This is a genomic window from Paenibacillus sp. 05T425 (assembly GCF_056396205.1).
In genome coordinates, this window is record NZ_JBFTLA010000003.1 from 346030 (window position 1) to 403700 (window position 57671).

Sequence of the window (57671 nt, forward strand, 5' to 3'; positions counted from 1 at the left end):
TCGCGGCTCAAGCGATACGGTGCGCGATGTGCGCGGTTTTGCGGTGAAATTTTATACAGAGGAAGGCAATTACGATCTTGTCGGCAACAATATGCCGGTGTTCTTCATTCAGGACGCGGTAAAGTTCCCCGACTTTATCCATGCCGTTAAGCCGGAGCCCCCCAATGAGATTCCTCAAGCCTCATCGGCTCATGATACATTCTGGGATTTCGTAGGCACGAATACGGAGACCGCCCATATGATTATGTGGGTTATGTCAGGAAGGGCGCTGCCTCGCAGCTTCCGTATGATGGAAGGGTTCGGCGTGCATACGTTCCGATTCATTAATGAGCAAGGAAAGTCTCACTTCGTCAAGTTCCATTGGAAGCCAAAGCTTGGCGTTCATTCGCTAGTGTGGGATGAGACGCAGAAGATTGCCGGCAAGGATCCGGACTTCAACCGCCGCGACTTGTGGAACGCGATCGAGCAGGGCAACTATCCCGAATTCGAGCTTGGCGTTCAAATACTGAAGGAAGAGGATGAGTTCAGCTTCGACTTCGATATATTGGACGCGACGAAGCTATGGCCGGAGGAGATCGTCCCCGTACGAATCGTTGGCAAAATGACTCTGAATCGGAACACGGACAATTTTTTCGCGGAAACAGAGCAGGTTGCCTTCCATGTCGGACATCTCGTACCCGGCATTGACTTCACGAACGATCCCTTGCTGCAAGGTCGGCTATTCTCGTACACGGATACGCAGCTGCTTCGCCTAGGGGGACCGAACTTCGCGGAAATTCCGATCAATCGACCGATCGCGCCGGTACATAACAATCAACGGGACGGCATGCACCGGATGACGATTAATCCGGGACAGACGAGCTATCATAAGAACGGCCTAGCGAACAATGATCCGGCGCCAGTACCACCAAGCGAAGGCGGCTACCGTCATTATGAGGAGAAGGTAGACGGTCGGAAGATCAAGGCAAGAAGCAATAGCTTTGAGGATCACTACAGCCAGGCGTCGATGTTCTGGCATAGCATGTCGCCGGTCGAGCAAAACCAGATCGTAAACGCCTTCCGCTTCGAGCTCGGCAAAGTTATGTCCAAGCAGGTTCGGCAGCGAGTTGTGGATGTGTTCAGCCATGTGGCGGAGGAGCTAGCAGAGCGGATAGCCGAAGGCATTGGAGCGACTGCGACCAAGGGAATTGGGACAGAGCCAACAGTCATTTCTCCTGCCCTTAGCATGATGACAAAGGCGAAGTCAGCTGCTACGCGCAAGGTTGCGGTGATGCTCGGAACAGGTTACCACACGGCAGAGGTACAGGCGCTGTTGAAGGCGTTGACCGCGGTGAAAGTAACGGCGGACATTGTGAGTAAAACGCTCGCGCCCGTAAGCGGTAACGACGGCACGCTGATCGAGCCGCAGCAATCGCTGCTCACTGCGGCGTCGGTCCTGTACGACGCCGTCTATGTAGCTGGAGGAGCGCAGGGCGTTGACGAGCTGCTAAGCGATGTCGCATCGGCAGGTTTCGTCCGCGAAGCGTTCCAGCATTATAAGACGATTGCCGCCGTAGGAGAAGGTGTGCGACTGCTAATTGCCTCCGGTGCGGCACATGAGGCAGGAAGCAACGTGGCGAAGCCGGCAGGCGTGTTGCTCACCGGCGATGAGAGTGCCGATGCAGCGTTCTTCACATCGTTCATTGATGGGATAGCGCAGCATCGCCATTGGGATCGTGTATTGCAACCGCAACTGGTGAAGTAGATTAAGGCGGGAAGGACGACAGACAAAAGGGACATTCACAATAATGGCGTTTGTCCCTTTTGTCTGCTTCTTCAAGAAAATAAAAAAGCCCGCAATCGCTGCTAGAGCAATATTGCGAGCTTGTTGATTATAGAAGTTGGTGCGGTCGAGAGGACTCGAACCTCCACGGCTGTTACACCACTAGAACCTGAATCTAGCGCGTCTGCCAATTCCGCCACGACCGCATGCCTTAATTACGTTTCTTATGTTAGCATGGCGTGCAGTCATGAGTCAACTGTTTGGTTAAAGTTATAATATTCAGCATATTTTTCTTCCTTTACACAAACAATGAAATCAAAAAGCAGAATGGTGGAATGGTAATGTTGAAACAACGCAAGCACGGCATATGGATACGTGTACTTATTGTCACATTAGCTTTATGTTCATTAGCTTTCAGGCAATCACATGCGAGCGCACATCGAGTGGATTCCGAGACTTCAGATCCGCAAAAACGGTTGGTTGCTATCGTCATCGACGACTTCGGCAACGGGATGACAGGCACGGAGGAGATGATGAAGCTGCCGGTGAAGTTCACGACAGCCATCATGCCGTTCCTTCCTACGACGAAGCAGGATGCCGAGCAATCGCATAAGATGGGACATGATGTTATCGTCCATATGCCGATGGAGCCGAATAAAGGGCTTAAAAAATGGCTGGGTCCAGGCGCGCTCACGACTGATCTATCCGACGAAGAGGTTCGGAAGCGGGTGGAGGCGGCGATCGACGATGTACCGTATGCAGTCGGCATGAACAATCATATGGGCTCGAAGGTGACGGCAGACGAGCGCATGATGCGTATTGTCCTTAGCGTCTGCAAGGAGCGCGGCTTGTTTTTCCTAGACAGCCGCACCACTTACAAGACGGTTGTTCCCAAGATTGCAGGAGAGATTGGCGTGCCACTCGTATCCAATGACGTGTTTTTGGACGATGTGTATACGGAACAGCATATTTCAAAGCAAATATCGCTGCTACGCAAGCATATGGAATCACATGACATCGGCATTACGATTGGTCATGTTGGCCCTTCGGGATTGAAGACGGCATCCGTTCTCAAACATTCGATTCCACTCATGCAGTCCGACGTGAAGTTCGTGAAGTTGTCCGCACTTGTGAGCGGCTCAGCGGGCGATCCATTTATATTGCCGAATCCCTGAAGCGACTGCTTCGGCGATTTCTTGCTGCTTGACCGGGTCGGTTAACATAACGCGATCCCTTTCGGAGCTGATGAAGCCCATCTCTACGATAACAGACGGCTGCTGAACGCGGCGCAGCAAATAGAAGGGCTTACCCTCGCGCGGTAAAAACTGAGTGTTTTGCTGTCTATTAAGCGCATCCTGTATACAGAACGCAAGCAGTGCGCTCTCGCCGCTAGTCTGATGTAGCACAAGCGGACCGTACTTGGATTTGTTCTTAGTTGAGTTGACATGAAGGCTGACCAGCAGCTCGCTGTCGATCTCTTCGGTTAATTGCCTTCGCTGCGACAAGTCTTTGCGATGGCGGGATCGGCTAATATGCCAACGATTGTCTTCGCTAAGCGCATAATCGCTTGTACGGTTCATAACGGCAGCAATGCCTTGCGCCCGCAAGATCGCATACAGCTTATGGGCTACAGCGAGATTAATATCTTTTTCCAGCATATCGCCGTAAGAAGCGCCTCCGTCGACGCCTCCGTGACCAACGTCGATGATGACGACGGTGTTCGGAAGCGCCCAATCAAACCCCGACTCCGATATGACAGGCTGGAACGGCATCGCAGCCGCCGATTGCGAAGAACTGGATGCCAGCAGTAATAAGGCGATTAGGCACATAAGCAGGTAACGGTGCATAACGGGAATTCCTCCATCGCGTAAAGTGATACGCTTATCGTGGCTTATCGGAGGAAAACTCATGCAAGGAAAACTCATGCATGTTTATGTCGGGAGCAGGCGGGGAAAGCTTATATCATCAAGCGTAAACGGCAGTCGCCATTTTTTGGCGGCGCAAGCAAACGTTTCGCGGAGAAAAATAAGCACAGTATAAACAAAAATTTTATACTTTCTTATATTTGAACAAAATGGGCTGGAGGAGTGATCGCAATGGCTATCAAAGGCGGTAAAGAATTAGCAACATTCGTGACGGAGCAATTCGTAACCTATATGGAGACACCGAAGGAACAGCGGAAACAAACGAAATCGTCAGCCAAAGCATTGAGGGAGCCGTGGCTGACGCGTTGGTTCGGATGGGGGCCGGCGAGCTTGATGATTTGGTGGAAAATAAGGGCGGAGCGTCAGAGCGTCTCAACTATAAAAAGAGCCAAGCCCCAACAAGAGCTGTAGCGGAATGTAGCGGCGCAGTCCGCTGTCTTCGCCAGCTTCCAAAGCGATATAAGCATGCCCGCTTGTCCAGCTGTGATAGCCGACAACAGACCAGGCATATAACATTTGGCCATCGAACCGCTCGGCGATATACCGAAGCTGTTGTTGGCCATTTATTTTGACAAGCAAAGATGAGTATTTGATTGAATTTATGTTCAACGGCTTGTTCGTTATCCAAGACAGCTTGGCGTATGGATCGAACGAAGCGATCGAATGTGATTTTTGCAGCTTATGGTCGGTATGAGCTTGGAATAAAGCTGCTTGCGCTTGTTCGGTCTCAGCCGACGTTTCCCAACCTTCGGCGGTAACGGGCAATTGCTCGCCGGTAGCAGCATCGGTGTAATAGGAGGTGCTGTCGGACGTTATTTTCCAAGCGGCAAGCAGAGGGTGAATGTAAATACGTTCTGCACCAATCTTATCGGTGCCTGTAGACTTGCTAAGTCCTAGCTGGAGCATAGAATGCTCGAAAGATTGTCCGCCGAATAGAGGCTCGCTGCTTAAGCCGTACTCTCCTAATTGATAACCTCCCGCTTCCATAGCATTCAATACCATATAACCGACAATGGTCTGCTTATTATTCTTTACAAGCACAAGCCAGCTATGCGTACCCGGTCCAAGAGCGGTAATCGACAAGTCCGCGTGATTCCAGCTTGTGAACGGTGGCTCTGATGCGATTTGATTGGCAAAAATACGGGCTTGATCGCTAATTTCATCCGATATTACCGTTGCTTGAACAGCTGCCGCATTAGCACGAATATCATCTAACCCAACAATTGAATTTACATTCGTGAAACTGCCTAAGGAATAGAGCGGCAATCCGATCAAAGCAACTGATGCTAAAATTTTCCGCCATTTCAAAAGTGGCAAGGAATGATCCCCCTTCCGCATTGTCTCGATTAGGGACAAGCCTGTCCTATGTCTAGAATTGTACGCTGCATGCAGCAAAAAGACTGTTGCAACTTGTCAGGCAAAGGCGGTCTTCTGACCGCCTTTTTTTGACGTATCCATGCGAATGTGGTCACAATTCAGTCAATCGATGCCCTCAAGGTGGATGATGCCGCAGTTAATGGCGGATGCCGTCACGCGCGGTTCGAATTGCCAACGAATTTCGGCTTGCCGCTGAACGAATTGCTCCTCGATAGCAGCCTTCGTTTCTTCAAGGGCGTTCGAGATCAGCGGCTCATAGTAGCCTTTGATCCTTGCCAGCTCTTCCTCGAGCCTTGCGGACGCTTCACCAGCCCAGCCGTAATCGTAGCTCTTGAGCTTGCGTTCCAGCGCGGCTTCTACGATACTCATCGCTTTGTTGTACGATAGTCCGTTGCGTGTAATGTGGATGTTGGAAGGCAGACGCGGCGTAAGCTTCATAGTCACCAAACGATCATGGAATTGCTCCACGCATAAGCCAGTGGCTAGCGATACCCCAAAGCTGTGAATCTCCTCGCGCTTGCGATCGCAAGCGAATTCGACTCGCATATTGACGGCCAGCCAAGCCGTGTAAGGAGAAGAGCTGTATGGATGCGGACTTTTTTTGTCCATCTCCTGGAACAGATAGACGAAGCTGCCCTTGGACTTGGCCGCGTCGAACAGCTGCTCCAGCTTACGCGAGCCAAAATAAAGATCCTCGCGCGGCACGCGGACATTCGACGCCAAGCTGCCGTGAACGAACCCGAGGGAGCGGCTTAATGCCGCATTCGCCGCTTGATCCTCTTCCGTTTCTGCGGGGGGAGCGGCTGCTTTGTCGCTCTCCATCGCGTCATACTTCTGCTTATCGGTAACGAGCAGATAGGTCATCGTTTCCGGCTCCGTACCTAACCGATCTACGAAGCTCCAATAATAGGGGCGGTTCGTCAGTTCGCGGTCTGCAAAAGGGGACAGCTTGACGGTGAAATGAGACGGCGACTTTTCCAGTATCGAGCATTCCGTTGCTTCCAAATACCGGTTGACGAACTTATGGACTTGTTTCTCGTTCATGGACGCACCTCCACCGTTTGTCCGAGCTTGTCCGTGTGGATAATCAGCTCATGAGAATGCGAATGCGATTGCGTTCGTGAAGGAGTTAGAGGCTCGCCAGCCGTTGCCGTTGATTGCACCTCACCGCGAATTTGACTAAGCGAACTGCCCAGCTCGTTCATCTGGCGTTTTAAGTCCTGATCATTTCCCGCCTCGAGAAGCATACGGGCCAGCCGTTGCTCGATGGAGCCGTCGCCTTTCTCGAAACGCTCTAGAATATGATCCAGCTCGCCGATCACGAGCTCGAATAGATTGATCTTCTCATGGAGCAAGCCCACGATATGCTCTTCAATCGTTCCTTGGGTACACAGGTTATATATTTTCACATCCTCGGTCTGACCAAGACGGTGCACCCGTCCGATTCGCTGCTCGACGCGCATCGGATTCCAGGGCAGATCGAAGTTAATCATATGGTGGCAGAACTGCAGATTGATGCCTTCGCCGCCGGCCTCCGTTGCAATCAGCACCTGTGCGCGGCCGCGGAACAGATCCATCATCCAATCCTTCTTACCACGATTCATACCGCCTCGATACGGGACGGCAATCATATTATGCGCACGGAAGAACTGCAGCAAATACTCTTGCGTTGCCCGATACTCGGTGAAAATAATGACCTTCTCATCCATAGCCTTCACGAGCTCGAGCGTCTTCTCTGCTTTCGTATTCGCTTTGATGCTCTTGATCTTCTCGACGAGCTCCCAAATCTTCGGACGCATCGGCGAATCCTCGCTCGTCTTCTTGAACAAATTAACAAGCGTAAGGAAAACGGCGTCGCGGCTGCTGCATACTTCACGCTGCAAAGTTACGAGCGACAGCATGCTGGTCAGATCGCCTCCGCTTTCGTCGTAGCGCTCCTTAACGAAGCCGGTCACGGCATCGTACAGCGCTTTCTCGTCTTCGGACAAGTAGAGCGGGATGTTGCGGACGACCCGTTTCGTAAAATGAATGCCTCCGTCGCCGCGCCGATTGCGGATCATGACGCCGGACAACGCTTCTTGCAGTTGATCCTCGTTTTTCGGAAGACGTTTGTCGACAACAAAGTTGGCTGCGAAGTCGCTTTGGCCGCCTAGTTGGCCAGGCTTGAGCAGCGTGATGAGATTGAATAGCTCATCGAGATCATTTTGAATAGGCGTAGCGGTCAGCAGCAGACAATATTTTTTGCGAAGCAGATTCGCGAATTGGTAGTTGGTCGTCTTCTTGTTCTTGAGCTTGTGCGCCTCGTCGATAATGATGAGGTCATAATCGGTGTTCAATACGAGCTCGCGATGCGGGTCGCGCTTCGCGGTATCGATCGAGGCAACGACGACGTCATAACCCCAGGTATGCTCTCGTTTCTGGGCAACAGCAGAAATGCCGAATTTCTGATTCAACTCCCGTACCCACTGGAGCACGAGTGAAGCGGGAACGAGAATGAGCGCGCGCTTCACAAGCCCGCGAACCATATATTCTTTGAGCACGAGGCCAGCTTCGATCGTTTTGCCAAGGCCGACCTCGTCAGCGAGAATTGCTCTGCCTCCCATCTCGTGCAGCACTTTGCGCGCGGTACTGATCTGATGAGGCATCGGCTCGAACTCGGGTAGGCTGCGCAAACACTGCAGTTGTTCGAAGCTTTCAATCCGACGGGCTTGTTCGGCTTCCATCGCAAGCTGATAGAGTGTCCAGTCGTCCCATGGACCACCCTTGGCAATGCGGTTCTGAAGCTCGTCGAACCAGGAACGATCGTATTGGAGATCGACTAGCGGATGGAGCTTTTTCGTAACGTAAGAGATTCCCGTATCGGTTGAACTAATCTGTGGCTGGTTCGTAAATGACATGGAGATCAGCTCCCTTTCGCAATGGATTAGGCATAAGTTGTCATTAGTATGGCCCTTTCAACAAAGATTAATAAGATGGCTCATAAAAAAGAGTGCGGACAAGCTTGAGCGAGATAGATGTCATGTAAGCGGAGTTCGTGTAGGAAATTCGAGGAAAACAAGGCTGTAGATCAACATATAGTATAGTATAATAAGGTTATGGTACAATATATTGTGATTTAGGTGGATTCGAGCGTAGGGAAGACGAAGTAAATGGAGCTTGAGAGGAGACTGTGACGGAGATGAGTACAGAACAGGGAACGAGACTCGAGGGACTTAGCGAGAAAATATTTTTGGATCGTTACGCATGGAAACAAGCCGATTCCAGTCAAGTCAAGGTCGGCGATACGGTGCTCGTCTTGACGAAGGATGATACGAAGTTTCCAACCAAAGAGGTCGGAGAGGTTACGGAGTTGTCAAGCAGCGGAGGCAGCGTCAAGGTGCGGCTGCGGAGCGGCGATGTGGTCGATACGACAACCGAGAAGCTGTCGCTTACGATCGAGCGAACACCGGAGGAAATGTGGGAACGTCTAGCGAAAGCAATGGCTTCGGCGGAGCTGACAGAAGATAAACGCAAGGAGTGGCAGGAGCGATTTCGATATATTTTAGACGATTGGAAGCTTGTGCCTGGAGGTAGGATTGCGGCAGGGGCTGGTGCGAGCGAGGAGCTGACTTTATTCAATTGTTATGTCATCCCATCGCCGAGGGATAGCAGGGGCGGCATTATGAACTCGCTCACGGAAATGACGGAAATTATGGCCCGCGGCGGCGGTGTCGGCATGAATCTATCCTCGCTCCGTCCGCGCCGTTCGATCGTCGCAGGCGTTAATGGCTCATCCAGCGGGGCAGTCTCTTGGGGAGGTCTGTTCAGTTATACGACGGGGTTGATTGAGCAGGGCGGTTCAAGAAGAGGAGCCTTAATGCTAATGATCAACGACTGGCATCCTGATGTGATGGAGTTCATTACGGTCAAGCAGACAATGGGGCAGGTGACGAATGCCAATCTGTCCGTCTGCGTCAGTAATGCGTTCATGCATGCGATTAAGGAAGATCTCGATTGGGAGCTTGTTTTTCCAGATACGAAGGAAGAAGGCTACGACGAGCTATGGAATGGCAATCTTGAGGCGTGGCGCCGAATGGGCAAGAAGGTTATTCATTATAAAACAGTTCGCGCGCGCGTTATATGGCAGACAATCATCGAATCGGCTTGGAAGTCGGCAGAGCCCGGCATCGTCTTCATGGAGTATTACAACCAAATGTCGAACAGCTGGTATTTCAATCCGATTATTAGTACGAATCCTTGCGCGGAACAAGGGCTTCCTGCATGGGGAGTGTGTAACCTGTCGGCAATCAATTTGTCGAGATTTTATGATGAAGAGAAAGATGATGTTGCGTGGGATGAGTTGGCCAAGGTGACGCGATGGTCGGTTCGTTTTCTGGATAATGTGATCGATACGACTCCATATCATTTTGAGGAAAATGAAAAGAATCAGAAGCTGGAGCGTCGTATTGGGCTTGGGACAATGGGGCTTGCAGAATTGATGATTAAGCTGCGAATTCGCTATGGAAGTCCAGAATCGCTTCAATTTCTTGATAGGCTGTATGGTTTTATAGCGAGAGAGTCTTATTTGGCATCAGCAGAAATTGCGGGAGAAAAGGGATCGTTCCAGGCTTTCGAGACGGAGCCCTTCCTGCAAAGCGGATTTATGCGCAATATGACCGAACAGTTCCCTGAGGTTGGTCAAGCGATTAAGGATAACGGAATGAGAAATGTGACTGTTATTACGCAAGCGCCGACGGGAAGCACGGGAACGATGGTCGGCACTTCGACGGGAATTGAACCGTACTTTGCATTCGAATACTACCGGCAAAGCCGACTTGGTCATGACAAGCAATATGTGCCGATTGCCGCGCAGTGGAAAGAGGAGCATCCGGGTGAGGAGCTTCCCGATTATTTTGTAACGTCGATGAGCTTGTCGGCGGAGGATCATATTCGCGTACAAGCCGCGATACAGCGATGGGTGGACAGCTCAATCTCGAAGACGGCAAATTGTCCTGCCGACTTCACCGTGGAGGAAACCGCGCGGCTGTATGAGCTGGCGTTCGAGCTAGGGTGCAAAGGCGTAACGATCTACCGCGACGGCAGCCGCGATGTGCAGGTGCTGTCAACGAAGAAGGAGGATTCGACGATTACGGAAGCAGTTGTTGAGCCTCAGATCGTAGAACCGCAATCAATCAAACCGGAGCAAGTACTCGATAAAGAGTACAAACGCCGTCCTCAAATGTTGAAAGGTGCTACCTATAAGGTCAACACGCCTTTCGGTATGGCTTATATTACGATCAACGACTTGAACGGTTCGCCGGCTGAAATATTCTTAAATGTCGGCAAGGCAGGTTCGGACGTATTCGCAATGGCAGAAGCGTTAGGCCGCGTCTGCTCGCTGTTCTTGCGTTATGGCGATCATGGAAACAAATCGAGACTGCTCATTAAGCATTTGAAAGGGATCGGTGGATCGGGTGCAATCGGTTTCGGCGTGAATCGGGTGGAGTCGATTGCCGATGCGGTTGCGAAGGCGTTGGAGATTCATACGGAGGGCGCTGAGGAGTATGCGGCATCTGTAGAAATTCCGGTAGCTCCGGCTATCCAAGCTGCTCCATATGATGAGCGTGGAGCAAAGACATCCATTGATTTGTGTCCGTCTTGCGGGTCAGCAACGCTTATTAATATCGAGGGCTGCAAACAGTGTAGTACGTGTGGATACAGCAAGTGTAACTAGGTATATGACTGGAACGTAAATATACAAATGAATGATGAGAGTTGATAAAACAAAGAAATCCAACTGATGTTAATTTAACATTAGTTGGATTTCTTTGTTTTGAGATCTATTCCATACAAAACGAAAAGTTCAATGAATCATAACAGCTCCAAAGGCAAAAAGGCATAATCCCCGTGCTTAACAATGCTGCCTCTTTGAACAGAAATAGGCTGTTTAAAGAGCGGGCCGTCAATTACGGTCGTATGAAACTCTCCGCCTTCTCCACACGGGTCAATCCCTCGAGCTTGCAGTTCTTTTATGTATTCGTGAGTGAGCGTTTGCCCCAAATCTTCCTCCCGCATCCCTAACGATAAATTTACAGTGACTAGGATGGAAACGAATCCTAGATTTACAAACTCGGTGACAGCTTCATAATGGTCCATCTCCCATAGCGGCATTGCAAGCTTTAAACCGGCATTTCGAGTAACCTTGTCATGCCAACAGCCATCAACAGGCATATCCAAGTCCCCTGTTACTAACACTTCTGCGCCTTGATGCTTTGCTTGTTCCAATAGGCCTATAAACACGGATTCATAGTCATCCCAACTTGCAGCCGCCGTATATACGGGCAAGCCGATAGATTCAGCTTGGGCGCGGATAAGCTCGGGAGGCATGCCGTGGGATCTGGAGCGTTTTCCTTCTTCCTCCAGCATGACGATGAGTCCGAGCGGTTCTCCAACTTTCATAGATTTATACAGAGCCAGCATGCTATCCTTGCCACCGCTAAAAGAAGCTATAAATTTATGCCAATGCACGCCATTTTTCCAGTTAACCATGTTGTCCATTTTTATCGTACTCCTAATTTATATTCATAATTATTCGTAACCCTCGCCTAAACCGCTAAACCATCCCGACAAGGTAGCCGGTGCGTCCACATCGACCAAAAAAGCTACCAGTGTCGTATCGGTAGTCGATCGAAAAGTTGGCAGCGCTGCTTTCGAGTCGGAGATCGCGTCGCCCTTAAATAGTTCAGCTTCATCTACGGTCACGTTTCCGTCCATTACATACACCCAAGCCGTCATTCCTGGTACAGAAGGAATGTTGATTTCCCGGCCAGCCTTCGCATGTATGTCATAAACGGCCACTCGTTGTCGAATCGTTAGCGGCGCATTTAACTCCTGGGGTCCGGCTAATAGGTTCCATTCGCCATTAGCAAATGACTCGGGACGGTCATAGAATTGGATGCCCGGGGTTAAATCTTTTTTCTCGGGGCGGATGAAAATTTGAAGCATTTCTACCTGTCCGCTGGGCACCGATTCTTGATGAAAGAAACTGCTGCCTGCGTTCATCATCATGAGCTTCATAGGTGAGTTAGCTGTTTTGATATTCGATGAATCTTCATGAACCATTGTCCCATGCCACATGTAACTGAATATCTCATCATTGCGGTGCTCATGCATGCCAACGACCGTTCCTGTGTCAAGAAAAGCGTGATCGATACGGCCCAGAGGACCGAATGCCAGATCAACTCCCTTTTTCTGAAAGATTCGGCCGGGACGAATCATGCGCAGCTTGAAAGGATCTCTTCCCACTACCGGCGTCTCATTTGATCGAAGGACTCGCAGCATATTTTGGACTCCTTATACCAATAGTCTGTATTCGCAATCGTTCTTGCTTGTCGTTCTCTTTATTATGAACACAGAAGCAACTGTTGGGAAGTGCACATATCCGATCTGCCGCATGCGAGGTGAGCTGTCTATTTCCAATCCGAATGGTCTGCTCTTATTCAGAGCGGACGTGTCGTTGAAACCTGTTGCGTGCCGGCAGAAAGCAAATCAGCGACGTGATAAGGGCCGCTGCGACAAAGGCTGCCGATCCCGATATGGAGTGCGATACGGCGTGGGCGAATTGCAGCTTCGATGGCTGATCCGCATAGCCCGCTGCGTTAAATACGGTTATGAGCACAGCCAAACCAAACGAGGAACCGCTTTGATGCGCGACGTTGATCAAACCCGAAGCTGCACCGCTATCTTTAGGTTCGACATCCGAGAGGCCCATAAAGGTGAGCGGTTGGAATACCATGCCGGAGCCTATGCCCATTACGGCCAATAGAATGAACATCAGCGGAAAGAAATGAGCTTGCAACGAGACGATTTGGCTCGTCCATAGCGTGCCAATGATGACCAATAGCATGCCGGCCGTCAACACATTTCGATTCCCGAAACGTTGCACCAACCCAGGTATCAGGTACATCATCCCGAATTGGGCTCCCGTAAACGGCAGGAAAGCTAAGCCTGCTTCGAACGAGCTGAAGCCGAGGACGTTTTGCAAATATTGCGGGATAAAGAAAAAGAGCGAAAAATTGCCGCACACGACCAAGAACCTTCCAAGATAAGCACCGGACCGCTGACGGTTCGCGAACAACCTGAGCGGGACGATCGGCTCTGCTGCTTTGGCTTCGACTAGAACGAATGCAGTCAAAAAAACAATCCCTGCTGCAAGCCAAGTCCACGTTTCGAGCCCACTCCAGCCATGATCGGCAGCTTGAACTAAGCCGTAAACCAACGAAGTCATGCCGATTACGGACGTCAACGCTCCCCAAAGATCGAAACGACCGGCTCTCGAATCTGTTTTTTGAATAAACTTCTGTACCAGATACACCAATGCCAATCCAATGGGTACATTAATAAACATCCCTACGCGCCAAGAAATGAAATCGGTAAAAAATCCACCGAGGATGAGGCCGACACTGCCGCCGGCAGCCGATACCGCGCTGTACATCGCGATCGCTCTCGAACGTTCCTTCGCCTCTACGAAGCTGGCCGACAGCAAGGCAAGAGCGGCAGGCGTGGCCAACGCAGCCGCGAAACCTTGGCATGCACGGGAGATAAGCAAAAATTCGGCTGTCGGCGCCAAACCTGCCAGCAGCGAGGTAAGCGAAAACAAGCCAATGCCCGCGACAAGCATTCTTCTGCGCCCCAAAAGATCCCCAGCCCGGGCACCAAGCAGCAGGAAGCCGCCAAACGCCAAAATATAGCTATTCTGGACCCAAGTCAGGCTGGTCGTCGACATGCGGAGCGACCGGCCGATTTCCGGTATGGCCGTTACCATAATGGAAGCATCGAGTACGACGATAAGCTGACAGGTAATGATAATGGTTAAAATGATCCATTTGGATTGATTCATTAAGCAAGTTCCTTCCCTAAGTAAATTTTATCTTTCTAGGAAACAGTATAGGCGGGATCGCCGGGAGGAAGTAGACCGTTCCTGTCGTGAAATTGCCTAAAGCTGCATTCTTATAAAAACTTGTCGTCAAGCTTCACTTTACAATGCATGTCGTTGATCCTATAATTTCAGTGAAGGACGGGGGGATGGATCATATGCTGCATCACACAATGGAAGATCGTAATGAACGAGGGAAAACCGTTGAAATACAAGGAAATCAGTTGGAACGACTCATTGCTGCGGCGGATCGGATCGCGATCGCGGATGGCCGGACACCCACCGTCGTTTCCTTTCTTTCCATCGTCAAACATAGTCGTGAAACGGTTCGAAATCCGGGCATATTGACTCCTTCTTTTTGTCTGATCCTTCAAGGGCAGAAGAAGCTGTATCTTGGACAAGATATGTTTCGCTACTCGGCGGGAGATTATTTGGCATCGCTGATCGATATGCCGGCTTCCGCTCAAGTCATAGGCGCTACGAAGGATTCGCCCTACATGGGGCTGCGAATCGATTTTACGGCGCAAGAAATCGCATCCGTGGCGATGGAGGCGGAAATTGTCACGGAGTCGAAATGGAGTGGTCCCGGAGCCGGAGCTTTTATCGGCAAGTCGGATGCCGGGTTGCTGGACATCTTTTTACGGTTGCTGAATTTGATCGACAAGCCTAAAGACATTCGGTTTCTGTCCGAGTTGATCAAGAAAGAAATGATATACACCTTGCTGTCAGGCGATTTCGGGCATATGTTTTTCCAAAAGACGATCTTCGATCATAATGCGGATGGCGTCGGAAAGGCGATCCAATGGATCAGACAAAATGTAGAACGTCCATTTACCGTGGAAGAGCTCGCGTTAATGTGCAATATGAGCGTCTCCGGGTTGCATCATAAATTCAAAGCGATCACGACGATGGGGCCATTGCAGTACCAGAAGCAGCTGCGTCTGCAGGAAGCCAGACGCCTGATGCTAAGTGGATCCGTCGGAGCGACAATGGCCGGATCCGCAGTAGGCTATGAAAGTCCGTCCCAATTCAATCGGGAGTACCGGAGGCTGTTTGGCCTGCCTCCCTTGCAGGATATCAAAGCGTTGAGGGAATCTTCTTGGACTGGGGGATTCGAGGATGGTTAACAATAGCAACAAAAATGCTTGATCTTGAAAGCGCGACAACGCGTTTTGGGGCAGTCTCCCGGTTTCTGCGGGATACTGCCCCCTTTTTTTGAAGCTTGTCTAATTACAATGGAACGATCGTACGGCTAAGCCAAGCTTCGAGCGTTGTTGTCGTCAAACGCGCGTTGCCGCTAGGAACGAGCGAGCAGTCGTTCAGCTTTGTGCCGAAGTAAAGCGCGTTATCGTCGGCCACAACTTGGCGCTCGTCTTTCTCTGCCCGCAAGTAACGTCCGACCAGCTCGTCGATACGCATGCGTTCCGGACCGGCGAGCTCAACCATGCCTATGACCGGCGTTTCGAGCGCAAAGTCGACCAATGCCGCGGCGACGTCGTCGGATACGATTGGCTGTACGAAGGCATTAGGCAAAGTGACCGTATTTCCTTCGGTAGCCACGTAAGCAATGCTGTTGATAAACTCGAAAAACTGCGTTGCTCTGACGATCGTATAAGGAATCGAAGAAGCCTTGATTAAATTTTCCTGAGCCATCTTCGCACGGAAATAACCGCTATCGAGTAGCTTTTCCGTACCGACCACGGACAAAGCCACATGATGACTTACTCCCGCTTCCGCTTCGGCCGCCAACAGGTTTTGGGTCGACTTTTCGAAAAATGCCAAAACCGCATCGTCCTCGAACGACGGGGAGTTCGCGACGTCCACGACAACCTGGGCGCCGCTAAGCGCTTCGGCAAGTCCTTCGCCGGTAACCGCATTAATGCCTTTCGAAGGCGATGCCGCGACCACCTCGTGGCCGATCTCTGTAAGCTGGCTTACAAGTTTAGATCCGATAAGGCCAGTGCCTCCTATAACTACGATTTTCATACAAATCCTCCTCATTTTTAACCGCTGCATAAATAAGACGACGCTCTATTCCGTACCGTGACAATATTCGACCCGGCTTTACGAAAAAATGCAGAATCGTTAAATGTCACAAAACGGGTCCTCGTTTTGTCTAAGGCTTGAAAGAATGGATGATACGGAGGCGGAAGAATGGAGCAGTGGTACGGAAAATATAAAGGACTTTTGTTTAAGCTTGCTTATCAGCTAACGGGATCAGCGTCTGACGCGGAGGATGTGCTGCAGGACGTTTTTCTGAAAATATACGATGTGCCGCCGGAACAGGTGGAGTACCCTAAAGCCTATTTGTGCAAGATGGTCACGAATCGTTGCAAGGATTTGCAAAAATCAGCAATGAAAAAGCGCGAGATCTATTATGGAGAATGGCTGCCGGAACCGTTCCTGAGTTCGGGGGACGAGCAATCCATCGAACAGGTTGTGAAAGACGATTTGTTGTCCTATGCGATGCTTGTGCTTCTCGAGCGGCTATCCCCGTCGGAACGGGCGGTCTTCGTCCTGCGCGAAGCACTCGGCTTCGAGTATCATGAAGTAGGCGAGCTAATCGATAAAAGCGAACAGAATTGCCGCAAGCTGCTTAGCCGCGCGAGAACGAAAATGGGAATTGCGCCGGATGAACCGATCCATTCCGAAGAAACCAGTCATAAATGGGTCGCAAATTTCATGGGAGCGCTCAAAAAAGGCGATCTGAATCAGATCAAGTCAATGCTGGCTCAGGACGTCGTACTTGTCTCCGACGGAGGCGGCAAAGTAAGTGCCTCATATGTGCCGGTCGAAACACGCGAGCTGGTCGCGCAGCTTCTGCTAGGTCCGCTGCGTCATGCTTCGATGGTCAAGGGCATTGCAATAATCGAAATCGTTCAGGTCAACGGAGTGCCAGCTCTTATATTTGGTTCGGCAGAGGGGGTTCATACCGTTGCGATGATTCATGTCGAGGGGGGTAAGGCGCAAAAACTGCATGTAGTCCGTAACCCGGACAAGCTGCAGCGTTTTTGGGCATTTCCTGTCTTTGGCGTTTCTTGAATCAACTATCAAGCCATTAATCGGCTGATTCGGCGCAAGGGTCGATAGTACTGCAGTTATTCATATAGCGATCGCTTCTCCATGTTCGAATGGGAGGCGGTCGCTTTGTTTTTGCTTGCAATAATCAATGCCATGCATGATCCTCGTAAATAATGGAAAAAATATGCACGATCTTTGTACGGGTATAAAATCCATTGGATGCGAGCGGGAGGTGCGTCGGATGTCGGATCAAGGAATGAATAGGACGGAGGGAAGCGAGGACGACCGGCTAGGGACGGATATCAAGCAGCACGCCGAGCGGTTGTCCGGCATTTTCTCCGATACACCGGATCTAATTTTACGCCATTTTCGCATTAAACAGACGAACGAGAAGGCCATTCTCGTTTACTTCGAAGGGCTTACCGACAAAAACTCGATTAACCATGACGTGCTGCTCCCGCTGCAGTTGCATGAAGGGTGCGGCACGCCGGGAGGCGAGTTGATTACGACGGTGGGCTATATCGATCCGGTCGTTAGCTGGTCGGAGATTGAGAAGAAATTGCTGCAAGGCAGCAGTCTTTTGTTCGTTGAAGGAAGAACCGAAGCGTTTGCCATGGATACGAAAGGCTGGCCGCAACGGGCCATCGAAGATCCGCAGTTGGAATCGTCGCTGAAAGGCGCGCATCAAGGCTTCGTTGAAACTGGCGGTCAGAACATTGCCCTGCTGCGCCGCTACATCCCGAACCGCGAACTGAAAATTAAACGGCTGCTCGTAGGGAAGCGAGGTCAGACGCCTATATCGATCGTTTATTTGGAAGACGTGGTGAACGCCGATTTTCTGGCCGATCTTGAGAAACGAATCCAAGCCATTAAAACGGATGTGATCATCAATACGGGAGAATTGTCCGATTTTATCGAGGATAATCCGCGCTCGTTGTTCCCGCAATTCATCGCGACCGAACGTCCTGACGCGGCCGCATCGCAAATATTGCAAGGGAGATGCATCGTGATCGTCGACCGATCGCCAAGCGTGCTCGTCGCACCGGTCACGTTCATGTCTTTTTTTCAAAGCGTTGACGATTATAGCACAAGATGGCCGATCTCGACCTTCATTCGTTGGCTGCGTTTGTTTGCTTTCTTTGTTGCGGCGTTTCTGCCTGCCTTCTATATCGCGGTTATCTCCTACCATTTCGAGATTATTCCGCTGAAGCTGCTGCTAACTTTGGGACAATCGCGTGGACAGGTGCCGTTTACGCCGTTCATGGAAGCGGCCATTATGGAAATTACGCTGGAAATGCTGAGGGAGGCGGGCGTGCGCCTGCCTGCTCCCGTCGGACAAACGGTAGGCATCGTCGGGGGCATCGTCATCGGGCAAGCGGTCGTGCAGGCGGGCTTGATTAGCAATATCATGGTCATCGTCGTCGCTTTCACCGCCATTTCCTCGTTTATTTTGCCGAACTACGATATGGTAGCGGCCGTCCGTCTTATCCGCTTCATGATGATGATCCTCGCTTCCATGTTCGGATTCGTAGGGCTTATAGTCGGTCTGATGACGATGGTGGCGCACTTGATTTCGCTGCAATCGCTAGGCGTGCCTTACGGTCATCCGTTTGCTCCCGTCCGCTTCGCGGATTGGAAGGATACAGTCATTCGCGTACCGCTGTGGTTTATGGACAAACGGCCCAAAAGCACCTCCCCTAAGCAAGAGCGCAGACAAGCGGACAGCCGTATAAATAAAGGGGACAAGCCATGATTAAGACAACGGGCAACGAAATAACGACGATGCAGTTTATATGTCTTATCTCCGGCCTGCAAGTAAGCTTGCCCGTGCTTTCGATTCCGTCTAATTTATCCGATACGGCCGGAACGGACGGGTGGATATCCATCTTGATCGGATGGGCGATCAGCCTGATCGTCAGCTTGGCGATCGTCGGCATAATGAAAAAAAGGCCGCAAGACACTTTATTCGATCTCGCGGCCCATTATATGGGCAAGTGGGTCGGCAGAACGTTGGCGCTGCTTTTTATGCTTTATTTCCTAAGCTTAGCCGTTGACACATTGACAAGGTCGGTCCTCATTACAAAAATATGGCTGCTCGGCAACACGCCCATCTATTTGCTCATGGCTTTAATTCTTGTCCCAACCTATCTTGTTGCCTGCAACGGTCCGCGCATTGTCGGCAGATATTCCGAGCTCATGACGCTGATGTCCTTATGGATACCGTTCGTTTATTTGTTTACGCTCAAGGAAGCTAACGTACTGCACCTGTTTCCGATCTTGAAGCATGGAGTCGCACCGGTGCTTCAAGCGGTCAAGGATACAATATACCCGACGCTCGGCATAACGGCCGTTTTCGTCTTTTACCCGTATTTGAAGCATAAGGAGAAGGCGACCATGGGCATTTTGCTTGCCAATACGTTGACGACGGCCGCCTACATGTTCTTTACGTTGATTTGTTATCTTTACTTCAGTCCGGACGAAATCAATAAATACAACGAGCCGACGATTTCGATATTAAAATCGATCGAGTTCAAATTCATCGAGAGGATCGAGGTTCCGTTTATTTCCTATTATTTGCTTGTGTTCTCCTTATCCTGGATACCGTTTCTTTACTTGGCGACCTTTTGCTCAAGATGGCTTCTGAACAAGCCGGACAATCGCAGCCATTTGCGAATCGTATGCGCGGCTATCGTTGTCGGTATTTATTTTTTCCGTCCGACTTTCGGCTGGAGCAACAGCTTTGAGGCTTTGATCGGAAAGATCGGTTTTTGGCTGGAATACGCCTTTCCGGTATGCTTGTTCTTGGTTCTGGCGGTATATACGAAATGGAAAGGGAGACTTGTTCAATGAGCACGCTGTTTAGAAGGTTCGTCGGTACGTGCGTCGTCTGTCTTCTGCTCGCTGGCTGCTCCGATCAGCTAAGTCTCGAAAATGCGGCGACGCCACTCGCGCTAGGCATGGATTTGGATCGAAACGGTACTTTCAAGTTCTATTCCTCGTCGCCGGTGTTCAGTAAAAATATTAAGAAAAAAAGCGTTGAAACCGGCGGATCTGCCCTAACCTTGCGGGAATCCCGCGCCAAACAGGATGCCCAGCTGACCGGAGCCGCGCAAGGACGGAACTATCAAGTAATCATCGTGGGCAAACGAATGCTGCAGCATGACGACTGGTTCAAAATGATGGATGTGATTTACCGCGATGCCCGGAATACGGTTACCGATCGGATGGTCATGTATGACGGGGCCGTGTCCGAAATCATCGGGTTCAATCAAGTGGACCAGCCCCCGCTGCCGATCTTGCTGCGCGGCATGATAGACTCGAACAGCTCTCGTTCCGAGACCGTTCATACAACCGCGCAGGAGCTGCATCGACAAATGTACGAAAGGGGAATAACCCCTTCGATCAGCGAGGTAAGGCTGCAGAACAATAAGGTCATTCTTTTCGGAAGCGCCTTGTTAAACCATAGAGGCAAATATATGGAGTCTCTTGGCGCGCAAGAGTCGATCTTGCTGAATATTCTTAAAGGCGATGCCAAGGCGGGCATAAGCCTTTCTTATCCAATGCCGGATAAACCGATGACGGGACCGTTTCATACGAATATCGTCAGCTTCAGCGCGGGGAAAGTAAAGGTGAAAGTGAAATCAGGCTATAAGCAAGGGAAATTTCATTTCGATATTACGCTTGCTTCGCTTATTACGTTGTCGGAGGAAATGTTTGCGTACAATATCGGTCGCGACGATGACGAACTGGCCAGGAGAATCAACGAACAATGCAAAAAACAGCTCGAGAAGCTGATAGCGAAATTCCAATCCCACCGGATCGATCCGATCGGCCTTGGTCTCTATGCAAGAGCCCATCATTTCAGGCAGTACGAGAAGGTGCAGGAACACTGGGGGAACGCGCTTGCGGATGCAGAGATTGCCGTGCACGTCAAGTTTACGATTGGCGCAATGGGCCCCGTTCAAGGAGGAACGGAGTAAAACTTCGGACACCGAGTTTGCAATAGGAGAGCGTCAATTGGCTGGCGAACGGTATTTTCGACGATACTGGGTCGGCGTCAAGTGTACGCTCTTTTTGAATTGCCTCATAAAGTGAACCTCATTGTCGTAACCGCACAGCTCGGCGATCGTCTTGATGTCGTGGACGGAGTTCTCCAGTAAATGCAGCGCGAATTCAAGACGGTTACGGATGATGTCGTTCATCACGGACACGCCGAATATTTCCTTGTACAGCTGTTGGAAATGCGATCGGCTCATATTCATGCTTGTCGCCAGCTCATCGATCGAATACGAAACCGAAGGCGAGTTGTAGATGACGTTCCGAAGATTAATGAACTGATCATAATGCTTGCTGATGTAATGGTTGGAGTCGATGCGCGTACGCATCTCGCTAAGTTTCATTAATAGGCAGCGCACGGTGGCATCCATAATCTCTCGCTTGTAAGGGCCGTTATGAATGTGTTCGGTTTGAAGCTCGTTCACCTTTCTGGAAATGTAAAAAGGGTCGTGAGCGGTTATGATTGCATCGAGCGGCAGCCCAAGCTGCCTGCACAGCTCGTCCATTTCATCGGAATCGAAGTGGAACCAGTCATGAACCATAGGCTGCTCGATTACTTTGTAATATTGTTTGCTGTTGCGGCCATAAAGAATATAGCTATTTTGTTCAGTGATAACGGTTTTACCTTGCAATTCGACTGCCATCTTGCTGCGGAACAGCACGAATAGGAAGTCCCCCGAGCCGTCGGGCCGATCGACGGTAAATCCATTCTCATGGGTGATGTTATAACCGCATCGTTTAATTTGAATCAAGCCTATTCCTCCGATCGTGACTGGACAATATATCAGTTAATACCTATCATACATCATTTACGAAGAAGAAATAAAGATAGAAAATAGGAGTTGAACCAGCCGAAAAGTATGGATGATATTTCAGTTAAGAGGATGAGTGAAACAGATGGGCGCGAACACAGAGAAGTATGCGGGATATTTGTTCGCTTATTTCAAGGGCGAGCGGTACGAAGACGGGGAACAGGTTTATTTTGCGCTTAGCGAAGGCAATAACGCTCTTGCGTGGAGAGAGTTGAACGGAGGCCGGCCGGTCCTTACATCTACGCTAGGAGAGAAGGGCGTTCGCGATCCGTATATCGTTCGTTCGCCGCAGGGCGATTCGTTCTATATGGTAGCGACCGATCTGCGGATTCACGGCAACGGTGATTGGGGACGAGCTGTGACCACGGGCAGTCGATCCATCATGGTATGGAGGTCTTCCAATCTCGTAGATTGGTCCGAGCAGTCGATGGTTGAGCTGGCTCCGGAGGGGGCGGGCTGCACATGGGCACCGGAAGTTTTTCTGGATAAAGGCTCCGACGTGTATTACGTGTTCTGGGCTTCCATGCTTGACGGCAGTGATGCTGGCGGCAATTCGGAGGGGCGGTATCATCGCATGATGGTGTCCGAGACCAAAGATTTTATAGCGTTCAGCAAGCCGGAAGTATATATGGATTACGGGTATTCGGTTATCGACACAACGATGATTGAAGACAAGGGCAGCGTGTACCGGATAAGCAAAGGAAATAACATTATGCAAGAGTCGGGAAGCTCCTTCTACGATCCAAGCTTTGCACTTATAAATGAAAGCGTAGAACAGCCGCATTTGCGTCAGGGCGAAGGTCCGATTATTTTCAAGTCAAATACGGAAGAAAAGTGGTACGCATTCATTGATGAATATGTAGATCGAGGTTATATTCCGTTGGAAACGACGGATTTAAGCTCAGGCATTTGGTCGTTGCCTGACCACTATGCATTGCCGGCTTCGCCGCGCCACGGCTCGGTTATTCCGGTTACGCAGTCCGAATACGATCGATTATTACAAACATATGGGGGTTAATCGGATGAATAAACAACAGCAACCTACAATTATAGGCAAGTGGGCAGACCCGTTCTTACTCAGGGATGGCGACGATTATTATATGTACCCGACAGGGGACAGCCCAGGATGGGTATATGAGAAATTCCATGTTTTCCATAGCAAAGACTTGGTGAACTGGGACGGTCCTTACTTGGCGCTTGATCTGAACGATGTCGAATGGGCGAAGACGAGTGCTTGGGCGCCTGGCATCAACAAATATAAAGACAAATATTATATGTACTTCTCTGCGGAAGCGCAGATCGGCGTTGCCGTATCCGACTCGCCGCTCGGGCCGTTTAAGGATCTGCTAGGCAAACCGTTGCTCACGAAGGATGAGTATGCTTGCCAGAGCATCGACGCCGATCTATTCGTCGACGACGACGGTCAGCCTTATTTGCTTTGGGGACAAGGCAAGTGCTGGATCGTTCCGCTGGGCGACGATATGGTTTCTTTCAAGTCGAAACCGGTGCTGGTGTCGAACCAGTTCTATGAGCAGCGCGGCCAAGATCCTGAAGTATTCGACAGCGGCGTCTACAACGAAGGACCGCATATGCAGAAGATTAACGGAAAGTATCTGCTTACATGGAGCAACTATGACACGCGCGATCCAAGATACCAAATTTGTTACGCAACGGCCGACCATATCTATGGTCCTTACGAGATTCCGCAAGATAACCGCGTAACCCGTCCATCCGAGACGTACTTCGGCACAGGCCATGCTTCGATGGCGGAATATAAAGGCGATTGGTACTTGTGCTACCACCGTCTTATTGACCCGGCGACTGGCGTTTTGCGGGAAACATGCATTAGCAAAGTCGAATTCATCGAAGGCAAGCCGGTAGTTGATGTAGATCACTGGTTATCTGCTGATCGAGGAGAAGCGGAATGAGCAAGCCGCAAGGAAAACTGACGATCTACACGCAGCAGCAGGGAGCTGAGCTGGGCGATTTGTTCGGCATTTTCTTCGAGGATTTGAATCATGCAGCCGACGGAGGGTTGTATGCGGAACTGGTGCGCAACCGTTCCTTCGAGTTCGATCCGATCGATCACCGGGATTTCCATGCGCTTACCGCATGGGAGAAGGTAGAGCGAGGCGGCGGGCAGGCGGAGCTATCGATTGAGCAATCGGATCCGATGAACCGAAGGAATCCGCATTACGCCGTTATTACGATTCATGAAGCTGGCGACGGTGTCGGTATCGCGAATAGGGGCTTTAATTCAGGCATTCCGGTACAAGCTGGTAGGGAATATCGGTTCTCCTTCTACGCAAGGCGAGACGCGAGTCTGGACGAGCCAGTCGTCATTGCCATTGAAAGCAAAGAGGGCATCGCACACGGGAAAGCAACCGTTATCGTGAATTCGTCCGAGTGGAAACGATACGAGGCTTCGATAACGGCCGGCGAAACGGACTATAGCAGCAGGCTAGTGGTTACGACGGGCGGCACAGGCAATCTATATGTGGATATGGTCTCGTTGTTCCCTGTTCACACATTCAGAGGACGTACGAACGGGCTGCGCGAAGATATTGCAACGCTTCTAGCCGATCTGAAGCCAAAGTTTATGCGCTTCCCGGGCGGCTGCCTCGTGCATGACGGGTCGTTGAATCCCGATGACCGCAATTCGATGTACCGTTGGAAGAACACGATTGGCCCAGTCGAGCAGCGCCCTTCGAGGAGGAACAACTGGAGCTACAATCAAACGCTTGGCTTAGGTTATTACGAGTATTTTCTCTTCTGCGAGGATATTGGCGCGAAGGCGATACCAATCTTGCCGGGCGGGTACGACCCGCATCATAAGCGGATTGTGCCGATAGACGAGCTTGCTCCATGGATCGAGGACGCGCTTGATCTGATCGAGTTCGCCAATGGCGATGCTGATTCGGAGTGGGGAGCAATTCGAGCTGAGCTTGGCCATCCAGAGCCGTTCGGACTCGAGTATATCGGCATCGGCAACGAGGAGGTCGGCGAACCGTTCTTCGAGCGATATACGTACTTCCATCAAGCGATTAAAGCGAAATATCCTACTATCAAAGTGATCAATTCCAGCGGTCCTTTCGCCGCCGGCGGGGAATACGAGCGAGGCTGGCAGTCGGCGCGGGAGAACGGCTCGGATCTTGTTGACGAGCATTACTATCAATCGCCGGAATGGTTCTTAGCCCATGTAGACCGTTATGACGGATTCAAGGCCGATGACCCGAAGGTGTTTCTAGGGGAATACGCCTCTTGGGGCAATTCGTATTACAATGCGCTCGCGGAAGCGGCATTCATGACCGGATTAGAGCGTAACGCTCATGCGGTCGGTCTTGCCTGCTATGCGCCAATGCTCTGTAATGTCGATTATGTGAACTGGAAGCCGGATCTTATTTGGTTCAACAACCATGAGGTGTTCGGCACAGCCAACTATTACGTGCAGAAGCTGTTCATGCACCATCAAGGCGACCGGCTGCTCGGCATCGAAGCGAGCGGCTTTGAGAAGCTGGACTCGACAGAGATCAAGCCGATTCAAGGCGCAATCGAGCTCGGGACGGACGGCAGCAACGTTGTATATTCCGATGTGCGTATCGTCAATAATGATACCGGAGAGGAGCGGACATTCGAGGGCTGGACGGCCGAGCTGTCGGATACCGCGGAAGCTCGTCTTGCGGGTACGGATAAGCGTTTTGAACGGTTGGACGTTGTAGATTGGTCGAGCTATACGCTGTATGCGACGGCAGTGAGAACGGATGGCCCGAAAGGCTTCGTTCTATCGTTCGGTCAGTCGGATGACGCTAACCGCTTATACTGGGAAATCAGCGGCTGGCAAAATCAAGATTCCATGATCAGCTCCCGCGTGAACGGACGCGGTTCCTGCTTAACCCAAAGCTTGTTCACCGTCGAGAATGACGTCACCTACAAGCTTGCGCTTGAAGTGTCGGGAAGGAAGATTCGCGCCTTCATTAACGGCGAGCTGATGCACGAGACGGAGGACAAGATTGCCGTAATCCAGCCGCTCTACTACTCCTCCAGCACAGAAGATGCTACTGGAGATACGATCGTCAAAGTCGTCAATATGCAGGAAGCGGCAGTATGTGCAGAAATCGCTTTGGAAGATTTGCAAGCGGCGGATAGGATGCGCCATGTTGTCAGCTATGAAATGTCAGGCCACTTGCCCCAGGACGAGAATAGCTTCGAGGAGCCGCAGAAGATTGTACCCGTTCAAAGCGAGTTCTCGTTCGATGGCAGCAGCTTTACCCAAACGTTCCCTGCCCAATCCATCAACGTATTACGCATACGTTAGTTCGCAGCATAGAGCTGCTGATAGAGGCTAACCTGCCAGGTCCTAACAGACTTGGCGGGTTGGCCTCTTCTTATTAGTTATGGCCAATTCGCCCAACTAACGCTTGCTTGTAGTCCTGAGCTATTCACGTTACAATCTTGAATTGTAGTTTCGTAAACTTTACGGAGGAGGAAGGCTCATGCATAAAGTACTGATTGTAGATGATGAGATTTTTGTGCGTAAAGGTGTAATCAATCTAATCGATTGGTCGTCGCTGCAATTCGAGATTTGCGGAGAAGCGGAGAACGGGCTCGAAGCGTTGAAGCTGATCCAACTGTTAACCCCGGATCTCGTCATTGTTGATATAAGAATGCCAGTGATTGACGGTTTGGAGCTGATTCGACAGGTAACCGCGGAAGGAAAGCACCAACCGATATTTGTCATTCTAAGCGGGTATCCCGATTTCTCGTATGCGCAGCAAGCTTTCCGTTACAATGTGTCCGATTATATTTTGAAGCCGGTTGATGAGGCGGAGCTTACAACTGCCTTAAAAAAGATAGCGAATATCATGAATCAAAGACAGCTCCTATCGATGACAAGGGAAAAGCCGCTTGTCGAAATCATAATCGAAAGCTTGGTTCAGGACGAGCCGGACGACCAAGTAATGGCGCAAATTGCGAATACGCTTGAGCTTACTCTCTCCGCCCCCTATACCTATGTCATCGTAGAATTCCAAGATGAGCTTCCTCATAGGGAAATCGACTATTTGATCCCTTTGCAAACGGAGCTCCAGCAGTATTTCCTTCTCGAGAGACAACCCCTTCTTATTCATGCTCGCGATTACAATCAATACGGCTTTATTGTGCCCCCGTCGCGGTCGATGGAGGGGATTGATTACAAGAGGCTGCTTCAAAGATTGGAACATAATCTTTCAACGAAAATTGCGTTGTTTATTGGTCATGCGGTCGAACACTTGAAACTGATCGTTCATTCCCGCACGAGCGCAGACGAGTGTTTGAATTATCGTTTCGCCGGAGGCTCTAACGGTATATTTATGGCTAACGAGCTGTTAAGCATGTCCTTGTATTATTTTGATGTAGATGAAGAACTGCACAGTAAGCTGATCTATGAGGTTGAAGCCAATCGAGTCGAAGGGTATAACAGCGCTATCGATGCGATTTTCATAGCTTTTCAGGAGCGATATTTCGCTCCCGGAGCAGTTGCGAATACCGTTAGACGAAGCATGATTGCCACAATCAATATTATCCGACAACTGGATGGAACTGAGCAAAATCTAGAATGGTTCGAGGAATTGCTTAATTGGCAGAGGAAATACCGTAATCTGAATCAGCTAAAGCATGTTTTCAAAAATTTCATAGAGGAAGCTGCAGCTTATATCGCGGAAAAACGAGGAGACAAAGGAGAAGGAAGCATTGAAAAAGTGAAAAAATATATTGATGGACACTTCAGGGAAAATATTTATCTGAAGGGCATTGCTGCCGACTTCCATATGAACCCGATCTATCTAGGACAGCTGTTTCGCAAAAATTACGGTTCATATTTTAATGAATACCTTCTGTCACTCCGCGTCGAGGAGGCGAAGCGTCTGCTTCGCCAAACGAAAAAACGCGTCTACGAAATCGCCGAGCAAGTCGGATTTCAAAACGCGGATTACTTTGCCACCCAGTTCGAGAAGCTGGAAAAAATGACGCCGACAGATTATCGCAATAAGATGATCGATCAAAAATAAGGAGGTCCGTCGTGCTCAATTTTCGATTGCACCATTTAAAGCTCAGAAGCAAGTTGATCCTCATCTATGTCATATGCGTGTTCATTCCGATTGTGTTGACCAATGTGATGTTCTATCAGGTGACAACCATGAACATCAAGAACCAGAAGACAGCGGATGCGGAAAAAGCGATTGCTTTGTTGCAATCCGAATTAAAGGCCCTGATTGACGATGCTGCAGGTATTTCATATCTATATTCGATCGACAATCAGCTGAGCCATCTTCTGAATAGCGACCATACCTCATACGATCGTTATGTAGAATCGCTAAACGGCGTATCGAGTCTGTTCAATCGCGCAGACAAGGAGTACAAAACCATCAGCTCGGTTACGATCATGAGCGACAACCCGGCGATTCTAAACTCCAGTCATATTATCAAGCTCGAGGATGAAATGCGGGAAACCACCTGGTATCGCCAAAGCGCAGAATACAATAATACTTATCCGCATCTGTATGTATCATCGGGCGGTATCAGCGTTATTCAGAGGCTGTCGGATCGCCGATACGATTCATATGAAAATGTGATCAAAATCGACTTGAATGAAAATTACATAAAGCAAATATTCGATTTATCCGGTTTTGAAGGCGACATTTATTTGCTGGATCCGTCAGATCAGGCTCGTTACGGGCGTCTGGCAAGCGGTCAGCCAAGCGGGCAGATCACGTCTGATCGGGGGCTTGGACTTGATGGGATCACTAAGCCGAAAAAGGCAATCGTTATTAGCAAGCAATATCAGACTAACCGTTATCTGGGGGACTGGAAGCTGTACGGCGTTCTTGACGAAGAGAAAATCTTATATGATGTCAGACAATCGGGGCAATTTATCCTTTGGTTTGCTGGGGTTAACTTCCTCGTGCCTACAATCGTAATTTTAATATTCTCCCGATCGATCCATACACGCATTCAAGCCATTCTGAAGCGAATGAAATCTGTCAAAAGCAAACACTTTGAACGGATTCCCTACAGTCGGGAACGGGATGAAATTGGCGAACTAGCTGTGGAATACAATCGGATGAGCACTCGGATCGAAAACTTGATCAATGACGTGTACGTTTCCGAGATCCAGAAGAAAGAACTGGAGCTGCGTCAAAGACAAGCCCAGTTATACGCGCTTCATAGCCAAATCAACCCGCATTTTTTATTTAATGCGCTTGAAACGATTCGGATGCGAAGTCTAATGAAAGGCGAATCGCAGACGGCTAAGACGATAGAGAACATGGCGAAAATTTTCCGAAAATCGATTCTATGGAAGCGAAGCTTCGTTACGATCCGCGAGGAATTGGAGCTAATCGAGTGTTTCCTGGAAATTCAAAAGTATCGTTTTGACAGCAAGCTGGAGTATCATATCGAGATCGATCAATCTATTATGGATATAGAAATTCCGAAAATGGCATTTTTGCCATTCGTGGAAAATGCGAGTATTCACGGTATCGAGAATATTCTCGGCATTGGATATATTACGATTCAGATCGCGAAAGAACAGGAACAGATCATCTTTGTCATCTCGGATAACGGGGTGGGTATCGATCAAGCGAAAATTGATGAACTTCACCGCTATTTACACGAGGATGCCGACATAGGCGATTCAATAGGCATGAAAAATGTCATTACTCGTCTAAATATATACTACGGAGAATCGTTCAGCTTCGAAATTTCGAGCGATCTTAATAAAGGAGCACGGATTACGCTGCGATTGCCGATTACACATAGATTATAGATCCGTTAAATAAGTTCACAACTATTCAAAGACCGATCTAAGGTTTGCTATATAACAATTGTTTATTTTTTATCCTAAACTGAAAGTGCTTACATCACATTAAAAGTAGAAAGGGGTTAGGAAATGCGCAACAAAAGATGGCTGCAAACCAGCCTAGCCATGCTAACGGCCACAGTAGTTCTCCTTGCCGGTTGCTCGTCGAATAATGGCGAAGGAGGGAAAACAAACAACAAGAACAACACGAACACCAGCACCGCGACCGGCGAAAATACCGGAGAAGTCAGCAAAGACCCGGTCACCTTTACTTATTTCGGATTCGGAACGAATAACGACGTACTGGCGAGCGAAACAACGATCGGCAAAATCCTTCAAGAACAAACAGGCGTCGATTGGAAAATGGAGTTTGTCGTGGGCGATCCGAGCACCAAGGCCGGCGTCATGATTGCCGGCGGCGAATATCCGGATGTCATCTCTCCGGTAGCTGAACTTGCAAAGCTTTTGGATGCAGATGCGTTAATCCCGCTCAATGATCTGATCGAGCAGCATGGTCCTAATATCAAGCGCGTGTATGGCGATTATATGGACAAGATCACAAATGAAGACGGAAACATTTACATTCTGCCTTTCACGGCCAACATTGGCGGTTATTTGACGGAGCCGGATGCGGGCAGCAGCATCTGGATTCAACGCAGAGTGCTGAAAGAATTCGACTACCCGCAAGTTAAGACGCTTGATCAATATTTTGAACTGATCGAGAAATATCAGGCTAAGTATCCGACCATCGATGGAAAAGATACGATCGGCTACGCTACGTTCGCAGGCGAGCCTGGTCAATTCTACACGATAACGAATGCACCTATGCATTTAGCCGGATATCCGAACGACGGCAATGTTTTGGTAGATATGGAGACGCATGAAGCCAAGGTGTACCAGGGAACCGATTACGAGAAAAAATGGCTTCAAAAGCTGAATGACATGTACGTAAAAGGTTTGTTCGATCCAGAGAGCTTCACGGCTAACGGCGACCAATTCATGGCTAAGCTGACTTCCGGCCGTGTGCTCGGATTTAGCGGCTACATCTGGCAGATCGGTAATGCGATCAACAACCTGAAGGCAGCCGGCAATGACGATCTGCGTTACGTATCGCTTCCGATCGTATTCGACGAGAATACGACAGATGCTTACATGGACCCACCTTCCTTCGTCAACAACCGCGGTCTCGGCATCAGCGTAAGCGCCAAGGATCCGGCTCGAATCATTCAATACTGGGATAACCTACTTACGGACGAGAACCAGAAGCTTGTCCAGTGGGGCGAAGAAGGCGTCACCTATTCCGTGAACGAAGAAGGCCGTTTCATCATGAGCAAAGAGCAATTGACGAACCGTAACGATAACGACTTCAAACGCAAGTACGGCTGGGCTTATTTCGATTATGAATGGCCGCGTTACGGCAACAACTCCGTGTACGAGGACGGCAATGCGCATGTGCCATTCAGCCAACCGGAAGTAGCGGATGTCAACTATACAGACGGCGATCGGGCATTGCTTAAAGCTTATGGAAGCGATACGTTCTCTGGTTTCTTCGCGAAACCCGTGGAAAGACCGTGGTATCCAGCCTGGAGTATCGAGAAGGCGCAAGGATCTCCCGAAGATATTTTCAATCAGAAAGCAGGAGATCTTCAGCAAAAGTTCTTTCCTAAGTTGGTGCTTGCTTCCGAAGGTCAGTTCGAGTCCGTCTGGGCCGATTATCTCAAAGACTTCGGCAAATTGGATGCAGCCGGCTTCGAAGCATTCATGACCGCCAAGGTGAAGGATCGCGTCGCTGGTAAATGGTAAGTGCAAGCATGCAACAAATCATGTAAACCAAGCGGGAAAAGTGAAGCCATTCACTTTTCCCATCTACTTATGGTTAGTGACAGATAAGATTTTGCCGGAAGGGAGACGTATCGGGTGGAGAAACATAGCGTACAATTGACAGGATCGTCTTCAGGCGATTCGCGCCTAAAGGCCTATTTCAAAGCATTATCCAAGCAGAAAATGCTGATGCTGATGTCGCTGCCTTTTCTTGCATGGGTAATCATTTTTAAATATGTTCCGCTCTGGGGCTGGACGATTGCCTTTCAAAAATATCGGCTTGGCAGAGATATATTCGACCAAGCTTGGACGGGATTGGATAACTTCAAGTTTTTGTTTAAGGAAGAACAGTTTTATCTAGTCTTGCGCAATACGCTCGTAATGAGCTCTATTAATCTGGTGTTAGGATTCGTAACCGCGATTGTATTGGCGCTTCTCTTGAATGAGCTTCGAAAAATCTTCTTCAAGCGAACGGTCCAGACGATTAGTTATTTGCCCCATTTCATTTCGTGGGTCGTTGCCGCTAATATCGTCCAGACAACGCTTGCTCCGGAAGGGATTTTCAATGAATTGCTGCTCCAGTTCAATATCATCGACAAGCCCGTTCTGTGGCTCGGCGTCGGCGAGTATTTCTGGAGCATTCTAGGCGTAACCGAAGTGTGGAAGAACATCGGATGGAATACGATCATCTATTTGGCCGCCATTACGACGATTGATCCTACGCAGTACGAAGCAGCCGAAATCGACGGCGCCTCACGCTTGCGGCGGATGTGGCATATTACGCTCCCGGGCATGAAACCCGTCATTGTCATCCTGCTCATTATGAATCTGGGCCATATCCTGGAGTCCGGCTTCGAACCGCAGTACTTGCTTGGCAATGGCATGAATGTTGAATATTCGGAAAATCTTGATATATTCGTGTTGAAATACGGGATACAAATGAATAACTATGGCTTGGCGACAGCAGCAGGTATGTTTAAGACCGTTGTCAGCTTCATCTTCTTAATCGTTGCCAATAACCTTGCCAAACGTCTTGGCGAAAGCAGATTGTATTAGATGGGAAAGGCGGCGATACGATGAAAAAAAACAATTCAGCTCGATATTCTTCGACGGGCGATCGAATATTCGATGTGTTTAACTACAGCTTCATGATTATTCTTGTCATCTTCACTTTGTATCCGTTCATCAATATGTTTGCTTTGTCGTTTAACGATGCCAATGACTCTATTCGTGGCGACATCTATTTTTGGCCGCGTGAATGGACCATTCGCAATTATGAATATGTGTTTGGTGAATCAAACGTGTTCTCTGCAACCTTCATCTCCGCAGCGCGGACAATCGTCGGGACAATCATTTCCGTATTTTGTACAGCGATGCTTGCCTTTGCGATCAGCCGTTCCGAGTACAAATTGAAAAAATTCGTTTCCGTTACCTTCATTTTCACGATGTACTTCAGCGGCGGCTTAATTCCGAACTATCTGCTCATTAAAGAGCTCGGCATGATTAACAGCTTCTGGGTCTACATTATTCCGGGTATCATCGGCGTATTTAACATGATTGTCATTCGGTCCTTCATAGAAGGCTTGCCGGAAGGAATCATGGAATCGGCCAAAATCGACGGCGCGGGGGATCTGACCACCTTTATCCGTATCGTGCTTCCGCTTACCGTACCGGCACTTGCTACTGTGTCTTTGTTCGTAGCGGTATATCAATGGAACTCCTGGTTTGATGTATTTCTGTATAATTCTTCGAGGCCTAATCTAAGCACGCTGCAATATGAATTGATGAAAATTTTGTCTACCTCCAATACAAGCGCTACTGCAGCCGACCAATATGCGGATGCACAAGGAAATGCACAGATGGTCACGCCGACTTCGATTCGCGCTACGATGACGATCGTTGCAAGCGTGCCGATTATTTTGGTCTATCCATTCCTGCAGAAGTATTTTGTCAAAGGTATGGTCGTTGGCGGAGTGAAAGGGTAATAGAGTATCCATATAGGCTAGAGGAGTGGAAAACATTCTTATGAAGAAACAAGGCGTAAATCCTTACTTGCCGTCATGGGAGTATATTCCTGACGGAGAGCCGCATGTCTTTCAGGATAGAGTGTATGTATACGGATCGCATGACCGCTATAACGGGCATGTCTTCTGTCTGAACGATTATGTATGCTGGTCGGCGCCAGCCGACGATCTTGCGGACTGGCGGTATGAAGGCGTCATCTACGAGAAGACGGACGATCCGCTGAATCCGGACGGGCGCATGTGTCTCTATGCGCCAGACGTCACCTGCGGCCCTGACGGGCGCTATTATTTGTATTATGTTCTAGACAAGGTGTCCGTCGTCTCGGTCGCGGTCTGTGATTCACCGGCTGGCAAATACGAGTTCTACGGTTACGTGAAGTACGCCGACGGAACGCGCTTAGGCGACCGTGCGGGCGATCAGCCGCAATTCGATCCAGGCGTCTTGACGGAAGGCGGCCTCACTTACCTGTATACCGGATTCTGCGCAATCGGCGACAAGTCGCGCAGTGGCGCGATGGTAACGATAATCGGATCGGATATGCTTACGATTATCGAAGAACCGACGTTCATCGTGCCAAGCGAGCCGTACAGCAAGGGAACCGGGTTCGAAGGACATGCGTTTTTTGAAGCGCCATCCATCCGTAAGCGGGGCGACATGTATTACTTCGTCTATTCCTCTGAAGTCATGCACGAGCTGTGCTACGCGACTAGCAAGCATCCGACGAAGGGCTTCACGTACCGCGGCGTCATCGTCAGCAACAACGACTTGCATATCGATACGTACAAGCCGGCAAACAAACCCATGTATTATGGCGGCAACAATCACGGTGGCATGGTGGAAGCGAACGGGCAATGGTACATGTTCTATCATCGTCATACGAACGGCACGAGCTACAGCCGACAGGGCTGCATTGAACCGATTAAGATCATGGAGGACGGCACCATTCCGCAAGTCGAGCTCACGACAAGCGGTCCGAACGGCGGCCCGCTTGTCGGACGAGGCGAGTATCCGGCATATCTGGCTTGCCATCTGTTCACGAATACGGATGAATTGTATACGGGCACGTACGGCGCGTGGATGGACGGCCGATTCCCGAAAATAACACAAGACGGCATGGACGGGGACGAAGAGGTCGGTTACATCGCGAATATGCGTGATTCCGCAACAGCGGGTTTCAAGTATTTTCGATGCGAAGGCGTGAAGCGCGTCAAGATCAAGGCTCGCGGTTATGCCCAGGGCAGCTTCGAGGTCAAGACGGCATGGGATGGTCCGTCGCTCGGATCGATACCGGTCGACTTCACGAACGTATGGACGACGTATGTGGCCGACATTACCGTCCCAGAAGGCGTTAATGCCTTGTATTTCACGTATACGGGCAACGGCAACGCGAGTCTGGCGTCGTTCACTCTGGAATAACTGTATTACGCATACGTTAGTTCGCAGCATAGAGCTGCTGATAGAGGCTAACCTGCCAGGTCCTAACAGACTTGGCGGGTTAGCCTTTTTGTTGCTATGGCCAATAACCGTGTTAATGCGGCGCAGAACATGTTGTATAAAGGCGAAAGATGAGAATGTTCGGATATTAGTAAATACTCCCCTTGTCGAATGATAGTTTTTGTGACATCATGAGCCTAACAATTATCTTACTTATCTGAAAACATTGTAAAGGAGCAACGCTCATGACGAAGTTCAAAGGCGGAGACATTCCGCGGGAAAAAGTAAAAATGGCTAAGCATTATCCGTTCTATATTGGAGATACGATAGGCGTGACGAGCTACTATCAGAAGCTCCATTGGCATGATGTGCTAGAGATAAATTTCATTAAATCAGGCACGGGCTACTATATCATTAACGGACAGAAATTCGAGTTTCAGGAAGGCGATATTTTGCTCATTAACTCCAATGATTTGCATTGCGCTTATGAGACGAAAGATCTCATTATGCAAGTAACCTCATTCGATCCGGCATGGCTCATCAGCAGCTTGCGCCTCGATCCGGAGCTGCTTAGTCCATTCCGCGAAATGGGGGTTAATTTCTCGAATTTGCTCGATCGCGAGCATCCGCGAATGCATACAATGAGAGCGCTTTTATTAGAACTGCAAGAAGAGCATGAAAGTGGACAGCGTTCTTACACGACGATGGTATATGCACTTCTGCTGCGGTTTCTCGCGATCGTCAACCGGGAATTCAGAATCGAAGGAGCTGCTATTGCCGCAAGTCAGATCAGCGAGCGCCAGCTCGATAAAATGCGTTATGTCATTCACGAGATGGAACAGAACTTCGCCCACCCGTGGACGCTGGAGGAGCTGGCTGCGCTCGTCTATCTCAGCCCTTCGCGATTCAGTGATATTTTCAAGCGGACGGTCGGTATGCCGCCCCTGTTGTACCTCATTCATATACGACTTGAGAGAGCTGTCGCGATGCTCGAAAATAATCAATTGAAAATAACGGACGTTGCCCTGGAGTGCGGATTTCGTACGTTATCGAATTTCAATAGACTGTTCAAAAAACATATAGGCGCATCGCCTAAGCAGTCCAGACGCTTTCATGGCTCTTGAGCAGTAAGATAGTGTTAGTTTTCAAAGGTATAGGCGAGGAATAGGCTATAACTTGGCTTTACAATAGGAATATATCAAGTTAACCGTAAATGTTATGAAAACTGACTCGAGTATTACATGCAACTAGGAAGGGGAGGGAATGTTATGCCGCAATTGAGCGTGAAGACGGCGGAAGAAGTGTACAGAAAGCCGAATCTGCTCCAAAGAATCGGCAGACAGTGGGATATTCAACTCATGGTCGTGCCGGCGCTGATCTTCATCATTGTGTTCTGCTACATTCCGATGTACGGGGTGCTGATGTCATTCCAGGATTACAGCTTGTTCAAAGGGTTCATGAATAGTCCGTGGGTTGGCATGAAACATTTCGAAATGTTCTTCAACGCACCAGAGTTCTGGACTGTGATGCGCAACACGCTCGTAATTAGCTTGTTGAAGCTTGGAATCGGATTTCCTGCTCCGATCCTGCTAGCGCTCATGTTGAACGAGATCGGGGGCCGGGTGTTCAAGCGGCTCATACAAACGATCAGTTATTTGCCCCACTTCCTCTCGTGGGTCATCGTGTCGGGCTTCGTCATCTCGCTGCTATCGACAGACAACGGCAGTGTGAACATGCTGCTTCAAGCATTGAATATTATCGACGAGCCGATCAACTTTCTCGCTGAACCGAAGTACTTCTGGTCGATTCTCGTAACGACGGGTGTATGGAAGGAAATAGGGTTTTCATCCATTGTATACTTGGCGGCTATTGCGGGCATTAACCCTCATCTTTATGAAGCGGCATCCATTGACGGCGCAAGCCGAATCAGACAGATGTTCACGATTACGATTCCTTCTATCTTGCCGGTCATTGTCGTATTCTCCATCCTTGCTATCGGCAATCTGCTGAATGCCGGTTTTGATGACATTTTGCTGCTGGCAACGAATCCGGGGCTGCGTGAAGTGAGCGAGGTCATCGACACTTATGTGTATCGTGTAGGCGTGCTTAATGCCAGATATTCCTATGCGACGGCAGCCGGGTTGTTCAAAGCGCTGATAAGCATCGGACTCTTGGCCGGAGCAAACTATATGGCTCGCAAATCAGGCAACAGCTTATGGTAAAGGGAAGGGGCGTGTGACGGCATGAAGCTGGCAATGGAAGATAAAATGTTTGTCTCATTGATCTATATCGTTCTGGCTGTACTTGGTTTTACGGCCATCTATCCATTTTGGAACGCAGCAGTCATTTCATTCAACTCGGGTGCCGATACGATGCTTGGCGGCATTACGTTCTGGCCAAGGGAGTTCACGCTGCAGAACTATGAGGTTGTATTCAAGGATAAACGTCTTATCGACGCCTTCTTCATATCTGTCAAGCGTACTGTTATAGGTACTGTATTATCCATTGCAGCTACGGCAATATTCGCTTACGGCATGACGAAGCGAGGATTGATCGGCCGCAAATTCTATATGATCATGTGTGTCATCACGATGTACTTCGGCGGCGGCCTAATCCCTAGCTATTTGCTTATTCAAAGCTTGAATCTGATGGACACCTTCGAGGTCATGGTAATCCCTGGCATTATCAGCGTATGGAATATGATCATATTCCGCACCTTCTTCAACGGCATTCCGCAAGGACTTGAAGAGTCGGCGCAAATTGACGGCTCGTCGAACTGGGGTATTTTTTTCCGGATCGTATTGCCGCTGTCGGGTCCTGTTATCGCTACATTGGCCTTGTTCACTGCCGTCTATCATTGGAATGATTGGTTCACGCCAAGTATTTATATTACCAATACGGACCTGCTGCCGATCCAAACGAAGCTGAACCAAATACTGAACTCGAACATTATGCTCGAGCAAATGCAGAATATGGACTCGGCGGCGCAAGGCAGATTGAACAAAATGAGAACCGTAACGAGCAAGTCATTATCAATGGCAACGATGATGGTCGCTACTGTACCCATCCTGTGCGTGTATCCATTCGTTCAGAAATACTTTGTCAAAGGCGTGTTAATTGGTTCTCTTAAGGAATAGGCGAGGGTATAAGGCATTAGTCTTAACCATAGATAAGTGAGGGGAAGGGAGCTTAATAACATGAAAAAGGTGAACAAAGCGTTTCTTTCAACATTGTCAGTCACAGTCGTTACGGCACTCGCACTTGCAGGATGTTCGGGCTCTAACAATGCCAATAATGAGCCGCCGGCTAACAAGGGCAACAACGGCGGGAATGAAGGGTCCGAGCAGGTAAGCGAGGTGTACGAGCTTGGCAAAGAGCCGCTGGAATTTTCCTTCTATGGCCACTATGACTGGTACACGATGCCTGTCTGGGGCGAAGATTTGGCGACCAAATGGATCAAAGAGAACAAAAAAGTGAACGTCGTGCCAATCAGCTCGGGCGGTGCTGCGAAAAACAAGCTAAGCACGATGATCGTCTCCAAGGAGCTCCCTGACGTAATGTGGATGGAGCGCGGCGCAGACGTAGAGAAGCTTCGCGCAGAAGGTCTGCTTGTACCGTTCGACGATTATTTGGATAAATATCCGAATTTGAAAAAATGGGCTGGCGAGTCGACGCTCGATATGCTTCGTTCCCCGGACGGCAAGCTGTATCAGTTCCCGAACTGGTATACGACGCAGCCGAACGGCAACTCGGGTTACCTCGTTAACAAAAAAATCTATAATGAGCTTGGCGCTCCAAGTCTAGAAACGGTTGACGACTTGTATGCGTACTTGAAGCAAGTCAAGGAGAAGTACCCGGATGTAGTGCCGCTTGAGCTTGGTCAGACGGCTGCCGGCATGGACGTTATGGTATCGGCTTTCGCGGAGAACCGTCCGTTCACGTTCAACACCATGATGGCAGTACCGCAAGGCGACAAGCTTGTATCGTTGTTCGCTGACCCCGTGTATCGCGAGCTGCTGCAATTCACTAGCAAGCTGTACCGCGAGAAGCTGATTTCACAAGACTCATTCACGCAGAAGCTGGAGCAAGTCGAGTCGAAGGTCGTTAGCGGCAAAGTTGCGATGTATGTAGCTTCAAGTCCTACGGAATTCGGGGCTATCGGCAACTCGCAGCTTAGCGCACAAGATCCGGAAGCAGGCTACATCATGGTATGGCCGGTTCATAAAGCAGGCTTGGACAAAAACAAAATTTTCCCTGGCGATTACAAGCAGCTGGGCTGGAACGTCAGCGTCATTACGAAAAACGCTAAAAATCCGGAAGCGATCTTCGCATTCCTTGATTGGTTCACAGGTCCGGAAGGACAACGTACGATTATGTGGGGACCTGAAGGCTTGTATTGGGACGGTGTAGATGCTGAGGAAGCTCCGCTCTTCACGGATAAATTCTCAAGCGACACGAAAGGCCGCGACGAGCTGATGAACTCAACGGTCAACTTCCAATGGAACGGCAACACGGTATATGTCGACAATTCCAAATCCAAATTCGAATCGACTTTGCCGGCCGAGAAGCGCAGCTGGGAGACATACTGGCAGTCGGAGATCACGTGGAAAACACAATTCAATACGACTGAATATGTAAATCTTGATCCAGCGGGCGATTCCGAGGAAGGTATTATCGCACAAAGCATTCTTTCCATCTATGAGCAAGCAAGGGCGAAAGCGGTTATGAATGCAGGCTCGGATGAAGAGGTTATCGCCATTCTTGACAAAGCTGAGAATGATGCGCAGAAAGCAGGTTACGACAAGCTTCTGGCTTACAAAACAGAGAGATGGCAAGAAAACGTTGCAAAACTAAGCAAGTAGCGTGAAAGAGAGACAATAAGGTTGATGAGACCGGCTATCGCTTCTCGAGCATGCGCTCCCTGTATGGGGGCGCGGCACGGGGGGAGGGGCGGTCTCTAATAGCCTAGTAACCGCATAGGGGAGATCATATTTGGCATATTACTTGGGAATCGATGGCGGAGGGAGCAAGACGCTGGCGGTCGTTACCGACCGTTCAGGTCATGTCATAGGTCGCGGCGTTAGCGGATGCGGCAATCATCAGATCAGCGTAGAGCTTGCTGACGGAAACATTCGTGCAGCGATCCATGCGGCTATGGAGCAAGCGAATGTAAAGCACGAGGATATACGGTTCGCGACGTTCGGCCTGGCAGGAGCTGACCGCGAAGCCGACTTTCAAATATTGAGGCCAATGGTTGCCGCAATGGGATTCGAACACCATCAAATCGTATGCGATACGGTTATCGGCTTAAGAGCAGGCACGAAGCAGCAGGACGGCGTCGTCGTCATCTGCGGCAGCGGTACGAATTGTTATGGCGTCAATGCATTAGGTGAAGAGATACAAGTGGGAGGATTCGGGTATTCGTTCGGTGACTTCGGAGGCGGCGGAGACTTGGCTGTCGAAGCGTTCCGTGCCGTAATACGTGCTTGGGAAGGACGGGAGAAGCCAACTGCACTGACGGAGCTGACGCTTGAGATGCTTGGTTTCGATTCGGTAGAAGCGATGTTTCATGATTACCTTGATGAATACAAGAGAGCGCCGCATATGCTGGCGAAGCTGCTGTTCGAAGCAGCGGACCGCGATGAAGCGGCACGGGCAATATTGCAAAGGCAAGGCACGGAGTTAGGCATCTCGGCTAGCGCGGTAATCCGCAGGCTGAACATGACCCATGATACGTTCGATCTAGTGATGGTCGGCAGTGTGCTGACCCGCGGGGACAGCAGGTATATTAAGCCTTATATCGAGGAGCAAGTGAAAGCGGTTGCTCCCCAGTGCACGCTGCGCGTTCTAGAGATGGAGCCGGTTGCGGGAGCGATATTGCTGGCAATGGAGAAAAGCGGACAGCAGGTGGAATCTACGGTATACGATCATTTGAACGCCAATCTGGCGGTAAAGGAGAGAAACGCGGAATGGGCACTCGATTAAAAGTTGCAGTTATAGGAGGCGGTTCGTCTTATACCCCTGAACTTATAGAAGGCTTTATATTGAACTACGCTACATTTCCGGTAACGGAAATTGTCCTTGTCGATATTCCAGAGGGAAGGCATAAGCTGGCTATCGTAGGACAGCTTGCCCTGCGCATGATTGAGAAATCGGGCTTGCCGATCAACCTGTCATTGACGCTTGATCGTCGCAGCGCGTTGGTCGGAGCTGACTTCGTATCGACCCAGATGCGGATCGGGCTGCTTGAGGCACGGGGATGGGACGAGTCTATTCCTCTCAAGTACGATATGATCGGGCAAGAAACGACAGGCGCCGGAGGCATGATGAAGGCGCTTCGCACGATTCCCGTCTTGCTCGATATTTGCAAGGATATGGAGGAGCTATGTCCGGATGCTTGGCTGCTGAACTTCACGAATCCAGCGGGAATGGTGACCGAAGCGATTCATAAGCATTCGACGATCAAGTCGATTGGATTATGCAACTCGCCGATCGCCGCTTACAAGTGGCTGTCGGGCTTGTACAACATCCCTATTGACCGCATTTATTGCGAGTTCGCCGGACTTAACCATCTTCATTGGGTAAGCCGAATTACGATTGACGGCGAATCGAAGCTGGAAGAATTGTTGGACAGCCGCAGCGGATACACCGCGGCGAATGTGCCGCAGTTCGCGTGGAACGAGAGTCTAATTAAGTCGGTTGGAGCGATTCCGTCCTATTACTTGAAATATTTCTACTTGCATCGCGAGATGCTCACTGAGCAGAAGGCAGCAGCCGCGAAAGGTGAATCGCGAGCAGAGACGGTGAAGCGGCTGGAGGATGAGCTGTTCGAAATTTACAAAAACCCAGAGCTTGCCGAGAAGCCGAAGCAGCTTGAACAGCGCGGCGGGGCTTATTACTCCGAGGCAGCCGTTAAGCTAATGAACTCGCTCTATAACGACATCGGAGACATTCAGACGTTGAACGTTCGCAATGGCGGCATTCTTGACTTCCTGCCGGATGATGCTTGCATCGAAGTCAATTGCAAAGTGACGAAGGATGGACCGATTCCGCAGCAGGTCCAGATTGTTCCCGAGTCGGTGAAAGGACTTATTCACGCGGTGAAGACGTACGAGTCATTAGCGATCAAAGCGGCCGTTACTGGCAACCGCGATACGGCGCTGCTTGCATTGGTCAGCCATCCGCTTGTTGATTCCGCGAACGCGGCGGAAGAGATGCTAACGGAGATGCTGGAGCAAAATAAGGCGTATTTGCCTAAGTTTTTTGAAGCTTAACGATAAGAGGCAGCTTGGCAAGATCCAATTGGATCTTGCGGGCTGCCTCTTGCGGTTAAGGAGATTATTGGAATTTATTCGAGCGGCAACATTATGGGCTGAAGGTGCGTTTAGAAGAAGAACGCATACGAATCTAATAAGGCAGGTGCATCTCATGTCATTCCTAAAGAAACATCGTAATCGAAAAGGTATCGCTGCTCTAGTAGCGGCTGCGGCGCTGACCGCATCGCTTCCGGCAACAGCGGCTTTTGGGGCGGCGCAAGCAGCGCCAGCTGTACAATTCCAAATAGGCAGCCTTACGGCAGCAAATAATAACGGCCAGGTCAAGCTTACGAATGCGCCTTACATCGAGAAAGGCGTCGCAATGGTACCCGTGCGCGCGCTGGCTGACGGGCTTGAAGCGCAGTTGGAGTGGAATGCCGCCGAGAAGTCCATCAGGCTTGAGAGAAGCGGATTAACCGTTTCGCTGAAAGCGGGAGACGATTCCATCATCGGAACATTCGTGAAGAACATTAAGCTGCCTGCAAAGGTCGCAATTATAAGCGGACAAGCTTTCGTTCCCGCGAAGAGCGTGGCAGGGCTATTAGGTGCTGATACGGTATGGGAAGCTAAGACGAAGAAGGTAACCATTAAGGTAAACGGCGAAGAAGCAGGCGCCATCTCGGAATCTTACAATTTCAATGCCGGTGATGAAGGCTGGCAAGGCGGCTTTGCTGATCTGCCAGTTGATTACGATCCGGATATCTACGAGCTTCTCTACGCAAGAGAACTATTGCCGATTAAGGACAATGGGATGAATTATGGCTTGAAGCTGAATGGCATGAATCGCAGTGACGATTTATTTATGTACGCGACTAAGAAGATAACGGGCTTACAGCCGGACGCGACTTATGATGCCTCGTTATCGTTTACTCTATATACGAACCAAGCCGGCGGCATGATGGGGGTTGGCGGGGCACCGGGCGAAGCGGTCAGCATCAAGGCTGGCTTCGTATCGCATGAGCCGAAGATCGTGCAAGAAGGCGAAGAAGGAAATGTCTATTATAAGGTAAACGTAGATAAGGGCAACCAGTCGGTAGAAGGCGCTGATATGAAGATCGTCGGTAATATGGTGAAGCCGGATGACGGGGTAGAAGGCTTCCAGCCTAAGCCGATGAAACATTCCGCAACACTGAAGGCGAATGCGGCAGGAGAGCTGTTCGTAATCATCGGCAGCGATTCCGGATACGAAGGGCTTACAACTTTGTATTTGGACGATATGAACGTCGTGTTGACGCCGCGTTCGTAAAGGTTAAGCTTTTACATTCTAAGCAGCGGTTTTTCGCATATTGCGAGAGACCGCTGATTTTTTTGCCCTTTGAATGGATGATGGATCTGTTGTAAGATGCAAGAAAGCAGCGTCGATGCGTTTATTATGTATGGGGGAGCGAGATGCAAAAATGACCATTAAAGTTCATGACGTTATCGAATATTTAGTGAGAGCGGTTGAAACGATAGACAACACCGTTGATGGGCTGAATGCTGGGGTGTCTTCAATGGAAGTATCCGGCATAGCCGTCACTTTCATGGCGTCGCAGCAAGCGATCGAAAAAGCGATTGCCCAGGGAGCTAATCTGCTCATTACTCATGAAGGCGAATATTTCAGTCATCGCGGGGGGCGGGAACAGTGGCAGGACGATCCCATCGTAATGGGAAAGAGTTGCTTGATCGAACAGTCGGGCATTGCGATCTACCGTTTCCATGATTATTGGCATGCGTACAGGCCGGACGGAATTACGGAAGGGCTTACCCAGCTATTAGGGTGGAGCGAGTACGTCAAAGAAGTGCTGCCGTATGCTTCTATTATTGAGCTGCCGGCGGAATGCCCGCTAGATGAAATCGCGTATGCCGCGAAAGACAAGCTCGGCTTGTCATACGTGCGGGTCGTCGGCGAGGCTTCGGCGACATGCCGGCGGATCGGCCTATCGGCAGGCTACCGGGGAGGCGGAGCTGTATGCATCCCATTATTCCATCAGTACGACCTTGATCTCATCATATCCGGCGAAGGACAGGAGTGGGAGACGCCAGAGTATGTGCGCGACGCCAAGCATCAGGGTGCTAACAAGGCGTTTCTGCTGCTTGGTCATGCGGAGAGTGAGGAACCAGGTATGCATTATTTGGCATCCATACTTGAACGCGAGTTCCATCAGGTGCCCGTTTCCTTTGTGAAGCAAACGCCGCTATTCAGAATCGTATAGCAAATAGCTGAGCTGTCGATCTATTATTTTCTAAGTGAAAACTATTATTTCACAGGTTGTGTATGATCGACATTTCGTTATTATGAATAAATACGAATCGATAGGAGGCATAAGAAACAAATGACGACAAAGCGACCAGGCAGAGGCTATGAGGGATGGCTTCGGTTTACTTATATTGAAGACGCTTACAAACGGGATGCCTGTGAGAAACGGTGCTCGCAGCTGCTAGTGATCGGCGATTCGCCTGTTATACGAACGGCTCGAGAGGAACTTAGTCACGCTCTAGCTGCATTGCTTGGCAAGCGGCCGGAGGTTATCGGCGGTAGAGAAGCAGGTTCGGACTTCAAAGGGATTATCGCTGGTGTCCGCGGGAGTGATCCGCTGCTGGAAGTCAGCACGCTGCCTGTGGATTTCCGTTTGGAGGAGACGGGTGAAGACGGCTACACGATCTATGCGGAGGAGAGCGGACCGATACGGATCGTTGCGGCGTCAGATAACGGTGTCTTGTACGGTATTTATCACTTGCTGCGATTGCTGCAGACGGGACAGTCTATAGAGAAGGTGCTCATTCGGGAGAGTTCGGTTAACGGGCTGCGGATGCTTGATCATTGGGACAATATGGACGGTACGATTGAGCGAGGATATGCGGGCAATAGTATCTTTTTCGAGGACAATCGCTTTGTAGCTGATATGACGCGAATTAGCGATTACGCTCGTCTGCTCGCCTCCGTGGGTATCAATGCCGTTGCGATCAATAATGTCAATGTCCATCGAGAGGAAACGAAGCTTATTACGGAACAATTCCTGCCGGACGTTGCCAAGGTAGCCGAGCTGTTCGGCGCTTACGGTATTCGACTTTATTTAAGCGTCAACTATGCAAGCACGATCGAGATCGGAAGACTGGATACAGCGGATCCGCTTCATCCTGATGTGGCCGCGTGGTGGTCTGCGAAGGCGGAAGAGATCTACCGGTTCGTGCCGACGTTCGGAGGTTTCGTTGTTAAGGCCGATTCCGAATTCCGGCCGGGACCATTCACGTACGGCCGCAATCATGCGGATGGCGCGAATATGCTGGCGGATGCTCTTGCTCCATTCGGAGGGAATGTGATCTGGCGTTGCTTCGTCTACAATTGCTTGCAGGATTGGCGCGATCGATCGACGGACCGTGCCCGTGCGGCATATGATCACTTCAAGCCGCTGGATGGACAGTTCCGCGATAACGTGCTGCTTCAAATCAAGAACGGTCCAATGGACTTTCAAGTGCGCGAGCCGGTATCGCCTCTATTCGGCGGATTGGCAGAGACGAACCAACTGCTTGAGCTGCAGATTACGCAGGAGTATACCGGACAACAGCGTCATTTATGTTATCTCGTCCCGCAGTGGAAAGAGGTATTGGAGTTCGATACCTTCGCGCGAGGCGAAGGCTCAACCGTTGCGTCTGCTGCAAGCGGAGCGCTGTTTGGCAGGAAGCTCGGGGGCATAGCTGCGGTATCCAATGTTGGCAATGATGATTGCTGGACGGGACATCCGCTAGCCGGGGCGAATTTATACGGGTTTGCAAGGCTGGCGTGGAATCCTTCTTTAGGCGCGGACGAAATTGCGGCAGAATGGACGGCCATGACGTTCGAGAACGACCCGGAATTAAATCGCACGATAACCGAGATGCTGCTTGATTCGCTTTCCATCTATGAGTCGTATACAGCGCCGCTTGGAGTTGGCTGGATGGTTAATCCTAACCATCATTACGGCCCGAACGTAGACGGCTATGAGTATTCCAAGTGGGGCACATACCACTTCGCGGATTGCAAAGGTATTGGCGTTGATCGAACCGTTCGTTCGGGAACGGGTTACTCGGGGCAATATACAACGCGTCAATTTGAAAAATACGAGTCGCTTGAGCAATGTCCAGATGAGCTGCTTCTGTTCTTCCATCATGTCCCTTATACGCATATTCTTCATTCCGGCAAAACCGTCATCCAGCATATATACGATACGCGCTTCGAAGGCGCGGAGCGCGCGGCCTTGTTAGTCACGAGATGGGAGTCCATAAAAGCTGATGTTAATGAGGAAATTTATAAGCTAGTGTGGGAGCGGCTCGGCGAGCAAGCGGAGCATGCAAAGGAATGGCGCGATATGCTGAACACTTATTTCTACCGTAAATCCGACATTGCCGATTCGCATGGCAGAACGATCTACTAAGTAAATAATAACGGCCCGGGAGTATCTTTCCTGGGCTTTTTTTCTACTTTCTGAAAAGGAAAGTGAAGAAACTAAATATTTTGCACCAAAAACTAATCATTTTAGGGTTACGACTATGCCGTCTAGAAGTTATAATAATCGGTGCTTCTGAATTGCGGGGCTCGAACATTTTGTATGCGTTTACATGATTCCATAACTATAGCTGGGAGTGGTGCAGGATGAAAAAGGTCATTCTCGTCGATGATGAAGTTTTTGCGCGGAAAGGCTTGCGAGTCCTTATTCCTTGGCAGGATCTCGGATATACGATTGTAGCAGAAGCGTCTGATGGAGAAGAAGCGCTGAAGCTAATCGAAGACATTCAGCCTGATCTAGTCGTGACGGATATTCGGATGCCGGTTATTGACGGCTTGAAATTGATCAATCTAGTGAAAGAAGAGCGATTGTCGCAGGCTAAATTTATCGTAATTACAGGCTATAACGACTTTGCGTATGCACAGCAATCGTTAAGATACGGCGTAGAAGACATCATTCTGAAGCCGATTGACGAGGACGAAATGATCGAGACGCTGAAGCGGCTATCGGTCAAGCTGGAGCAATCCTCGAAGCAGAAGGAAGCGATTAGAGAGCGAAATGCGGTAGATTTACTGGATCAGTTATTGCAAGGAAATCTCGATCAGAAACGAAATGAAGAGCTTGTGCTGGAGCTTGGCTTGTGCAAGGGAGGCCATGAGTATCGCTATTTGTTAGTCGAGAGAAATAATGCGCCAGAGGAGGAGCAGCAGCAAGCGATTGCCAATCTGGAGAAGCTGAAGCTTGCGGCGCTAACGTTCTTAAGCAGTCCTCCTGATATGATTATCCATGATCGAGGCAGCTATGCATTTGGTATGTTTCTTCATTCCGGCCTGCTTGGTCCTTATTCGCATTCATGGGAACGACTCGCGGACAGATTGATTCGCGAGCTTGCGGTGTGTGCAGATGAGGCACAATTACAGCTTTATGCAGGCATCCCTTTCCGCAAGCCGGAGCAACTGAAAGCTTCATACGAGAGTACCCGTGAAGCCACGCTGCGCAAGCTTGCGCTAGGGGATCAAAAGATTATTTTCGCGGAAGAAGCGATGCTGCTAACTTTGCAGTACAAGGATGCCGACGCTCAATTAGCCGATATCCTCATTGATAAACTAGAGGAGAATGACCTCGCAGCGGTCAAGCAGACGGTGGACGCCGCCTTTCATTCCTTTCAATACGATCGTTTAGCGGGGCAATCCGTTAATGCTTTTTTATCCAAATGCGTGTTAAGCATAGCCGGGATTATCTCTAGAATGGATGGCCAAGAAAGCCATTTGCGTTCGATGAAACCGATATTGGACTGGACGCTGCGTCCGATGACGGCCGCAGGCGTGAAGGGGCTGTTCCTCGATTTCATCGAAGAAAGCGCCGAATATTTAAGCGAGCTGCGCTGCGAGAAGGCAAGCGGAGGCATTCATAAGATCAAGCTGTACATTGATGCGAATTATCGGGAGAATATGAGTCTTAAGAGTATAGCCAAACGTTTTTTTATGAATCCCGTTTACTTAGGCCAATTGTTCAAGAAGACCTATCAGGTGTACTTCAATGATTACGTGCTCGGTCTTAGGGTGCAGGAAGCTAAGCGTCTTCTCAGACAGACCGACTGCAAAGTATATGAGATCGCAGCGAAGGTTGGCTTCAGCAACGCCGATTATTTCGTCACCCAGTTCGAGAAGGTTGAAGGCAAGACGCCAACGGAATATAAGCAAGCGTTAATCGCGCGCAGCAAAACATAATAAAGTCGGTAGGTGAGTACATGTTCCAACGAATGAACGATATTCGGCTGCGCAATAAAATGGTCATCGTGTTCATCCTTGCCGTATTCATCCCGGTGGTGTTGACGAACGTCATCTTCTTTAACTTGACGACGAGCAGCGTGAAGAAGCAGAAGCTGGCTGATATCAACCGGGGGCTTGAGCAAATTCGCAATGAAGTTGATGATCAGATCGAAGCGGCGGTAGGCATATCGACCGTTCTATATAATGACACGTTATTGAATGAGTATATAGAGAGACAATACAGCAATCAGTCCGATTACGTGGAAAATTACCATACGTATATGATCAACTTGCTTGATAAATATAGCCCGGTGTATGAGGCTATTCAGGCGGTCACGATCTATTCCACCAACGATACGATTCTATATGGCGGGCGTGTGCAAAGAATCAACAGTCATGTTCGCGAGCAGAATTGGTACAAAAGCGTGATGAGCAAAATGTCGGCGCAGCCGGCTCTGGAGCGCAATGATCCTGAGTATCCAGGACTTGCTCCTAATACGCTGAGCATCATCCGGAAAATGGTCGATTCTGGTGTTAATGGTTCGGCAGAAAAGCTGATTAAGATCGATATGCATCCCCAAACGATAAGAGAAATGCTGCAAAACGTTACGCTCGAGGGAACGGTCTATTTAATTCGCGATAATGAAATTCAATATTCGTCGGATCCGAAGCAACCGCTTAACGACGGAAGCGGACGAAGCATCCATTATGACCAGCCGGATACGTCCGGTGATATGATCGTGCTGGAAAAAGACTTTGGCAACGTTACTTATCTGGAAGGATGGAAAATCGTTGGCGAGTTCAAGGAGCGCGAGGTGCTGGAGGACGTCAACAAATCGAAGTTATTCGTCGTGTATATGTCCTTTGCCAATATTCTCGTTCCGACGCTTATACTCGTATGGTTCACTCGGTCACTAAGCGTTCGGCTTGTCCGCATTCTTAAGCAGATGAAGCGGGTGAAGAACCATTCGTTCGAGACGATCAACGATCCCCCGTCAGCGGATGAGATCGGCCAGCTCACTGAGGAGTTTAATCGGATGACACGGCAGATCAAGTCTCTGATCGACGATGTCTATATCGCCGACATTCAGAAGAAAGAGCTTCAGCTGAGCCGCAATCAATCTCAGCTTCATGCCCTGCAAAGCCAGATCAATCCACATTTCCTGTTCAATTCATTGGAGACGATTCGGATGCGAAGCTTGATGAAGGACGAGCTTGAGACGGCGAAGATCATTCATAATATGGCCAAGATCTTCCGCAAATCGCTTAGTTGGGGCAAGGACTGGATTACGCTCAAGGACGAGCTAGACCTTGTCGCGTGTTTCCTTGAAATTCAGAAATACCGCTTTGGCGACAAGTTGAACTATACGATTCATGCAGAAGAAGGTGTGCTGTCCACGATGATTCCGAAGATGACGCTGCAGCCGCTTGTTGAGAATGCAAGCATTCACGGGATCGAACCGCTCAAGGAGGCTGGGTGGATACACATTCATATCGAGAGAAGGGCAACGGGGCTTGCTTATACGATTAAGGATAATGGCGTAGGCATTCCGCAGGAGAAGCTAGCGCACATGCTCGCTGGACTAGATAAGGATGACGCGGTTTCTGACAATGTAGGTATGAGAAACGTCTATTTGCGGTTCAAAGGATTTTATGGAGACAAGGCAGATTTTCAAATCAAAAGCGAGCCGGGTCAAGGGACCGAAATCACGATTGTGATAACCGAAAATAATGACATTTGACCTAAGATGGTCAAAATGTGACAGCGTTTTCAAAATGATATAAGTTTTTGAGAGTAAAACATAAAGTTTGCTAGGTAAACATCGCAGCCATCCTCTTATACACTGAAAGTGCTTACAAATTACAAGATAGCGAAAGGGGAAACAACTTGTATGACTAAAAAAAGATGGCTGATGGCAACGTTCGCATCCGTAATTGCAATCTCGCTGATCGGTTGCTCAAGCAACAACGGCGGCAACAACACGCCTGCCGCAACGAATGACCCTGCAAACAACGCTGCAACGGCTGAACCGGAGGCTGCGAAACCGGAACCAGTGACGTTCACGTACTTTAACGCAACTGCGAACAAAGACACCGATTCGAACAAAACCGAAGTCGGCAAAGTGCTTGAAGATCAAACGGGCGTAAACTTTAAAATGGAATTTCTTGTTGGCGATTTGAATACAAAAATCGGAACGATGATCGCTAGTAACGAATACCCGGATGTTATTTCGCCCGATGCAGGCATCGACAAAATTGTTGAAGCGGAAGCGCTAATCCCGCTGAACGATCTAATCGACCAATTCGCTCCTAACATTAAACGTGTATACGAACCATACTACAACTTGATGAAAGCGGAAGACGGCAACATCTACTTCCTGCCATTCAGCCCGCTTGTTGGTGAATTCATCCCTGCACCGAACATCGATCAAGGCGCTTTCTGGATTCAAAACCGCGTACTGAAGGAAGCCGGTTATCCGAAAGTGAAGACGCTTGACGAGTACATCAAGCTCATCACTGACTACGCTGCAGCTCATGCGGACGAGGACTTGATCGGCATGACGACGCTGACGCATGACTGGCGCTTCTTCGCAGCTACGAATCCTCCGAACCACATGGCCGGTTACCCGAACGACGGCGAAGTACAAGTCGATTTGGCTACGATGGATGCCAAAGTATACGGCAACAACGAAGATACGAAGCGTTGGATGAAGACGCTGAACGATCTGAATACAGCGAAGCTGTTCGACAAGTCTTCTGTTGTAGACAACTACGACCAATACTTGGCGAAGCTGACAGGCGGTAAAGTACTAGGCTTCTTCGATTACGGCTGGCAGATCAACCAAGCTACGCAAACGCTTAAAGCTAACGGCAATGATGATCTTGAGTACTTCCCGCTTCCAATCGTATTCGATGGCAGCATCAAAGACCAATATTTGGAACCGGCATCATTCGTTAACAACCGCGGCATCGGAATTACGGTAAGCGCTAAAGATCCTGAACGTATCATTAAGTACTTCGATAATCTCTTGACCGATGAGAACCAGCTTCTTACGCGTTGGGGTATTGAAGGCAAGCATTATTCGAAAGACGCGAACGGCCGTCTGTATCGTACAGCTGAGCAAATTGCTCAATTGCAAAATAACGACTACAAAAGAGAAAGCGGTATTGGCTACTACGAATACTACTGGCCAATGTATGGTCAAGGCTCGTCGTTCGCTGACGGCAATGCAGTCGATCCAGGCAGACAGCCTGAAGTGGCGCAAGCATCGTATTCGGCAGCGGAGAAGGAACGTTTAGCGAAATACGGCGTGAAAACGTATGCCGAGATGTTCGCTGCACCAGATGAACGCCCTTGGTACCCAGCATGGAGTATCGCTCTGGAGCAAGGATCGGATGCTCAAATCTATGGCGTTAAGAAAACAGATTTGCTTCGCAAATATTTTGCCAAGATCGTTCTTGCTCCGGCATCTGATTTCGACAAGCTATGGGATGAGTATGTAGCTGAATACAATAAGCTTACTGTTGCCGAATATGAAAAAACGATGACGGAAGAGATTAAGAAAAAAGTTGCGAAAATTAAAGGTTAATGAAGCATGAAGAAGCGGGGCAGAGCTGGGCAAGCCCAAGCGTTAACGGCTTTGCCCCTTCCTTCTTCCCTGCCTGACGCCGAGAGAGGAGAGCGATTAGATTGTCCATTCACAATGAAATGAAAACATCCGATAGCGTCAGCTTGCCTCTTAAAGAGCCTGCTAAAGCAGTCCGATTTCTAAAAATGCTGGTGAAGCAGCGTACGCTCGTATTCATGTCGATCCCGTTCCTGTTATGGCTGTTCGTATTCAAGTACGTACCGCTCTGGGGCTGGACAATAGCATTCCAAAATTATAAGCCTAGAAGGTCGTTCGGCGAACAGGAATGGGTCGGACTCAAGCAATTCAAATTTATGTTTGAAGATGAGCGTTTTTTTCTCGTGCTGCGCAATACGTTAGCGATGAGCTTAATCAACTTCGTGCTCGGATTTGTAACGGCTATCATTCTTGCCATATTACTTAATGAATTGCGAAATGTCATGTTCAAGCGGTTCGTTCAGACGATCAGTTACTTACCTCATTTCCTATCTTGGGTCGTCGCTGCGACGATCATCCAAAGCGTGCTGTCTGCTGACGGCGGAATTATAAACGAGATATTGTTAGGTTTAGGCTTAATCAATGAGCCGATATTATGGCTGGGTGTAGGGAAGTATTTCTGGAGTATTATGGGTGCATCCGAAGTGTGGAAAAACGTAGGCTGGAATACGATTATTTATCTAGCCGCCATGACTACGATCGATCCCGCTCAATATGAAGCGGCAGAAATAGATGGAGCGGGCCGATTCCAGCGCATCTGGCATGTAACATTGCCTGGCATCAAATCCGTCATCATTATTTTGATTATTCTGAATCTTGGTCAAATACTGGAGACAGGTTTCGAGCCTCAATATTTGCTTGGCAACGGGCTTAATATCGATTTCTCGGAAAACCTCGAAATATTCATTCTGAAATACGGCATGAATTTAGGAAACTATTCGCTATCAGTAGCGGCAGGCATATTCAAGACCGTTATTAGCATCATTCTGTTGTTCTCGGCGAACGCTCTGGCTAAGCGGTTCGGGCAAGAACGGCTGTTCTAGAAGGGGGATCCATCATGGCTAACGCAAAAACAAGCTATAAACGTTTGCAATCGCCGGGAGACCGGCTGTTCGATGCGGCTAACATTACGTTCATGATCCTGCTCATGATCGTCACGATCTATCCGTTCATCAATATGATGGCTGTTTCCTTTAACCATGCGAGCGATTCCGTTCGAGGCGGCATCTATTTCTGGCCGCGGGTATGGTCGTTGGACAATTACAAGTATGTATTCAATGAAGCGACAATCATCGGCGCAACCGGTATCTCGGTGCTGCGTACGGTGCTCGGCACGATAATCTCGACCTTCTGTTCGGCAATGGTCGCGTTCACGATCAGCCGTCCGGAATACGTGCTTCGCAAATTCGTATCCATTGCTTTCGTACTGACGATGTATTTCAACGGCGGCTTGATTCCGAACTTCCTGCTCGTGCGGGATCTGCATTTGATGGGGACCTTCTGGGTGTACATCATTCCAGGCATTATCGGCGTATTCAATATTATTGTTATCCGTTCATTCATTGAAGGATTGCCGGAGGGCATCCTGGAGTCGGCCAGAATGGATGGAGCGGGCGAGTTCACAACGTTTCTTCGCATCGTTCTGCCATTGTCGATGCCGGTTCTAGCGACAACCTCGTTGTTCACAGCGGTGTATCATTGGAATTCATGGTTTGACGTGTTCCTGTACAATTCCTCGCATGTCGAGCTAAGTACATTGCAATACGAGCTGATGAAAATGCTGCAAAACTCCAACGCTGCCGTCAGCACCGGGGACGCGGCAGGAGCGGCAGCGAATGCCAGTCAGGGCGGCGGCAATTATGTAACGCCAACTTCGATTCGGGCAACAATGACGATTGTAGCAAGCTTGCCGATCATCATGGTATATCCGTTCCTTCAGCGTTATTTCGTCAAAGGCTTGACACTTGGCGGTGTGAAGGGTTAATAGTAGAATATCAGATGCAGTTAGAGTAGCCTGTCGCTGACAGGCTATTTCTGCTATTAGAAGATAAGGATGGTGGTTAGTGGTATGGCGATTAACGGTATTATTCATGAAGTGGCAACGAAGAAACGTCTGCTTGCATTGACGTTTGATGATGGGCCGGATGAGACGTATACGCCTCAATTGCTGCAGGTGCTGGCGGAGTACGGAGCGAAGGCGACCTTTTACATGATAGGAAGTTCAATAGAGAGTTATTCGAGTGTCGCTAGAGAGGTTCACAGTCATGGACATGAAATTGGTAATCATACTTATAACCACCCTCACTTAACGAAGATTGCCCCAGCGGAGCGCAAGGAACAGCTTGAGCGGACGGATGCCTTGATCAAGGAATTAACGGGGAGCAGCCCGGCGACATTCAGGCCGCCTTATATCGACTTCGACGGAGACGTAGCTGCAGAATCCGCCGGTATGAACTATCGGATGATCGGCGCCGTTAATATGGATGCGAGTGATTGGGCGAATCCCGGCGTGGACCATATCGTAAGCAAGACGATGGAGCAAGCGAGGGACGGCGGCATACTCATATTCCATGACGGGTATGGCGATCGTTCGCAGACGGTGGAGGCCGTAAGGCTGCTATTGATCGATTTGAAGAGGCAGGGCTACCAGTTTGTGACGGTAAGCGAGCTGCTCGCTTCAGCTGATGATAAGGGCAATTTACAATAGATACAAATGAAGGTGATATTACACTAACAATTCCTTATTACACTTGATCTTGTAGATCAAATGATGAATAAGGAGTGGACAAGTTGAACAAAACGATTGACCGTAAAACATTTCTGTCTTACTTAGGTACGGGCGCTGCTGCCCTGGCGGCAGCTTCCGCCGGCCTCGGAACATTGAATGGCAAAGCTTCTGCGATGTCATCCACGGCTGATCACCTTTTTGGCTTCAACACGAATCGTGTCAGCGGTTATTTCGAGCCGATTGCACCATCCTCGGAAGATAAGCTTCTGCTCCCCAAAAACTTCAAATATGACGTTGTAGCGGCATTCGACGATGTCATCAATGCAGCAGGCGAGCGCTTCGGCTCCGGCTGCGACTACAACGCTTTTTTCCCGCTTGAGGGCTCTAATGTAAGAGGGCTTCTCGTCAATAACCATGAATACAGCACGATCTTCTCCATCGGACCGGTTAAGGACGGCAAGATGACGAAGGAGCAACTGCACAACAATCTTTATTACCAAGGCATGTCCGTTATCGAAGTGTATCGCGACGATAAAGGCGTATGGAAGATGGACATTAATTCATCCCACGCACGCAGAATCAACGGATATACGAAGTTTGATCTGACCGGTCCGGCCAAAGGCGCTACGGCTCTTGGCGGGGCAACGACGGCTATTGGCACGTTCGCGAACTGCTCCGGCGGCGTTACGCTGTGGAATACGGTTCTGTCATGCGAGGAGAACTTCGCCGAGACGGCAGCCGCTTCCAGCCTGCCTGACACGCATTACGGATGGGTTATTGAGATTGATCCGTTCGACAAGAAGTATTTGAAGAAACATACGGCGCTTGGACGCTTCAATCACGAGAACACGGCAATGGGCATCGCGAAGGACGGCCGCGTAGTCGTCTATATGGGCGATGACAAGAAGGACGCTTGCGTCTATAAATTTATATCCAAGGGCAAGTACAACAAGTCGCTTGGACGCGGAAACTCCGCACTGCTTGAAGAAGGCACGCTATACGTAGCTAACTTGAAGAAGGGCGAATGGGCGCCTGTAACGCTCGATGCGGTGCAGAAGGCAGTGAAGGACAAGCCCGAGCTGCTTAAGAAGTTTGCTACACAAGGCGATGTCGTCACTTACTGTCAGGAAGCGGCGCTTCTCGTAGGCGGTACGCCGACAGATCGTCCGGAAGATATCGAAATCTCTCCTTTCGATAATACCATCTTCATCTGCCACACGAACAACGACAACCATGGCAACATTCACGGACATATTACGCGCATATTCGAGACCGACAGCGATCTTGGTTCGCTAACGTTCGACTTCGAAATCTTCGCCGCAGGTGGCCGTCAATCGGGCTTCAGCTCGCCGGACAACCTGGCGTTTGATTCCAACGGGCATCTGTGGGTTGTAACTGACATCTCCAGCTCCAGCCAAAATAAAGGCGTGCACAAACCGTTCAAGAATAACGGCTTGTTCGTTATTCCGACGAGCGGACCTGATCAGGCGATCGCGCTCCAGTTCGCATCGGCGCCGGTCGAGAGCGAGCTGACCGGTCCGTTCTTCACGCCGGACGAGCAGACGTTGTTCCTGTCGGTGCAGCATCCGGGAGAGAATACGACCGATCTGAACAATCCGACGAGCAGATGGCCTCACCGCGCCGGCGACAGCAAAGCAAGATGCGCAGTCGTCGCTATTAGCGGATTCAAGCTTGGTTAATCAATGATTAAAGCCACCCAGCCGTATGTGAACGAGACTGCGGCTGAGGTGGTTATTATAGTTCTGATAATAAGGAGAGATTCACATGCCATTTGGTCAGATTGGTATCGGGGGATTAGTATTGATATTGGTGATTGCGCTTATTTTGTTCGGTCCATCGAAGCTTCCTGAGCTAGGCCGCGCCTTCGGACGGACGCTAACGGAATTCAAGAGTGCTACGCGAGGACTTGTCAACGGCAGCGGGGATAGCGGCGCTGAAGAACGCAAAGACGGGGAACCGCAGGACGCGCAAGCGCAGGCGGTATCGAACAAATAATGGCGAACGCGAATCCGAATGAGCAAAGTCTGATCGGACATCTAGGCGAGCTGCGGCAGCGTCTGATTCGCACGCTCGTCTCATTCCTCGTTGCGATGGCCGCAGCATTCATTTATGTCAAAGATATTTATCGCTGGCTCGTGCGGGATATGGATCACCAGCTCGTACTGCTGGGACCGTCGGATGTCGTATGGGTGTATATGATGATTGCGGGAGTCGTGGCGATCGCAATTACGCTGCCGATCGCAGCTTATCAAATATGGAAGTTCGTGCAGCCGGCCGTACCGAAGCAAGCGCAGCAAGCAACGCTGCTTTTCATACCCGGCATATGCCTGTTGTTCATTATTGGCATCTGCTTTGGTTACTTCATCCTTTTCCCAATGGTTCTTCATTTCATGGCGCAGATGGCTGCCGGAGATTTCAATACGATGTATACGGCGGATAAATATTTCACCTTTATGATCCATATGACTGTCCCGTTCGGATTGCTGTTCGAGATGCCGGCGATCGTTATGTTTCTAACGAAGCTTGGGATATTGAATCCGACGAGGCTGGCGAAAGCGCGCAAGCTTGCTTATTTTATTTTGGCTATTGTTGCGATTACGATAACGCCGCCTGACATTTTATCCGATCTGATCGTTATTGTGCCTCTATTCCTGCTATACGAGATTAGCATTACGATCTCTAAGCTCGTCTATCGCAAGCAGCTCACGCATAGTGCCGCAGCTTGAGAGAGGCTTTGCCAGTAATTATTTGAAACCTTGCC

At 49.6% G+C, this 57671-nt stretch carries 45 protein-coding genes and 1 tRNA gene (1 of these 46 running past the window's edge); 36 read left to right on the forward strand and 10 right to left on the reverse strand.

Going from position 1 to position 57671, the window contains the following annotated elements; all coding sequences use genetic code 11:
* Positions 1-1744 carry the 3' portion of a catalase gene (locus AC1DF0_RS08255; protein ID WP_477573626.1) on the forward strand. 347 nt of this gene lie to the left of the window's left edge, so 1744 of the gene's 2091 nt are visible here — the last part of the coding sequence; the start codon falls outside the window, past its left edge; it ends in the stop codon at positions 1742-1744.
* A gap of 137 nt (positions 1745-1881) precedes the next feature.
* Here the strand turns inward: AC1DF0_RS08255 and AC1DF0_RS08260 are convergent.
* Positions 1882-1968, reverse strand: a tRNA-Leu gene (locus tag AC1DF0_RS08260).
* Positions 1969-2205: 237 nt separating this feature from the next.
* On the opposite strand from AC1DF0_RS08260, the gene AC1DF0_RS08265 reads away from it, so the two are divergent.
* Positions 2206-2937 carry a divergent polysaccharide deacetylase family protein gene (locus AC1DF0_RS08265; RefSeq protein WP_442049166.1) on the forward strand — a complete coding sequence of 244 codons (732 nt, stop codon included), beginning with the start codon at positions 2206-2208 and terminating at the stop codon, positions 2935-2937.
* Here AC1DF0_RS08265 and AC1DF0_RS08270 read toward each other — a convergent pair.
* On the reverse strand, positions 2902-3609 hold the full coding sequence (locus tag AC1DF0_RS08270; protein ID WP_442049165.1) for an N-acetylmuramoyl-L-alanine amidase family protein: 708 nt from the start codon (positions 3607-3609) through the stop codon (positions 2902-2904). The two genes, AC1DF0_RS08265 and AC1DF0_RS08270, sit on opposite strands and share 36 nt — an antisense overlap.
* 249 nt (positions 3610-3858) lie before the next feature.
* Between AC1DF0_RS08270 and AC1DF0_RS08275 the strand changes: the two genes are divergently transcribed.
* Complete coding sequence (locus tag AC1DF0_RS08275; RefSeq protein ID WP_442049164.1) at positions 3859-4098, forward strand: YqzE family protein; 240 nt, start codon at positions 3859-3861, stop codon at positions 4096-4098.
* On the opposite strand, the gene AC1DF0_RS08280 is transcribed toward AC1DF0_RS08275, so the two are convergent.
* The 3 genes from AC1DF0_RS08280 to AC1DF0_RS08290 form a co-directional block, all read right to left on the reverse strand.
* Positions 4060-5004, reverse strand: a complete 945-nt coding sequence (locus AC1DF0_RS08280; RefSeq protein WP_477573627.1) for a hypothetical protein — start codon at positions 5002-5004, stop codon at positions 4060-4062. The two genes, AC1DF0_RS08275 and AC1DF0_RS08280, sit on opposite strands and share 39 nt — an antisense overlap.
* Positions 5005-5166: 162 nt before the next feature.
* A complete protein-coding gene (locus AC1DF0_RS08285; protein ID WP_477573628.1) occupies positions 5167-6108 on the reverse strand; it encodes a YqhG family protein in 942 nt (313 codons plus the stop codon).
* Positions 6105-7961, reverse strand: coding sequence for a DEAD/DEAH box helicase (locus tag AC1DF0_RS08290; protein ID WP_477573629.1), 1857 nt, complete (start codon positions 7959-7961; stop codon positions 6105-6107). Before AC1DF0_RS08290 ends, AC1DF0_RS08285 begins: the two co-directional genes overlap by 4 nt.
* A 281-nt stretch (positions 7962-8242) precedes the next feature.
* Here AC1DF0_RS08290 and AC1DF0_RS08295 point away from each other — a divergent pair, with 281 nt between their 5' ends.
* The gene (locus AC1DF0_RS08295) at positions 8243-10777 is read left to right on the forward strand and encodes an adenosylcobalamin-dependent ribonucleoside-diphosphate reductase (protein WP_477573630.1); all 2535 of its coding nucleotides are present in this window, start codon (positions 8243-8245) and stop codon (positions 10775-10777) included.
* 137 nt (positions 10778-10914) lie between these two features.
* Here the strand turns inward: AC1DF0_RS08295 and AC1DF0_RS08300 are convergent, their stop codons facing one another.
* The 3 genes from AC1DF0_RS08300 to AC1DF0_RS08310 all read right to left on the reverse strand — a co-directional run bounded on the left by AC1DF0_RS08300 (position 10915) and on the right by AC1DF0_RS08310 (position 13942).
* Complete coding sequence (locus AC1DF0_RS08300) at positions 10915-11601, reverse strand: Dph6-related ATP pyrophosphatase (protein ID WP_477573631.1); 687 nt, start codon at positions 11599-11601, stop codon at positions 10915-10917.
* A gap of 30 nt (positions 11602-11631) precedes the next feature.
* Positions 11632-12384, reverse strand: a complete 753-nt coding sequence (locus AC1DF0_RS08305) for a pirin family protein (RefSeq protein WP_477573632.1) — start codon at positions 12382-12384, stop codon at positions 11632-11634.
* 154 nt (positions 12385-12538) lie between these two features.
* Positions 12539-13942: an MFS transporter gene (locus tag AC1DF0_RS08310; protein WP_477573633.1), complete on the reverse strand. Its 1404-nt coding sequence runs from the start codon at positions 13940-13942 to the stop codon at positions 12539-12541.
* Positions 13943-14136: 194 nt separating this feature from the next.
* Between AC1DF0_RS08310 and AC1DF0_RS08315 the strand changes: the two genes are divergently transcribed.
* Entirely contained in the window at positions 14137-15105 is a 969-nt protein-coding gene (locus tag AC1DF0_RS08315) for an AraC family transcriptional regulator (protein ID WP_477573634.1), read from the forward strand.
* Positions 15106-15208: 103 nt separating this feature from the next.
* On the opposite strand, the gene AC1DF0_RS08320 is transcribed toward AC1DF0_RS08315, so the two are convergent.
* Positions 15209-15964, reverse strand: a complete 756-nt coding sequence (locus tag AC1DF0_RS08320) for an SDR family oxidoreductase (protein WP_477573635.1) — start codon at positions 15962-15964, stop codon at positions 15209-15211.
* Positions 15965-16132: 168 nt separating this feature from the next.
* Between AC1DF0_RS08320 and sigJ the strand changes: the two genes are divergently transcribed.
* The 4 genes from sigJ to AC1DF0_RS08340 all read left to right on the forward strand — a co-directional run bounded on the left by sigJ (position 16133) and on the right by AC1DF0_RS08340 (position 20979).
* On the forward strand, positions 16133-17020 hold the full coding sequence (sigJ, locus tag AC1DF0_RS08325) for an RNA polymerase sigma factor SigJ (RefSeq protein WP_477573636.1): 888 nt from the start codon (positions 16133-16135) through the stop codon (positions 17018-17020).
* Positions 17021-17240: 220 nt separating this feature from the next.
* On the forward strand, positions 17241-18752 hold the full coding sequence (locus AC1DF0_RS08330) for a spore germination protein (protein WP_442049153.1): 1512 nt from the start codon (positions 17241-17243) through the stop codon (positions 18750-18752).
* Positions 18749-19849, forward strand: a complete 1101-nt coding sequence (locus AC1DF0_RS08335) for a GerAB/ArcD/ProY family transporter (RefSeq protein ID WP_477573637.1) — start codon at positions 18749-18751, stop codon at positions 19847-19849. The genes AC1DF0_RS08330 and AC1DF0_RS08335 overlap by 4 nt, the downstream gene beginning before the upstream one ends.
* Entirely contained in the window at positions 19846-20979 is a 1134-nt protein-coding gene (locus AC1DF0_RS08340) for a Ger(x)C family spore germination protein (RefSeq protein ID WP_442049151.1), read from the forward strand. The genes AC1DF0_RS08335 and AC1DF0_RS08340 overlap by 4 nt, the downstream gene beginning before the upstream one ends.
* A 33-nt stretch (positions 20980-21012) precedes the next feature.
* Here the strand turns inward: AC1DF0_RS08340 and AC1DF0_RS08345 are convergent, their stop codons facing one another.
* Complete coding sequence (locus tag AC1DF0_RS08345) at positions 21013-21807, reverse strand: AraC family transcriptional regulator (protein WP_442049150.1); 795 nt, start codon at positions 21805-21807, stop codon at positions 21013-21015.
* A 145-nt stretch (positions 21808-21952) separates the two neighbouring features.
* On the opposite strand from AC1DF0_RS08345, the gene AC1DF0_RS08350 reads away from it, so the two are divergent.
* The 27 genes from AC1DF0_RS08350 to tatC all read left to right on the forward strand — a co-directional run bounded on the left by AC1DF0_RS08350 (position 21953) and on the right by tatC (position 57636).
* Complete coding sequence (locus AC1DF0_RS08350; RefSeq protein ID WP_477573638.1) at positions 21953-22885, forward strand: glycoside hydrolase family 43 protein; 933 nt, start codon at positions 21953-21955, stop codon at positions 22883-22885.
* A gap of 4 nt (positions 22886-22889) precedes the next feature.
* Positions 22890-23795 carry a family 43 glycosylhydrolase gene (locus tag AC1DF0_RS08355; protein ID WP_477573639.1) on the forward strand — a complete coding sequence of 302 codons (906 nt, stop codon included), beginning with the start codon at positions 22890-22892 and terminating at the stop codon, positions 23793-23795.
* The gene (locus AC1DF0_RS08360; protein WP_477573640.1) at positions 23792-26182 is read left to right on the forward strand and encodes an alpha-L-arabinofuranosidase C-terminal domain-containing protein; all 2391 of its coding nucleotides are present in this window, start codon (positions 23792-23794) and stop codon (positions 26180-26182) included. Before AC1DF0_RS08355 ends, AC1DF0_RS08360 begins: the two co-directional genes overlap by 4 nt.
* 178 nt (positions 26183-26360) lie before the next feature.
* A complete protein-coding gene (locus AC1DF0_RS08365; RefSeq protein WP_477573641.1) occupies positions 26361-27911 on the forward strand; it encodes a response regulator in 1551 nt (516 codons plus the stop codon).
* 11 nt (positions 27912-27922) lie between these two features.
* Positions 27923-29668, forward strand: coding sequence for a sensor histidine kinase (locus AC1DF0_RS08370; RefSeq protein ID WP_442049145.1), 1746 nt, complete (start codon positions 27923-27925; stop codon positions 29666-29668).
* A gap of 123 nt (positions 29669-29791) precedes the next feature.
* Complete coding sequence (locus AC1DF0_RS08375) at positions 29792-31504, forward strand: ABC transporter substrate-binding protein (protein WP_442053444.1); 1713 nt, start codon at positions 29792-29794, stop codon at positions 31502-31504.
* A 114-nt stretch (positions 31505-31618) separates the two neighbouring features.
* Positions 31619-32578, forward strand: a complete 960-nt coding sequence (locus AC1DF0_RS08380) for an ABC transporter permease (protein WP_442053445.1) — start codon at positions 31619-31621, stop codon at positions 32576-32578.
* A gap of 20 nt (positions 32579-32598) precedes the next feature.
* A complete protein-coding gene (locus tag AC1DF0_RS08385; RefSeq protein WP_477573642.1) occupies positions 32599-33507 on the forward strand; it encodes a carbohydrate ABC transporter permease in 909 nt (302 codons plus the stop codon).
* Between the two features lie 40 nt (positions 33508-33547).
* Positions 33548-34963 carry a family 43 glycosylhydrolase gene (locus AC1DF0_RS08390; RefSeq protein ID WP_477573643.1) on the forward strand — a complete coding sequence of 472 codons (1416 nt, stop codon included), beginning with the start codon at positions 33548-33550 and terminating at the stop codon, positions 34961-34963.
* A gap of 263 nt (positions 34964-35226) precedes the next feature.
* Positions 35227-36105, forward strand: a complete 879-nt coding sequence (locus AC1DF0_RS08395; RefSeq protein WP_477573644.1) for a helix-turn-helix domain-containing protein — start codon at positions 35227-35229, stop codon at positions 36103-36105.
* Between the two features lie 144 nt (positions 36106-36249).
* Complete coding sequence (locus AC1DF0_RS08400; protein ID WP_442053351.1) at positions 36250-37203, forward strand: ABC transporter permease; 954 nt, start codon at positions 36250-36252, stop codon at positions 37201-37203.
* 21 nt (positions 37204-37224) lie between these two features.
* Positions 37225-38118, forward strand: coding sequence for a carbohydrate ABC transporter permease (locus AC1DF0_RS08405; RefSeq protein ID WP_442053350.1), 894 nt, complete (start codon positions 37225-37227; stop codon positions 38116-38118).
* Positions 38119-38178: 60 nt separating this feature from the next.
* Positions 38179-39843, forward strand: coding sequence for an extracellular solute-binding protein (locus AC1DF0_RS08410; protein ID WP_477573645.1), 1665 nt, complete (start codon positions 38179-38181; stop codon positions 39841-39843).
* 130 nt (positions 39844-39973) lie between these two features.
* The gene (locus AC1DF0_RS08415) at positions 39974-40966 is read left to right on the forward strand and encodes an N-acetylglucosamine kinase (protein ID WP_477573646.1); all 993 of its coding nucleotides are present in this window, start codon (positions 39974-39976) and stop codon (positions 40964-40966) included.
* A complete protein-coding gene (locus tag AC1DF0_RS08420; protein ID WP_475820342.1) occupies positions 40951-42255 on the forward strand; it encodes a family 4 glycosyl hydrolase in 1305 nt (434 codons plus the stop codon). Before AC1DF0_RS08415 ends, AC1DF0_RS08420 begins: the two co-directional genes overlap by 16 nt.
* 154 nt (positions 42256-42409) lie before the next feature.
* Positions 42410-43543: a copper amine oxidase N-terminal domain-containing protein gene (locus tag AC1DF0_RS08425; RefSeq protein ID WP_477573647.1), complete on the forward strand. Its 1134-nt coding sequence runs from the start codon at positions 42410-42412 to the stop codon at positions 43541-43543.
* A 151-nt stretch (positions 43544-43694) separates the two neighbouring features.
* Positions 43695-44492: a Nif3-like dinuclear metal center hexameric protein gene (locus AC1DF0_RS08430; protein ID WP_477573648.1), complete on the forward strand. Its 798-nt coding sequence runs from the start codon at positions 43695-43697 to the stop codon at positions 44490-44492.
* A 120-nt stretch (positions 44493-44612) separates the two neighbouring features.
* Positions 44613-46691 carry an alpha-glucuronidase family glycosyl hydrolase gene (locus AC1DF0_RS08435; protein WP_477573649.1) on the forward strand — a complete coding sequence of 693 codons (2079 nt, stop codon included), beginning with the start codon at positions 44613-44615 and terminating at the stop codon, positions 46689-46691.
* A gap of 218 nt (positions 46692-46909) precedes the next feature.
* The gene (locus AC1DF0_RS08440) at positions 46910-48493 is read left to right on the forward strand and encodes a response regulator transcription factor (RefSeq protein ID WP_477573650.1); all 1584 of its coding nucleotides are present in this window, start codon (positions 46910-46912) and stop codon (positions 48491-48493) included.
* A 20-nt stretch (positions 48494-48513) separates the two neighbouring features.
* Complete coding sequence (locus tag AC1DF0_RS08445; protein WP_442053425.1) at positions 48514-50277, forward strand: sensor histidine kinase; 1764 nt, start codon at positions 48514-48516, stop codon at positions 50275-50277.
* 150 nt (positions 50278-50427) lie between these two features.
* Positions 50428-52125, forward strand: coding sequence for an ABC transporter substrate-binding protein (locus AC1DF0_RS08450; protein ID WP_477573651.1), 1698 nt, complete (start codon positions 50428-50430; stop codon positions 52123-52125).
* 185 nt (positions 52126-52310) lie between these two features.
* Positions 52311-53204, forward strand: coding sequence for an ABC transporter permease (locus AC1DF0_RS08455; RefSeq protein ID WP_477573722.1), 894 nt, complete (start codon positions 52311-52313; stop codon positions 53202-53204).
* Positions 53205-53218: 14 nt separating this feature from the next.
* Positions 53219-54145, forward strand: a complete 927-nt coding sequence (locus AC1DF0_RS08460) for a carbohydrate ABC transporter permease (RefSeq protein ID WP_337098565.1) — start codon at positions 53219-53221, stop codon at positions 54143-54145.
* An 84-nt stretch (positions 54146-54229) separates the two neighbouring features.
* Positions 54230-54868, forward strand: coding sequence for a polysaccharide deacetylase family protein (locus tag AC1DF0_RS08465; RefSeq protein WP_477573652.1), 639 nt, complete (start codon positions 54230-54232; stop codon positions 54866-54868).
* A gap of 83 nt (positions 54869-54951) precedes the next feature.
* The gene (locus tag AC1DF0_RS08470) at positions 54952-56589 is read left to right on the forward strand and encodes a PhoX family protein (protein ID WP_477573653.1); all 1638 of its coding nucleotides are present in this window, start codon (positions 54952-54954) and stop codon (positions 56587-56589) included.
* Positions 56590-56674: 85 nt separating this feature from the next.
* Positions 56675-56905: a twin-arginine translocase TatA/TatE family subunit gene (locus AC1DF0_RS08475; RefSeq protein WP_477573654.1), complete on the forward strand. Its 231-nt coding sequence runs from the start codon at positions 56675-56677 to the stop codon at positions 56903-56905.
* Positions 56905-57636, forward strand: a complete 732-nt coding sequence (gene tatC / locus AC1DF0_RS08480) for a twin-arginine translocase subunit TatC (protein WP_477573655.1) — start codon at positions 56905-56907, stop codon at positions 57634-57636. The genes AC1DF0_RS08475 and tatC overlap by 1 nt, the downstream gene beginning before the upstream one ends.
* The last annotated feature ends 35 nt before the right edge of the window (positions 57637-57671 follow it).

What these genes read in the sequence shown, in the direction of transcription:
- AC1DF0_RS08315 (WP_477573634.1), top strand. Translation starts at nt 14,137, where the DNA reads ATGCTGCATCACACAATGGAAGATCGTAATGAACGAGGGAAAACCGTT.
- AC1DF0_RS08475 (WP_477573654.1), top strand. Translation starts at nt 56,675, where the DNA reads ATGCCATTTGGTCAGATTGGTATCGGGGGATTAGTATTGATATTGGTG.
- AC1DF0_RS08300 (WP_477573631.1), bottom strand. Translation starts at nt 11,601, where the DNA reads ATGGACAACATGGTTAACTGGAAAAATGGCGTGCATTGGCATAAATTT.
- AC1DF0_RS08330 (WP_442049153.1), top strand. Translation starts at nt 17,241, where the DNA reads ATGTCGGATCAAGGAATGAATAGGACGGAGGGAAGCGAGGACGACCGG.
- AC1DF0_RS08450 (WP_477573651.1), top strand. Translation starts at nt 50,428, where the DNA reads ATGACTAAAAAAAGATGGCTGATGGCAACGTTCGCATCCGTAATTGCA.
- AC1DF0_RS08270 (WP_442049165.1), bottom strand. Translation starts at nt 3,609, where the DNA reads ATGCACCGTTACCTGCTTATGTGCCTAATCGCCTTATTACTGCTGGCA.
- AC1DF0_RS08360 (WP_477573640.1), top strand. Translation starts at nt 23,792, where the DNA reads ATGAGCAAGCCGCAAGGAAAACTGACGATCTACACGCAGCAGCAGGGA.
- AC1DF0_RS08295 (WP_477573630.1), top strand. Translation starts at nt 8,243, where the DNA reads ATGAGTACAGAACAGGGAACGAGACTCGAGGGACTTAGCGAGAAAATA.
- AC1DF0_RS08285 (WP_477573628.1), bottom strand. Translation starts at nt 6,108, where the DNA reads ATGAACGAGAAACAAGTCCATAAGTTCGTCAACCGGTATTTGGAAGCA.
- AC1DF0_RS08310 (WP_477573633.1), bottom strand. Translation starts at nt 13,942, where the DNA reads ATGAATCAATCCAAATGGATCATTTTAACCATTATCATTACCTGTCAG.
- AC1DF0_RS08440 (WP_477573650.1), top strand. Translation starts at nt 46,910, where the DNA reads ATGAAAAAGGTCATTCTCGTCGATGATGAAGTTTTTGCGCGGAAAGGC.
- AC1DF0_RS08420 (WP_475820342.1), top strand. Translation starts at nt 40,951, where the DNA reads ATGGGCACTCGATTAAAAGTTGCAGTTATAGGAGGCGGTTCGTCTTAT.
- AC1DF0_RS08385 (WP_477573642.1), top strand. Translation starts at nt 32,599, where the DNA reads ATGAAAAAAAACAATTCAGCTCGATATTCTTCGACGGGCGATCGAATA.
- AC1DF0_RS08305 (WP_477573632.1), bottom strand. Translation starts at nt 12,384, where the DNA reads ATGCTGCGAGTCCTTCGATCAAATGAGACGCCGGTAGTGGGAAGAGAT.
- AC1DF0_RS08445 (WP_442053425.1), top strand. Translation starts at nt 48,514, where the DNA reads ATGTTCCAACGAATGAACGATATTCGGCTGCGCAATAAAATGGTCATC.
- AC1DF0_RS08390 (WP_477573643.1), top strand. Translation starts at nt 33,548, where the DNA reads ATGAAGAAACAAGGCGTAAATCCTTACTTGCCGTCATGGGAGTATATT.
- AC1DF0_RS08290 (WP_477573629.1), bottom strand. Translation starts at nt 7,961, where the DNA reads ATGTCATTTACGAACCAGCCACAGATTAGTTCAACCGATACGGGAATC.
- AC1DF0_RS08355 (WP_477573639.1), top strand. Translation starts at nt 22,890, where the DNA reads ATGAATAAACAACAGCAACCTACAATTATAGGCAAGTGGGCAGACCCG.
- AC1DF0_RS08365 (WP_477573641.1), top strand. Translation starts at nt 26,361, where the DNA reads ATGCATAAAGTACTGATTGTAGATGATGAGATTTTTGTGCGTAAAGGT.
- AC1DF0_RS08320 (WP_477573635.1), bottom strand. Translation starts at nt 15,964, where the DNA reads ATGAAAATCGTAGTTATAGGAGGCACTGGCCTTATCGGATCTAAACTT.
- AC1DF0_RS08460 (WP_337098565.1), top strand. Translation starts at nt 53,219, where the DNA reads ATGGCTAACGCAAAAACAAGCTATAAACGTTTGCAATCGCCGGGAGAC.
- AC1DF0_RS08375 (WP_442053444.1), top strand. Translation starts at nt 29,792, where the DNA reads ATGCGCAACAAAAGATGGCTGCAAACCAGCCTAGCCATGCTAACGGCC.
- AC1DF0_RS08430 (WP_477573648.1), top strand. Translation starts at nt 43,695, where the DNA reads ATGACCATTAAAGTTCATGACGTTATCGAATATTTAGTGAGAGCGGTT.
- AC1DF0_RS08400 (WP_442053351.1), top strand. Translation starts at nt 36,250, where the DNA reads ATGCCGCAATTGAGCGTGAAGACGGCGGAAGAAGTGTACAGAAAGCCG.
- AC1DF0_RS08455 (WP_477573722.1), top strand. Translation starts at nt 52,311, where the DNA reads ATGCTGGTGAAGCAGCGTACGCTCGTATTCATGTCGATCCCGTTCCTG.
- AC1DF0_RS08395 (WP_477573644.1), top strand. Translation starts at nt 35,227, where the DNA reads ATGACGAAGTTCAAAGGCGGAGACATTCCGCGGGAAAAAGTAAAAATG.
- AC1DF0_RS08340 (WP_442049151.1), top strand. Translation starts at nt 19,846, where the DNA reads ATGAGCACGCTGTTTAGAAGGTTCGTCGGTACGTGCGTCGTCTGTCTT.
- AC1DF0_RS08425 (WP_477573647.1), top strand. Translation starts at nt 42,410, where the DNA reads ATGTCATTCCTAAAGAAACATCGTAATCGAAAAGGTATCGCTGCTCTA.
- AC1DF0_RS08275 (WP_442049164.1), top strand. Translation starts at nt 3,859, where the DNA reads ATGGCTATCAAAGGCGGTAAAGAATTAGCAACATTCGTGACGGAGCAA.
- AC1DF0_RS08350 (WP_477573638.1), top strand. Translation starts at nt 21,953, where the DNA reads ATGGGCGCGAACACAGAGAAGTATGCGGGATATTTGTTCGCTTATTTC.
- AC1DF0_RS08410 (WP_477573645.1), top strand. Translation starts at nt 38,179, where the DNA reads ATGAAAAAGGTGAACAAAGCGTTTCTTTCAACATTGTCAGTCACAGTC.
- AC1DF0_RS08465 (WP_477573652.1), top strand. Translation starts at nt 54,230, where the DNA reads ATGGCGATTAACGGTATTATTCATGAAGTGGCAACGAAGAAACGTCTG.
- sigJ (WP_477573636.1), top strand. Translation starts at nt 16,133, where the DNA reads ATGGAGCAGTGGTACGGAAAATATAAAGGACTTTTGTTTAAGCTTGCT.
- AC1DF0_RS08335 (WP_477573637.1), top strand. Translation starts at nt 18,749, where the DNA reads ATGATTAAGACAACGGGCAACGAAATAACGACGATGCAGTTTATATGT.
- AC1DF0_RS08405 (WP_442053350.1), top strand. Translation starts at nt 37,225, where the DNA reads ATGAAGCTGGCAATGGAAGATAAAATGTTTGTCTCATTGATCTATATC.
- AC1DF0_RS08435 (WP_477573649.1), top strand. Translation starts at nt 44,613, where the DNA reads ATGACGACAAAGCGACCAGGCAGAGGCTATGAGGGATGGCTTCGGTTT.
- tatC (WP_477573655.1), top strand. Translation starts at nt 56,905, where the DNA reads ATGGCGAACGCGAATCCGAATGAGCAAAGTCTGATCGGACATCTAGGC.